The sequence below is a fragment of the Hydrotalea sandarakina genome (assembly GCF_003254115.1).
GTDB lineage: Bacteria > Bacteroidota > Bacteroidia > Chitinophagales > Chitinophagaceae > Hydrotalea > Hydrotalea sandarakina.
Genome location: NZ_QKZV01000007.1, coordinates 57672 through 115342, shown reverse-complemented (window position 1 = coordinate 115342; position 57671 = coordinate 57672). Strand labels below are relative to the sequence as shown.

The following is a 57671-nucleotide window of genomic DNA, read 5'->3' as shown; positions in this document are numbered from 1 at the left end:
TACTAACTGTGATAGGCAACTATTTATTTACTTCCATTGGTTTTGGCAGCAGTTTATTACGCGGTATTGCAGTATTGGTTATTTCATGCCCCTGTGCCATGGGTTTAGCTACACCTGCAGCTATTGCTGTTGGATTGGGAAGAGCGGCAAGAAAAGGAATTCTATTTAAAAATGCCCGCAGCCTTGAGGTTTTCAGAAATATTCAGCAAGTTGTATTCGATAAAACAGGAACCCTTACTACCGGACATTTTTCAATTACTGATTATGTAACTACCATTGATACCGTTACCTTTCAAAGCATCGTTGTATCGCTGGAAAAATATGCAGCGCATCCTATTGCCAAAGCCATTGTAAAAGAATGGAAAGCAGAGAAACCCATGCAATTTGCTTCTATTGAGGAAATTAAAGGTTTAGGAATGCGAGCCATTGATAAGGAAGGCAATGAATACATGGCTGCGTCTTATAAAGCAGTCAGCCAATTAACTGCCGATAATACGCACAATGTTTACATCACAAAAAACAATGAATTAATTGGTTGGTTGAATGTGGATGACACATTACGCCCTGAAGCCATTGAAGTAATAAAACAATTACATAAAAATAATATTCAAACTATTTTATTAAGTGGCGACTCTAAAATTAAATGTGAGCGAGTAGCTGCACAAGCAGGTATTGATAGCGTTTATGCTGAGCAAACTCCTGAACAAAAATTACAAACCATTGCCCAACTTTCGGCCAAAGCTCCTACTGCCATGGTGGGTGATGGTATTAATGATGCTCCTGCTTTAGCAAAGGCTACTGTAGGCATTTCACTTAGTGATGCATCACATATTGCCATGCAAAGTGCACAAGTGGTTTTAATGAATCATGGACTTACACATTTGCCATTAGCATTAGGGTTGGGAAAACATACTTATAAAACCATTCGTGAAAATTTATTTTGGGCATTCTTTTACAATATCATTGCCATTCCTATTGCAGCCTTTGGTTACCTAAATCCGGCTTTAGGTGCATTAGCAATGGGTTTAAGTGATGTAGTTTTGGCTATAAACAGCATTCGCTTAAACTATAAAAAAGTTATTTAAAATTTTCCTACAAGTAGATAGGTTTAGCTTGCTGTGCCAATTGAAACTGCAAGTGCATATTATTTTGCATCAATTCCTTTTGAATAGTTGTTGCCACATTTTTTTCCGGCTTAATGTGTGTAATTATGATTTTAACTTTTTTCAATGCATCATTGCCGGTAAACCCTTGTAATACCTGCATTTCTCGTAATAGTAGTTTAGGAGTAAGATGTCCAAACAACTGCGTTTCAGGTTGTTGATTGGTATATGATACCTCAATGAAAATAGCTTTTAATTGTTGATTTTTTACCAAAGGTGCAACATATTGCCATAATTCTTTTAAATGTGAACTATGCTCAATGGTATCGGCACCGGTATCACCTAAATACAACACATAATTATTGGAATAACGAACCAGAAAAGCGGTACTTTGATAGTTGTTCCCATGGCTTAAAACAAAGGGAGTTACAAACATATTAGTTCCTGCTAAAGCTACTTCTTGTTGCGCCTGTAAATTTACATAATGGTATTTATTTAATAAAGGTGGTGATCCGGCATCACCAAAATTGGCCCAGCTTTGCCAAGTAAAGTAATTATTCTCTAAAACTTGTAAGCAATAAGGCATTGCATAAATATTTTTTTTACTGTCGTTAGGTGAATTAATAATTAAACCGGCAACGTGGTCTAAGTGGGCATGACTAATACAGTAACCTTTAATAGAATCTTGCAAAACCGCTGATACACTGGTATTTTGCCACACTTTTGTTTGAATTGCCTTTTCAATGCCGGAATATATAGTACCTGCATCTAAAGCAATATAGCCGGGTTGCCCTTTTACGCCTAATAAATAAGCCGAAAGGTTGCTCTCATTTAAACCGCCTTCCACTCCCAAAGGTATTACTTTGAATACTGTACTTTGAGCCATTAAGTTGTAACAACTCATTATAACAAACAATACAACAAGGCGATACCGTAATTTTTGCATAAATGATTTTTTTATTTCCTATCAACCATGCTGACACAAATTATTTAGTTTACATTTTGTGAACGAATCAGCACATAGAAAAATCAGGCTGTAAATTATTGGTTCTTACTTATTTTTATACAAATTTTTACAACTTACTTTTATCTTTTTACTAAATACCGGAAATCATGCACCAATCGCCCAAACAAATATTAAAACAGTATTGGGGATATGATGATTTCAGAGGATTGCAACTGCCTATTATTGAATCGGTGTTGGCAGGTAACGACACCTTGGCTTTGCTGCCTACCGGGGGTGGAAAATCCATTTGTTTTCAAGTACCAACGCTGATTAAAGGCGGTATGGCATTGGTTATTTCACCGCTCATTGCTTTAATGGCAGACCAAGTAATGCACTTACAAAACTTAGGCATTTCAGCCATTGCCATAGAAAGCAGTTTAAGTACTTTTGAAATTAAAGTAATATTAGAAAAAGCAATTGATGGTAAATTTTCTTTTTTATATGTTTCGCCGGAAAGATTACAAAGTCCACAGTTTTTAGATTATTTACCCGATATGCCATTATCACTGGTTGTAGTAGATGAAGCGCATTGCATTTCACAATGGGGTTATGATTTTAGGCCTTCTTATTTAAATATAGTTGAAATTAAAAATTACATCAATGCAGTACCGTTTATTGCCCTCACTGCTTCTGCAACTAGTATTGTACGAGATGACATTATTGAACAACTAGAACTAAAAAATCCGTCTATTTTTAGTCAATCGTTTTATCGTAAAGGTTTAAGCTATTCAGTCATTCCCACAAACAGTAAAATTAACACTACCATTGATATACTCAAACAAAATGATGGCAGTAGTTTGGTTTATTGCAGTACGCGTAAACAATGTCGCGAAGTGGCTCATCTATTGCAATTACAAGGACTAAATACCGATTTTTATCATGCAGGTTTAACAAAAGAGGAACGACAAAACAAGCAACAAGCTTGGATTCAAAACAAAATACGCATAATGGTTTGCACCAATGCCTTTGGCATGGGTATTAATAAAACAGATGTTCGCAATGTAATTCATTATAATATTCCGGATTGTATAGAAAATTATTACCAGGAAGCAGGACGAGTTGGTCGCGATAACAATGGCGGTAATGCAGTATTATTATATCAGCCAGGCGACTTGGACCAATTACAACTACTGCCCGAAAAAAAATTTCCTTCCATTAATACTATTCGCACGGTATATCAAGCCATTGCAGATTATTTGCAGTTACCCGTAGGTGTTGGCCAAGGTAATTATTATGAATTTAATGTAGAAACGTTTTTACAACATTTTAAGTTAAATGCAGTAACTGTAATGAATGTGCTAAAAGTATTAGAGCAAGAAGGTCATTTGTCGTTCACAGAGGCTGTATTTGCACCTTCGCAAGTAATGTTTTTAGTAGATAAAGATGTGTTATTTGAATTTCAAAAGAACCTTCCCGCCTTTGAAGCCATTACTCAAACATTATTAAGAACCTATCAAGGAATCTTGAATAATTATGTTACTATTTATGAAAGACAAGTTGCCAAAAATGCAAGAATAAGTTTTGATACTGCCCGCGAACAACTAGAAAAATTAAATCAGTTAAAAATAATTTCTTATAAACCCCAAAAAGAAACCCCACAAATTTATTGGCTACTGAATCGGGCACCTGCAGCTAGTTTAACCATAAACTTTGAACAATATTTTGCACGAAAAAAAAATTATGAAGAACGTATTGCTGCCATGTTAAATTATACAATCAATACCACAGAGTGTCGCAGCCGGTTAATTGGCAGCTATTTTTCAGATAAACAAACACAACGTTGTGGCATTTGCGATAATTGCTTAAAAAATCAAAAAACAATTTTCAATGCAAATGATTACAAAAAAATTCAAACAGTAATTTTAAATTCAATTCCTGCAAATGGAATTGAATTAAGCAACATAATTCAACTTTTTACAAGTATAGAGCAAACAGTGGTACATGAGGTGATTCAACAATTAATTGAAGCAAAAAAAATTCACATGAATAACCTTCAAAAGATTTACAAGTTTTAATGGTGTGATGTTTTTTACAAATCTTCTTCCCTTTCTAACATTAAAATGGCATTTTGAGGAACAATAAAATATTTCTCACCTTCATACAACAATTCTGTTGCCCCACTCAGTAAAAACAAGGCAAGATCGCCTTCTTTAGCTTGCAAAGGAATATATTTCACTTGTTCTTCCTCCGTTTTCCAAGGTTCATTTTCAACCGGAAGAGGAATAGCATATCCGGGTCCTGTTTTAATGATATAGCCTTGTTGAACTTTTTCCTTTTCCTGAACCCCGGGAGGTAAATAAAGCCCACTTGAAGTTTGCTCATTGGGCTTGGAAGGTTTAATTAAAACCCTGTCGCCAATAATAATCAGTTTCTTCAATTTATTATCCTGTGTAATCATCATAGGCTCAGTTTTCTAATCTTAACAAGCTAAAATGGTAACAGTTGGGTTGATTTGAAAATTGTTATTTTAAAAACGCAAAATTAGTAATATCTTTAAAGGAAAATAAACGTTTTTTAACAAAAGATTGCGCCTCCGTTAGCATGAATTATTACTAATATGAAGTTTATTTGATAAACATAAAAACAAGCACGGCTATGGAAGAAAAAAAGAAATACAAAATTTTGCTTTGTGAAGATGATACCAACTTAGGAATGGTATTAAAAAATTATTTAGAGCTGAATGACTATGATGTAGTGTTGGAAAGAGATGGACGCCTGGGTTTAGCCGCCTTTCAGCGAGAGAAATTTGATATTTGTTTATTAGATGTTATGATGCCAAATGTAGATGGTTTTACTTTGGCAGAAGAAATTAGAGACGTTGATCCGGATATTCCTTTGTTCTTTTTAAGCGCAAAAACCATGAAAGAAGATGTTGTGCAGGGATACCGATTAGGGGCAGATGATTATATTACCAAGCCATTTGACAGTGAAGTACTTTTACTGAAAATTAAAGCCATTTTAAAGCGCAATGAAGAGGAAAATCGTATAAATGATAACGTGGAATTTGATTTAGGTACTTACCACTTCAATCCTAAATTAAGAGAGCTTTCCCACAATGGTCAAACTCACACACTTTCCCCTAAAGAAAATGAGTTATTAAAAATGTTGGCCGAACATAAAAATGATCTTCTACCCCGCGAAAGAGCATTGAAAAAAATTTGGGGCAGTGATACCTATTTCAATGGCAGAAGTATGGATGTTTATATTGCTAAATTGCGTAAATATTTGAAAGACGATACCAATATTGAAATAGTAAATATTCACGGCAACGGTTTCCGATTAGTTGCTCCATAAATTAAATAAATGCTTTAAAATAAAAAATGAGGCTGTTCAAATTGCAGCCTCATTTTTTTATTTAGTAAGTGCGCTAAAAGGGTGTTTTTATTAAAGATTGTTATTCATTAAATAAATCTGGTTGTTTCCCTTTAGGCCTATGTTTACCCAAATGTTGGTAAGCTTTGGCAGTAACTTCCCTACCCCTTGGGGTGCGCTGTAAGAAACCTTCTTGAATTAAAAAAGGTTCATATACTTCTTCAATAGTTCCTGCTTCTTCACCCACTGCGGTAGCAATGGTAGTAATACCTACAGGCCCTCCTTTAAATTTTTCAATAATGGTAAGCAAAATGCGATTATCCATTTCATCCAAACCAAACTCATCCACATTCAAAGCTTTTAAAGCATGTTGGGTAATCCCTATATCGATTTTACCATCATTCAATACTTGTGCAAAATCGCGAACCCGACGCAATAAACCATTGGCAATACGCGGCGTTCCCCTGCTTCTTCGGGCAATTTCAAAAGCTGCTTCTTCAGTAATGGGCACATTTAAAATAATGGCACTTCGTTTAATAATTTTTTGAAGCGTAGTTGCAGGATAATATTCCAAGCGAGACTTGATTCCAAACCTCGATAAAAGCGGGGCTGTAAGTAAGCCACTTCGTGTTGTTGCCCCCACTAATGTAAAAGGATTAATGTTAAGTTGAATACTTCTGGCATTGGGCCCGCTATCAATCATGATATCAATCCTAAAATCCTCCATAGCAGCATACAAATATTCTTCTACAACCGTACTTAAGCGATGGATTTCATCAATAAATAAAACGTCATTGGGCTCTAAATTGGTAAGCAAACCTGCCAAGTCGCCCGGTTTTTCAATTACAGGACCACTGGTTTCTTTAATATTTACCCCTAATTCGTTGGCAATAATTCTGCTTAAAGTTGTTTTCCCTAAACCGGGTGGGCCATGAAACAAAATATGATCAAGTGCTTCTCCTCGAATTTTTGCAGCTTTTATAAAAATAATCAGGTTTTCAACCAATTGTGGCTGACCGGAAAAATCGTCTAATTCTTTTGGCCGAATCGTATTTTCAAATTCTTTATCAGCCAAGTTCATTTGTTCTTTATTACTATTTAAATTAGGATTTGCCATTGTGTACTCAATGTAATAATTTTAGCAACATTAACTGCTTTCCCATTTAGTCAGCGCAGTGCTATATTTTGGTAAAACTACAAAAACAATAGCAACAAAATGATGCGGGTACATTTTATACAACATGTTCCATTTGAAAACCCCGGAACCCTTTTGCAATGGGTAAAGAAGAAGGAATATCAAATACACGTTACACGTGTATTTAATGATGAACCTTTTCCTGCTGCTAACTCATACGATTTATTGATCATTATGGGCGGACCTATGGGTGTACATCAGGAAAAGAAATTTAAATGGATGACAGCTGAAAAAAATTGTATTGAAGAAGCTATTCGCGAAAAAAAATGGGTTTTAGGCATTTGTTTAGGCGCTCAACTAATTGCCAGTGTTTTAGGTGCGGGGGTTTTTGCACATGTTGAACAAGAAATTGGTTGGTGGCCTATTTATGCTTCAACAAACCATCCACTTTCTAACCTATTGCCACCCAATTTCCATGCTTTCCATTGGCATGGCGATACTTTCGACCTACCGCATATGGCCCAACAACTATTCTATTCTAATGCTTGCTCACAACAGGGTTTTATATACAACAACCATGTATTGGCCCTACAATTTCATCCGGAAATTGAAATGCATTTGCTTTTACAAATGTTACAACATGGCAAACACGAATTAACCAATACTGGCTATGTTCAAAGTGAACATTTAATTATTAAGCAAACTGAAAAATTTCTTCCGACACAATTCCCTTTTTTACAAGAATTAATGGATAGATTTTTAATATCGGCAGAGCAATAGTTCAAAATTTCAATTTAGAAAATTTTATTACAACTCATAGCACATCATTTCGTAATACAGCGAGTGGCGATTGCTTTAAAATACCCCTAGTATTCAGCAAACCAATGGCAACTGTGACAAAACAAATAATAAGTATCAATAAAGCAAGCGGGAAAAATTGAATAGTAAAATTGGTTTCAAAAATATAAACAGCAAGTAACCACGTAGCAATTACGCCTAAAATAATTCCTGTTAAAGCAGCTAAAAATCCTAAGAAAAAATATTCTAAAGCATTGATGAAAAAAATTTGTTTGCTCGATGCACCTAAAGTTCTTAACAACACCACTTCACGAATACGCTGATATTTGCTTATATAAACAGAGGCTACAAATACAATTATACCCGTACAAATACTTAAACCTGCCATGAACTGAATAACAAAAGCAATTTTATGCAATAAACTATCTAATATCTGCAAAACCATGGCCAAATCGATTATTGAAACATTGGGAAATTGATTCAAAACTTTTTGCTGAAATAAAGCAGATTGATGTTTGTTTTGAATGTGTGTAAGCAACACCCAAAATTGCGGTGCACTTTCCAATACATGATTGGGAAACACCACTAAAAAATTGGTTTGTAAATTTCCCCAATCAACTTTTCTAAAACTACCAACAATAGTGGGCACCAATAAACCCTGTACATTAAAAGTTAGTGTATCACCAAGCTTCACACCATTTCTTTTGGCATAATTTCCTTCCATTGATATATGCGGCAACCCAGTACCGTTATATGTACCTTCCCATTTGCCACTTTCAATTTTTTCTGTATTGGTAAGTGTATCACGATAAGTTACTCGATATTCTCTTCTGAATAACCATTTGGAAACTTGTTGATTAGTATCACTTAACGCACGATTGGCACTTAAACCATTTAATGCCGAAATACGCACATTTACAATCGGTACCCAATTATTATAAGGTACATTTACTTGTTTAGCCAAACTATCAATGCCTGATTTTTGATCTTGTTGAACATCAAAAAGAACCATATTTGGCTGGTTGGTTGCAGCAGTTATTTGCATTCGATGCAACAATACTGTTTGCAATAACATTAAAATACTAATGAAAGCAGTTCCCAACCCAATACTTATCATTAATAAAGTAGTTTGATTGTTAGGTCTATACAAATTAGCAAGTGCTTGCCGAACAACATAACTACTATTGGTTGGGAAAAATCGGCGCACAAAAAAACGTAATAATCGGGCAACCCAACTCAATAACAACAAAGCAACACCAATCCCAATAGTAAACTGTACAGCTTGTACAGTATTTTTCATTTGTATATGCGCAAATGCCCATATAAACAAAGCAATTAAAACATAAATAATTGAATTTGCTGAACCACTTTGTTTAGTCTTTGCTTCAAAATCCATACGCACAGCCAATAAAGGACTAATTTTTCTAATAGCCATAAGCGGTAAAAAGGTGAAAAGAATGGCCATTATTAAACCTATTACAATACCCTGTCCTACTGCTTTCCAAGACACCGCAGTTGAAACATTTACAGGTAGAAAATTTTTTAAAACAGCAGGTAGCAATTGTTGTATGCCAATACCTAGTAATCCACCTAATATTGCACCTAACAAAGCTGCCATCATAATTTGAATAAAATAAATGGCAAATGCCTGATAAGATGTAACACCTAAGCATCTCAACACTGCAATACTGTTTACTTTTTCTTTAATATATACATTTACGGCGCTTGCAACGCCCATACAACCTAATATCAATGCAATAAAACCCACTAATGATAAAAAACGAGTTAAATCGGCAAAATATCGGCTGGTACTTTCTTTTTGTGTTGCTACTGAATCAATATTAGCGTCATTCTTTTCAAAAAAATCACGATGTTTTTTTACCCACTCATCAATAGTTTGCTTTTGAATAGGATTAAAATAATATTGGTAACTAACGCGACTGCCTTTCTGTAATAATCCGGTTTCTGATAAATAGGAAAGTGGAATGTAAACTACCGGTGCAATAGTTGTAACAAAACCTGTTTGCCCGGGAGCATTCAATAGTTTTCCGGCAATTACAAAGTTTAAATTACCAACTTGAATGGTATCGCCAACATTGGCATTGTATTGCAGCATTAAAGTTGCATCAACCAAAGCAGCCTGTTGGCTACGAAAACTTATTGCTGCATTTAAAGGATCAGTTTCCAACGAACCATAAAAAGGATAATTGCCTTGTAAAGCCTTTACCTGCACAAGCCGGCTTCCACCATTCTTTTTAAATACCACCATTGATGCAAAACTGCGCTGTTCGGCGTGTTGGCTTTCATTATTTAATGAATCAATGATATGCTGTACAGCTTTGTTTGGAGGTTGATTGGTAGTTATTCTAATATCTGCGCCCAACAGTTCAGCAGCTTGTGTATTTATGGCAGTGTTCAAATTATTGCTTAAAGAATAAATGGCAACCAATGCGGCAATTCCGGTAATAACAGATAGGACAAATAAAAAAAGCCTGCTTCGGCTACGTCTGCTATCTCGCCAAGCCATCTTAAACAACCATCCTACTGATACTTTATTTTTGAAACTCGTTTCCATTCAAAAAAGATATTGCGTAATTGTATTGAGAATAAAAAGCTTTACTAAGCATGATTATTCAATGATACTGCCATAGAATCTTGTTCAATTTTACCGCCTTTCAAACGAATAATACGTTGTGTTTTTGCGGCTAATTCAACATCATGTGTTACCAAAACCAATGTGGTGCCGGCTGCTCTGTTCAAATCAAAAATTAAATGCACTATTATTTCACTGGTTTCAGCATCTAAATTACCCGTTGGCTCATCCGCAAATAATAATGCGGGTTTATTGGCAAAAGCTCGAGCAATGGCAATGCGTTGCTGCTCGCCACCGCTTAATTGTGCAGGATAGTGATGATGCCTGTTTGCCAGTCCTACTTTTTCTAACAACTCCATTGCGTTAGTTTTGGCATGCTTCTCACCTCTCAACTCAAGTGGAACCATCACATTTTCTAAAGCGGTAAGTGTAGGCATTAATTGGAAGTTTTGAAAAATAAATCCAACGTATTTATTTCGAATAGCAGCCAATCCATCTTCACTTAATTGTTCTATTGATTGGCCATTTAGCCATATTTTTCCATTGGTAGGTTTATCTAATCCTGCACACAAACCCAATAACGTTGTTTTACCACTACCCGAAGGCCCCACAATAGCTAATGTTGTTCCGGCTTCTACCGAGAAATTAATATTTTCCAAAACAGAAAGTTCTTTTCCACCACTGGTATATATTTTATTTACCTGTTGAAGTTGCAATATATCTCCCATAATTTTTGTTTAAATTGCTTATGAATACTGCACAAACCGAATGTTATCTGAAATTGTAAATAAATAATAAGGCATCAACATAAAATTAAATCATTTCAAGTGTATCTTTTCATCAGTAACCTTACAAACAGCAACTTTATGAAAATAATGGGCTTTTATATAGCAATGTGTGTTATACTGTTTACCGTAGCTTGTAATAATTCAACAAAATCTCACCAAAATGAAATAAATACAAACAGTATTCAATCCATAAAAGATTCAAGTAAAACAATTGTATTTTTTGGAAATAGCTTAACTGCAGGATATGGTTTAGACCCTGAGCAAGCATTCCCGGCTATTATTCAACAAAAGATAGATAGTTTACATTTAAACTGGCAAATTGTTAATGCAGGAGTTAGTGGCGAAACTACTACAGCCGGATTGGCTAGAATAGATTGGATACTTCAAAAACCACTTAACATATTTGTGTTAGAGTTAGGTGGCAATGATGGTTTAAGAGGAATACCACTTGACGTTACGGAACAAAATTTGCAGGCTATAATTGATAAGGTAAAAGCAAAATATCCTTCTGCAAATATTGTTTTGGCCGGCATGCAATTGCCACCCAACTTAGGCATAAAGTACACGAAAGGTTTTGCAACAATTTATCCCAAACTTGCACAAAAAAATAATATTATGCTCATACCATTCTTATTAGAAGGAGTGGGTGGTAATCCTAATTTCAATCAACCGGATGGCATTCATCCTAATGCAGCAGGGGCAAAAATTGTGGCAGACAATGTTTGGAAAATCATTCATCCATTACTATAAAGAAATCAAATTATCAAAGATTCCACCAGTAATTAAACTTTAACACCAGTTCTCTATTCTTAACCATAAATGGAGCAGGAAAATAATTATCGGTGTAAACCAAAAACAAGTCTGATGCAGGTTTATAGCGCCATTGCAATCTGCTGTTGATATTCAAATTGTTTAATTGATTATTGTATTGAACGTAAGTAGTAAAGTAAAAATTCTTAGTAAAAGTTAAATCAATACGAGGACCAACCAAATAAAAAGGGGTATTGCCCCATGGTGCAGGCAGCTGCAAATAGTTGTAGCTGAAATTCATATTAATGTTTACAAAGGGCTGAAACCGATAACCAATGGTTGAATAAATAGCCAAATGTTTACCATTTGCATAATAGCCCCCATATCGAAATGAGCATGAATAAGTAAACAATTGTTGAGGTTGTGAATTTATATCAAATCCAACGGTATTCCATTGATGTAAAGAGCCTGTAATCAAAGAATCTTTACCAGTATTAGTGGGATCAAAGGGTTGTAACAGTTGCACATAATCATGCGCGGCATAAAAATCAACACTAAATTTATTTCGAAAGGTTATTAAATAAAGAAATGTATTTTCATAATCTGTTTTTTGCCACTGCGTATTAAAGTAATACGAAAAATTAAATTGTGGCCCATGGCTTAAAATGGGTCCGCCATTAGGAAAAAAATATCGAATAATCTGGGGATTAAAACGTATGTAATTCGATCTTGGCACATAGCCGGTTTCAGCTGAATAATTTTTTCCAACATATTCATAAGCCCCAATAATATTCCACTTACGACTGTTATAGTTAATGTTAGCTGCCTGAGCCCAGTCCTTTCCTGATACGTCAGGACTAAAGGATTTTAGTAATAACATTTTTCCGGTCCAAACATTATTAGGTGAAGCCAAATTGTATTGCAAGCCTAAATTTCGATTGAAAGAAGAATAAATTGGTTTAGTACTATCTTTTCCGGGGTGATAATTAAGCGCTGTTTTATCAACGTAAATGAATCCAATACTGGAACGCTGAAATACGCGTCGTTGTAAAGCTAAAACTGAAAAATTTTGGTTAGGCAAGTAACTGCTTGTCATTTGTTGTGTTTCCATATCCATGGCTCCGATACGCCAATCTTTATTCAGTTTTCCACTTAATCGAACACCGGCATTAATGGGTGCATCTAAGCCAATTCTTCTGGAGAAAAATGGCTGAATATTCGTAATACCGAAATCACCAAACAAATCATTATTCTCTAAAAAGAATTGTCTTTTTTCAGGATAGAACAATTCAAACCTACTTAAATTGGTTACTTGCTGATCTACTTCAACCTGCGAAAAATCGGGATGAAGGGTGAAATCCAAATTCAATGCTGGAGTTACAGATATTTTAGCATCCAAACCAACTCGCTGGTTAAGACTGCCGTTAGTGTTATTAGTATAGTCTTTTTGCCAATTGGTTAATACATAAGGAATCAAAGAAATGTTTTTCTTATACAATGGTGGGGCTGAGTCCAAAACTAATGTTCCTGTGTAAGCCAATGCTGCAGTTGGAAATTGTCGGGGAATGGGTATCCAACTGGACTTTTCGGCTGTTTTTAAATCATTTCTGCTAAAATTAATGCCCCACTCTTTAATTCCGTTTTTGTATCGAATACTTTTAAAAGGAATAGCAGCTTCAAAAATCCAATAGTTATCATAATGTTTTACAACGGACAGCCATTTGTTATCCCAATTTAAATCTACTTTTCCACCTTCATACATGGCACCATCCCATTCAGCACCTGCTGCATTGGCCCCAAAACTGAAACCATTAGTTTGATCATCAAATGGGTCTAAAAAGAAAATAAAATTATCATTTTTCAAAAAATTAAAATCGCGGTGTAATGACTCAACCATCATGTCGCTTTTTGTTGTATTATAGCAAATGGCCAGCATATAAATATTGTGGTTATCGTATAACATACGAACCTCAGTTTTAACTTTTGCCAAACTGGTATCCATAGGTAACACCATAAAAAAGTGATTGGCTACAGGTGCTTTTTGCCAAATGGCTTCATCCATTTTACCATCAATTTTAATAGGGGTATGTATTTTATGCATTACATATTGAAATGATGCATTCTTTTTTTGAGCAGAAGAATCATTTATAAAAATAATAAATAATATTACAAAGAAACAATATTTCATCATGGCAGTAGCAATGGCGCAGTACCGAAGTTATGTTCTACACTTAAAAAATGGTGGATATAAAGAGAAAATAGAACGTTATTTGATATCGGTCAATTACAATTATTAACCATTTAAACCATTTAGCTTGCTAATACAAATGATGTATTTACTATCACAGTTTAAACTTATTAAGTACATTACAGTCGAAACATGCCAATTCTGCAGTATATGAAAATAAAATTAACTTTTGTAAGTTTAGTTGCGTTAATGGTATTCTATTCCTGTAATAAAAAAACGGTAACGGCCAATCCTGCTGGCATTGCAGATACCTTATATTTCCCTCCACAAAATACCACTGCATGGGAAACTGTTCCTGTTGCCAATTTAGGATGGGATGCACAAGCTTTAAATGGATTAGTGCCCTATTTAAAAAGTAAAAACACAAAAGCATTCATTATTTTAAAAAATGGGAAAATTGCGTTTGAACAATACTTTGATAATTTTACTACAGACAGCATTTGGTATTGGGCTTCTGCGGGTAAAACCATGACGGCTTTTTTGGTAGGCATTGCACAACAAGAAGGGTTATTGAATATTAATGATGTTTCCTCGAAATACTTGGGCACAGGGTGGACATCAGCACCACCGGATAAAGAAAATAAAATAACCATCCGCCACCAACTTACCATGACCACGGGCTTAGATGATGGTGTACCCGATAATGATTGTACACTTCCATCGTGCTTAATTTATAAAGCAGATGCCGGTACTCGATGGGCTTATCATACGGGTGCATATACTCTTTTAGATCAGGTAATTGCAAATGCATCGGGTATGTCTTTCAACAATTATTTTCAACAAAAAATCCGGAACCCAATCGGCATGACCGGAACATGGATAAAAATTCCTAATTCAAACAATGTGTATTACAGCAATGCACGTAGTATGGCAAGATTTGGCTTATTATTGTTGAACAAGGGCAAATGGGGAACATTGCCGATTTTAAGTGATTCAATTTATTTCCAACAGCAAGTAAATACCTCACAAAATTTAAACTTAAGTTATGGTTATTTAACTTGGCTAAATGGAAAAAGCAGTTGCATGATACCTAAACTACAAACAGTATTTCAACAAGCACTTATACCCAATGCACCTGCTGATATGTATGCAGCATTAGGCAAAAATGATCAAAAAATATACGTAGTACCTTCCCAAAAATTAGTGGTAATAAGAATGGGCAATGCTGCAGATAGCTCTCAACTTTCTGTTACAAATTTTGATAATGAATTATGGGGAAAAGTGAAAGGGATTATGCATTTATAAAATGGACAAAGAGTTGAATTCATTATTTAAAAAAACGATAGTTTACTGAAATAGACCAATAAAAATAATTACTCAAATTTTCTTTTATTGTTACTCCATCTAATGTAATTGATGAAGGATTTAGTGGAAAAGCAATTTGAGGATTTAGGGAAATAGTGAAATGGGGTAAATCGTAGATAATGGGCATAGATACCCCTACATTCAGCAATTGAAAGGCAGAAGCACTCTGTACCATAATAGATGTGGGGATTGATGAACTATTTCCAGAACCTGAACCTTGGCCATTTCCACCTTGTCCATTACCTGAACTGTTTGTATCTCTTTTATTACTGTACCTGCGAGTTGTATAGTAGGCATTATAATAATTTTGTGTACCTGCATTTAATTGAAGGGTCGGACTAATGCTAAGCTCGTTTTGCAGCAAATAAAAATCATGACTCAACTCAGTGCTTATGAAAAAATCAGGTTGTGATGCAAAACTCAACATCCCATCTACATACCAATTCAGTGCATTGCCGAAATGATGTCCTAAATAAGCATTTCCGTAGCCTGAAAGCTCAGACTCTACATTATAACTTTGATCATTAAAAAAATATTTCGTTATTAAAGCTCCTGCAAACCAATTATTGAACTTTGTATGATAACCTAATGATAATGTATATAAATCAATCCGCTGTTGCTCAGAACTAGTTAAATATGAAAATGATGCAGATGCAAAAAGTCCTGATTTATTATAATAAGTGAAAGATGGTGAAAAATAAGGTACTGCAACTGAATCTCTTCTTCCCATAAAACAATATCGCTTATATAATTTATACCCGCTTCAACATATGAATATTTTTGTTCTTTTTTAATAGAAATCTGCGAGGAATCGTAAGGGTTGTTTTCTTGACCATTTACTGTATTAAAAACAACTATTAAAAAAATTGTATAATATATGTATAAGCGTATTCGCATATTATTAGAATTGAATTATTACAATTAGGTAATTGTATTTTATTGGAATGATGGCTAAAAAATGTATGATTAAAACAGCGCAAGCAAATGGATTAATTTAATTGTAATAATGCCCCCAGAAATATATTACAATTCACTATTCACCATTTTGCATTGCGCTGAATAAATTTCAGATCAGAGTGAATGCAAATAGTATATCAATTAATTCATCTATTTATTACCATTCATACCTTGCCTATTAGCAGTTGGCTTTGCAGGATTATTCTTACGCATATTCATATTGCGATAGCGTTCCATTTCTTTATTCGTCATCATCTTTCTTTGGTTAAATCTGTTTTGATTAAGATATCTATTTCCATCCATGTCCAAACATTCGCCATTGCGTAATTGATACTTTTCCTGATTAGCCAATTGATACATACCATTGGGCTCGATGGTTGCGCCATTTTTCAATCGTAATTGTTCCCTTAACTGAACCATTTCTCCATTTTTTACCTGATACATTTTACCATCCTTCATCATCAAATGATCTTCAGAATGAATGCGATCTCTTTTTTGAGTTTGATCTTTTAATTGATCTTGGGTTCTGTCTTGTGTTTGAGTCTGGGTTCTTGCGGTACCAACTATCATTAATACCGATAAGATGAATAAAAACATTCTTTTCATAAAATTTTATTTAAAGTGATTAAAAATTGATAAAATGAAGCTACAACGTACATTGTACCTTTCAAATGATTTAAATCATAGTTTACATCAATTAATCTACAAATCCATGAAGAATGTTTTATTCAATTATGAATAAAGCAATTACAAATATTTTTTTAATCAAACTATATTTAACTACAAGCTAATTGTTTAAATGATAGAAAATTGAGTAGTGTGTTAAAATCAAATATTTAAAAGAATCAGAACTTCTATTGATATTAATACATTCATTTATAAATGTTTCAAAATTGTTAAGTGGAATAGTTTTTCGATTCTTATCAAAGAATAAAACAAATAAATTATTTTTTTACTATATTAAAGAAAAGGGTGACAAGGAAATATCATTAACTTCGTTGAAATTATAATAGATGAAAATAATATTTTCAGTTATACTCATAATCGTAATTGAAATGAGTTTTGTATTAATACCAACTTCAGATAAAACGAAGTCACAGAAAAAACATGCTTCCAATAATATAATCGTTTATACAACCGCAAAAGCTACACCTTATCGAATAACGGCTACAGATAGTTTAACTTTTCATCACATGGGGCAACCTGTTGAAACAGAAGTTTGCGTATTTGTTGACCCCAATAAGAAATTTCAAACAGTTATTGGATTTGGCGGTGCCATAACTGATGCCGCTGCTGAAACATTTTACCAATTACCGGTACTTACTCAGAAAGAATTACTAAATGCTTATTATAATCCAGTAGCAGGTATTGGATATACATTGGCTCGAACCAATATTAACAGTTGCGATTTCAGCAGTAACAGTTATACTTATGTTGCGAATAATGACAGTAACTTAACCACGTTTTCCATTGCCCACGATCAACAATACAAAATGCCACTTATTAAGGCCGCAATGAAAACGAGCAGCCAACAATTCCATTTATTCGCTTCGCCCTGGTCACCACCTGCTTGGATGAAAGATAATAATAGTATGTTGGAAGGTGGGCACTTAAAAAATAACTTTAGAAGCGCATGGGCCAATTATTACGTAAAATTTATAAAAGAATATGAAGCCAATGGCATTCCTGTTTGGGGATTAACTGTACAAAATGAACCCATGGCAAAACAAACCTGGGAGTCGTGTATTTACACTGCAGAAGCTGAAAGAGATTTTGTTAAAAACTTTTTGGGACCTACTTTACAACGGAATGGCCTTGCTGAAAAGAAATTAATTATATGGGATCATAATCGAGACTTGCTTTATCAAAGAGCCAGTACAGTTTTAGAAGATGAAGCTGCCGCCAAATATGTTTGGGGTATAGGCTACCATTGGTATGAAACATGGACCGGCAGCGGTATGGAATTTTTAAATGAACAAAGAGTACATGAAGCATTTCCAAACAAAAATTTAATTTTTACGGAAGGATGTAATGAAAAATTTGATTTTGAGAAGTTGAATGATTGGAGTTTGGGTGAACGATATGGCCACTCCATGATTAATGATTTTAATAATGGCACCGTTGCATGAACAGACTGGAATATTTTACTAAATGAAAAAGGCGGGCCCAACCATGTTGGCAATTTCTGCTTTGCACCAGTACATGCTGATACACGCTCAGGTAAATTAATTTATACTAACAGTTTTTACTATATAGGTCAATTTTCAAAATTTGTTCATCCAGGAGCTAAAAGAATTATCAGTTCAGCAAATAGAGATCAACTAGAAACAACTGCATTTGAAAATACAGATGGCACTGTAGCGGTAATAGTTATGAATCAATCAGATAAACCACTTGGTTATCATTTATGGATACACGGCAATGCTGCATACATTAATAGCTTACCTCATTCTATTGCCACCATTGTAATTCCCAAAAACAAACTAATCAACTAACAATATGCACAACATCATTAACAACATTATTCTAACCAGAAAATTCATTCTTTCCATTTGTGAACCACTAACTGAGGAACAACTGAATACAACACCTAACGGATTCAACAACAATATAATTTGGAATTTAGGCCATTTAATTGCTGCACAACAAGGTATTTGTTATATCCGTTCCGGATTGAATCCGGTTGTAGATGAAAGCATTACAGAATATTTTAAAAGTGGAAGTAAACCCAATAAAATTTTTACTTACGATGAAATTGAAAGCATAAAAAATAGTTTTACTGCTTCATTAGAACAATTGAAAAACGATATTGAAAAAAAACTATTTGTAAATTATGAGCCCTTGCAAACACGTTATGGAGTTACCATTAGCAATATAACTGAGGCCATACAATTTCTTCCTTTTCATGAAGGTTTACATGCAGGTACCATTAATGCAATGAAAAGATTAGTAACACTACACTAATCAATAATAACCGATTTGCATTAGCAAACTTGTAATGATTATAATGCTTTACCCCAAATTGAAATGAAAGCAGCGATTTTTTATGCTTAATTATCTATGAAAAGATAATACTATGGCATGAAAACGCTTTATTTATGGGTAACAAGCATTCTATTGTTAATAACAATTTCGTGCAGAAAAAAAATATTGGTATGCACAGGAAATTGTGCTGAAGTAATTATTGCCGGATATGTGCTTGACAAGGGCAAAAATATCGTAATTGCCAATCAGCCAATTACTGTACAATTATACCGGAACCAATACTGTATTTTCTGTAGCAAATACAATTTAGGAAGTACCACAACCAATCAACAAGGTTATTTTAAATTACCAATAGTTTTAGATACATCATTACTTAAAAACCATCATCTTGTTATTTCAACCCCACAACCCAACAATACCATTCAATATTGCGAACCTAACGGACCCGGTATTGTTCCTAAAGCTAATCAATATGCTTCTTATTCATTTTATGCATTAGATACAAACCAACTTAATAACTTACAGTTTAATTTCTATTCTAAAACATTGCTTACTGTAGAGTTACATAGAAGGGGCAGTTATGCTAATAATACTCCCTACATTGGAATTGAAACGACAATGGATGGTAAAACGTCTGTATGGGGGCTTGATTTTAGAGCAACAAATACAGATACTGCATTAACCTACCATACCGCGATTAATCAGTTTACCAAATTAGTGGTATCTTTTAAAAAAGACACATCAAGCCCCTTTCAATCAATTACCGATTCCGTTTATTGTACAGCAAATGGAGTAAATCGTTTAGCAATTACTTATTAATGAGCATAAACAATTACTAAACCACTACATTAATCATTTTACCTTTCACAAAAATGAATTTCTTAATAGGCTTACCTTCTATCCACTTTTGAATTATTTCATTTTGCAATGTAATTTGTTCAACTTCAGCTTGTGAAGCTTCCAAAGAAATAGCAATGGTAGTGCGCAATTTACCATTTACACTTACCGGGTAAGCTTTTTCACTTTCCACCAAATATTGTGCATCCCATTGGGGGAAATGAGCTTCTACTACTGAAGTAGTATTTCCCAACACGTGCCACAATTCTTCAGCAACATGTGGTGCATAGGGTGCAAGCATAACTACCAAAGGTTCCAAAATAGCTTTATTATGTGTATTTAAATCGCTAAGTTCATTAACACAAACCATGAATGCAGCTACAGCAGTATTAAAAGAGAAGCGCTCGGTATCTTCTTCAATTTTTTTAATGGTTTTGTGTAAAATTTTTAATTGCTGAGGACTAGCCTCATTATCATTCACTAGCAAAGTACCTTTTGTTTCATCAAAAAACAGGCGCCATAATTTTTTAATGAAACGATGTACGCCTTCAATACCTTTTGTATCCCAAGGTTTACTTTGTTCAACAGGGCCTAAGAACATTTCATACATACGGAAAGTATCGGCACCATATTTAGCTACTAAATCATCGGGATTAACCGTATTGAATTTAGATTTAGACATTTTTTCTACTTCAACTCCACAGATATATTTACCATCTTCTAAAATAAATGCTGCATTGGCATATTCACCATTGCGCCATTGTTTAAAGGCATTCAAATCAAGTACTACACCATCAACCATATTTACATCTACGTGCAGGGCGTTAAAGTGTAATTGAGACTTAATTTGATTTATTCTTGGTTTAATTTTACTTAAAAAATTATTTAGTTGAGATAATTCATTTTCAATTATTGAATTAAGTTTATTGATAATAATATCTTCAATACCAATATTAGCTATATTGTCAATGATACCTTTTGAAACAAACAAATTAGAATTAATCTTTTGAAATAATTCACTAAATTGCAAACCGACCTCATAGTTCAGCTTTTCTTTTGTATAATTATCATTAATAAAATTTTTAGAAGCATATTCTAGAGCAGCGGCTTCATCATATATTAAATCATATACGATTTTCCCTATTCTATATACAAACCTACTACTACCTTGAATCATTCCTTGATTGACCAATTTTTTAAAAGGTTCATCAAACCCAATATAACCTAAGTCATACAAGGCTTTTGTCCACATACGGCTATACAGCAAATGCCCTACGGCATGTTCTGTACCTCCTACATAAACATCTACCTGTCCCCAATAATCGCTAATGGCTCTATCACAAAATGCAGCATCATTGTGAGGATCCATATAACGCAAAAAATACCAACTGCTGCCTGCATAACCGGGCATAGTATTGGTTTCTAAGTGTTGTTCAACCCATTCCGGTATATTCGCCAATGGTCCTTCACCTTCCGGTCCGGGGCTATAGGTTTTTACATTGGGTAATAAAACCGGCAAATCCTTATTAGATAACGGAACAGCATTTCCGTTAATCCACTTTATTGGAAATGGTTCACCCCAATAACGCTGTCGGCTAAATGCAGCATCGCGCATTTTGTAATTCACTTTTCTTTTACCAATACCCAACTTTTCTAATTCATTAATTACAACCTCCATGGCTTTACGCATAGGCATACCATTTAAAAAACCACTGTTTTCTAAAACAGCATCTTTAGTAGGATTTGCCTCTTTTCCGTTAAAAGCAGCGCCAATAATGTTGGTAATAGGTATATTAAAATGTTGTGCAAATTTAAAATCGCGCTCATCACCGCATGGAACGGCCATTATGGCACCGGTACCATAACCGGCTAATACATATTCAGCTACCCAAATGGGGATACGTTGATGATTAAATGGATTAATTGCATAAGCACCAGTAAAACATCCTGAAACTCGCTTCTCTGCTTGACGCTCTCTGTCGCTTCGGCTTTTTACATAAGCAAGGTATTCATCAATAGCTTGTTTTTGTTCAGGTGTAGTAATACTATGTACCAAAGCTAATTCCGGCGCAATTACCATAAAATCTACACCGAAAATAGTATCAGGGCGTGTGGTATATACTCTTAATTTTTCAGTTGAGCCTTCAATTGCAAAATCAATTTCAGCCCCACTGCTTTTACCAATCCAATTGGTTTGCATTTCCTTCATAGCCTCACTAAAATCAACCGTTTCCAATCCTTGCAACAATCTATCGGCATATTCAGTTATGCGTAAATACCATTGGCGTAATTTCTTTTTTTCAACCGGATGTCCTCCCCTTTCACTAACACCATTCACCACTTCATCGTTTGCCAATACGGTTCCCAATGCAGGACACCAGTTTACTTCACCATAACCACAATAAGCCAAGCGATATTGCATTAGCACATTTTGCTGTTCACTTTCTGAAAAATTATTCCATTCATCAGCGGTAAAATGCAAATGATGATCACCCGGACATTCGTGTTGCTGATTACCCTGCTTTGCAAACGCTGCAATCAATTCCGCAATTGGGCGGGCCTTTTGAAGATTTCTATCAAAAAAACTGTTAAATAATTCAAGAAAAATCCATTGAGTCCACTTATAATAAGCTGGATCGCAAGTTTTTACTTCTCTTTCCCAATCAAATGAAAAACCGATTTTATTTAATTGACTTCGAAAATTTCGAATATTATTTTCTGTTGAAATAGCGGGATGAATACCATGTTCAATAGCATATTGTTCAGCCGGTAAACCAAATGCATCGTAGCCCATGGGATGCAATACATTAAAACCTTTTAGCCGCTTATAGCGTGCAAATATATCGCTGGCAATATACCCCAAAGGATGCCCAACATGCAAACCGGCACCACTGGGATAAGGAAACATATCTAACACATAAAACTTTGGCTTGGATGATTGGTTGGGTACCGCATACACACGGTTTTCATTCCAATATTGTTGCCATTTTTGTTCTAATTCCTTAAAATTATATTCCATCATACTAACTTGATATAAAAATCGTTATCGTTGCAAACCGGTGTTAAAACTTAAAATTACTGAACAGTTTTTCACAAACCTTTTTCCAAAAAAAAATTGCGCTATTTTGCAACAAAACTTAATGTAATAGCGCAAATGTAAGGCATTGCCCTTCATTTACATTATATTAAACTTTAAACTTATAATATGCAACCAACAAAAAGTTCATCATTAAAAAAAAGCAAACCAAATTATATAAACAGTATTGTAGGCGTTGCATTAGTATTACTGTTAATGGGTATTATGGGCTGGGTATTTTTAAATTTTGAAAGAGCCGGCAATGCCTTGAAAGAGGATATTAAAGTACAAATATTTTTACGCACAGCTAATAAGGATTCCATTAGCCAAATGCAGCAGTATATTGCAAGTCAGCCTTTTGCTAAAAACGTAGAATATATTGATAAAGAAAAAGCCAAACAAATTTGGAATAAAGATAACAATGAAGACTGGGCGAAAATTTTAGATGCCAACCCCTTACCGGAAAGTATTGATTTTTATGCCCGTGCTGCCTATGTAAATAAAGATAGCCTGAATAATATTTCTAACCATATTATGACGCTATTCGGTAATCAAATTACCGAAATTAAATATCCCGGCGAATTAGTAAATAACATTAACGAAAAAGCAACCCGCTTTGGCCTTGCCTTCCTGGTAATTTCATGCATATTGTGCATTATAGTAATATTTAGCATTGACAATACCATTAAATTAGCAATGTTTAGCAATCGTTTTTTAATAAAAACCATGCAAATGGTGGGCGCTACACGTGGTTTCATTGCACGGCCAATGGATATAAAAGCCATTATTAATGGCCTTATTAGTGCCATTATAGCCATAGTTCTTTTATACGGAATTATTAGCTGGATTGAAAATCAGGTGCCCCAGCTAAAGGTTATTCACGACAATACTTTAAACTTTATTTTATTCGGGGGTATGATTTTGGTTGGTGTTGCCATTTCACTATTCAGTACACACAGAAGTGTAATAAAGTACCTTAAAATGAAGTTAGACGATTTGTACTAGCACAGAATCTTAAAAAATTAATATTTTAACACGTATAAATGCTTGGGTTTCTTATATTGCGTGCCTAACTGAATGAATAACACGACCATGACAGATAAAAAAAATGCCCCGGTAAAAGAAATGCCACCACTTTTTGGCAAAAAAAACTATCAACTAATGATTATTGGTGCCATTGTTATTATTATTGGCATGTTTTTAATGAGTGGCGGAAAAAATGAAGACCCCAATAAATTTGATTATAACTTGGTATATAGCACTACGCGTGTAACCATTGCGCCAATTACCATTATTTTGGGTTTGGTTATTGAAATTTTTGCCATCTTAAAAAAACCCTCGGCATAAAAAAATTTATTATAAAGTAAAAGCGATGTTTCGGCATCGCTTTTTTATTATTCATTTTTTTAATTAGTTAACCCGCATTTCAAAAAAATATGAACTTAATACAAGCCATTATTGAAGGAATAATAGAAGGAGTAACGGAATTTTTACCCGTTTCATCAACCGGACACATGATTATTGCCAGTTCAGCCATGCATATTGAAAAAGATGCTTTTACCAAAATGTTTGAAATTGCCATTCAACTGGGTGCCATTTTATCGGTTGTAGTTTTATATTGGCGTAAATTTTTCGATTTTAGTCGTTGGCAGTTTTATGTTAAGCTAATTATTGCAGTTATTCCCGCTTTAGTATTAGGTAAATTATTTTCAGACAAGATTGATATGTTACTGGAAAGCCCGCTTACTGTAGGCATTACCCTTTTAGCAGGTGGAATTATTTTATTATTTATTGATAAAGTTTTTAGCCACAACAACATTGGTAGTGATGACAAAATAAGTTATCCCAAAGCATTTATTATTGGTATTTGGCAATGTTTAGCCATGATTCCGGGTGTAAGCCGAAGTGCTGCCAGTATTATTGGTGGAATGCAACAAAAATTAACCCGAAAACTGGCAGCCGAATTCTCTTTTTACTTAGCTGTGCCCACAATGGCTGCTGCAACAGGTTATAAAATGTTGAAAACCTGGAAAGAAAATCCGGAAGTAGTAACCAATACACAAAATTTAAAACTTTTAGCAGTAGGCAACGTAGTGGCATTTGTGGTAGCCATGTTGGCGATTAAATTTTTTATTTCTTATTTACAAAAGCATGGTTTTAAGTTATTTGGATGGTACAGAATAATTGTGGGTATTATTGTTTTAGTGTTAATTTACTCAGGCAATTTATAATTTTAACTAAGCATAATTTTTATACCTTGTAGCCCAATCATTTAATTAAAATAAAGCAAAAGGTACATGCAAACAGCACCCAAAAAGGTAATCAATGGTTGGGCTATGTACGATTGGGCAAATAGTGCTTACAATCTGGTAATTACCTCTACTATTTTCCCCGCATATTATGATGCCATTACCACACTTACCGACAAGGCCGGTAATATTATTAGCCATAAAGTTCGTTTTGCAGGTATAAAAATTGAAAGCGCATCATTATATAATTATGCTTTAGCTTTAGCTTATTTTATTATTGCTATCATATCTCCCATTTTATCATCAATTGCCGACTATAAGGGAAACAAAAAAGCTTTTATGCAATTTTTTTGTTACTTAGGTTCCCTTGCTTGCTGTGCTTTATTTTGGTTTACAAAAAACACATTAAGCCTGGGTATTATTGCATGTATATTGGCTGCTATCGGTTACTGTGGAAGCTTGGTTTTTTATAATGCCTACCTGCCTGAAATTGCCGCTGAAAATGACAGAGACGATGTAAGTGCCAAAGGTTTTGCTTACGGTTATGTAGGCAGTGTTATTTTGCAAATTATTTGTTTTGTATTTGTATTAAAACCCGAATGGTTTGGTATAACAGATGCCGGATTTGCTCCTCGATTATCTTTTTTATTGGTAGGACTTTGGTGGATGGGCTTTGCCCAAATTACCTTCGCACGTTTACCTAAAAGCAACGGTAATAATAAAACAAAACAAACACAAATTATTTATCATGGTTTTCGCGAATTAAAAAAAGTTTGGCATCAGGCAAAACAAATGCCTGTACTCAAAACATTTTTATTGGCATTTTTCTTTTACAGCATGGGCGTTCAAACGGTAATGTTGGCAGCCACCTTATTTGGCAGTCAAGTATTGCAAATGGCAACCAGTAATTTAATTGCGTGCATACTTATCATTCAAATTGTAGCCATTGGTGGGGCTCATGTAATGGCAAAACTTTCCGACAAATTCGGCAACTTTAAAATATTATTATTTGTAGTCATTATTTGGATAGCCGTTTGCGTTGCCGCATATTTTATTACAACTGAATTGCAGTTTTATGTGGTGGCCGGTGTAGTTGGATTGGTAATGGGCGGCATACAATCTTTGAGTCGTTCTACATATTCCAAAATAATGCCCGAAACAAAAGATACTGCTTCATTTTTTAGTTTTTATGATGTAACGGAAAAAATTGCCATTGTTATTGGCATGTTTAGTTTCGGCTTCATTCAACAAATAACAGGTAATATGCGCAATTCAATTATTGCATTAATGGTATTTTTTATTATTGGCATGTTACTGTTAATTAGCATTATTACTAAAAAGGCTAACCCAAACGAAATTGAAGAAGTACAAATGGTAATATAATTTCACCTGTAACTTTGTTAAAGCATAAAACCTTTTTTATGAAATTACATACCATAGAAACCGGAAACTTTAAGTTAGATGGCGGTGCTATGTTTGGCGTAGTACCCAAAACAATTTGGCAAAAATTAAATCCCTCCGATGAAAATAATCTTTGCAACTGGGCTATGCGTTGTTTATTAATTGAAGATGGGAATAAACTGATTTTAGTTGACAATGGTATTGGCAATAAACAAGATGCAAAATTCTTCTCTCATTACTATTTGAATGGGGACGCAAGTTTGGATAAATCGTTACACCAACTGGGATTTCACAAAAATGATATAACAGATGTTTTTTTAACACATTTGCATTTTGACCACTGCGGTGGAAGTATATCGTTAGAAAACGGCCAATTGGTTCCAACATTTAAAAATGCAACTTATTGGAGTAATGAGGCCCATTGGGAATGGGCAACAAAACCAAATGCCAGAGAAAAAGCTTCTTTTTTAAAAGATAATATTCTGCCCATTCAACAAAGCGGCCAGCTTCAGTTTATTCCAACAGGTAAAATAGATGAACCCGTAACAGCACCATTTCACAACGATATTTCCATTTTATTTGCCGATGGGCATACCAATAAAATGATGCTGCCACAAATACAGTACAAAGGCCATACCGTTGTATTTATGGCCGACTTATTACCATCTATTGCCCACATTCCCCTGCCTTATGTAATGGCTTATGATATGTTTCCATTAACTACATTAAATGAAAAAGAATATTTTTTAAATAAAGCAGTTAAGGAGAAATATGTTTTATTTTTTGAACATGATATTCAAAATGAATGTTGCAACTTAACCAATACCGAAAAAGGCATTCGGCAAAATGAAATATTCAGACTTCAGGATCTGTAATTGTATTATTAATTAATTCCGATCATTGATGACAATGGGTGGCGTAAATTGCGGTATTGCATCATATCAACTTTTACGCTACCCACTACAATTGGGCTTTCAATGCGCAATGGTATATGGTTGGCATCGTCTGAAACCCAAACAGTCATTTTTTCACCACCTGTAAAAATAGTACCTTTTACTAATAATGGCCTAAATTTTATGGCTCTGAATTTACCATATTTTGTTTTGATAACCTCTTTGCCCAAGTAACGGATATAAAGGGGGTAAACCTGGTTATCGAGAAACATATCAAAAGGAATTTTATCATCCACTTTATAATTATTAAAATCTAAATTTCTCGCATAATAAATAGAACTTAAAACATCTTGAATACAACTTGGCACTTTATATACTCCCTTTGCAGTAATGGCAGTATTTGTTTGATGATTAAAAGTTACATTTTCATATGTTTTATAGCCACCTTCATCCACATTTCGTATAAACTTATAGGGCTGTAAAGTAGCAGTATCAATATAAGATTCATAACGATCGCGCACTTTGAAAATCCAGTCATAGCTTGGATTTGAACTTCCAATTCCCACAACGTGGTAAACATCTTTATTATTTAATTTTTCAAGGTAGGTAGTAAAATTGGCTGTTCCGGCATTTACATAAATACCAATTACGGAATAAAAAATAGTATATGAAATACTTTCCCCGTGTTCAAATGCATAATTTCTAACGCCACACATATCCTCACCGGCCCTTAGTGGGAATGAAGCTGCCAGGGTAAATAACATAATAACAAGTTTCTTCATGCAGATTTCTCCTCGAAATGGTTCAATCAATATTTATTAATACTTATACAATTTTCCCAATAAAAAAGTTGATACATTATTGTCTGACTTTTTCATTGGGCCTGCTTTTGAATAGTTTAATATTTAAAACAAATAAAGCACCTACTATTGCCGGTATAACCCTATTCATTAACCAAATTGCAGTTGCCGCCAACAATATACCAATCATATTATTACTAATCATACCAAATAACTGCAAACTAATTACTCCACGTATGCCAACCTCGGCAATGGCAATGGTTGGAATAATAGCCAATACCAAAAAAAACAAAGCCGTTATTGCTGCCAATTGAAATATGGGTGCATGTACACCACACAATTGCAACATTAACACATACTGCATTAGGAAAATTACAAAACGAAAGCCAGAATATGTTAAAACTGTTGTTAATTTATGCCAATGCAAATGTGTTATGTTTTCAAAGTAATAGCTATATTTTTTAAAAATGGGTAACTGAATAAAATATTGAGTAAACTGCGATAAACGATAATAAATTATTAACATAATTAACGTAGATGCCAATATAAGTATATTGAAAAAACTTAAAGAAATAGGCAAAATTTCTGCAAGAACATGAAAGGCATGAGGCAATTGTTGCCACAAATATGCCACAGCAATAACGCCTGCAAAAAAAGTAATGCATAGTTGACTTAAACTGGCAATAATATTTAAAATTAGCGAACGCCCCCTATTTCCTTCTTGTGTATACATCATTCTACCTGCAAACTCACCAATGTTATTTGGTGAAGCTATTGCCAATGCCTGGCCAGTTAGTATAGCCTTGTAGGCATGCCAAAAATTAGTTTTTTCAATTGTTTGCAATAAAATTTGCCATTTTTTTGCTTCTATTGCCCAATTAATAAAAGTTAATAAAATAATTAAAGGTAAATTCCAACTATTTGCTCCGTTTAATGAATTAATCCATAATTGAAAAACCTCATTCAAATTATTTTGTGACCGTATTTGATGATAAATAACAATGGCTAACCAAATGAATAATATTGGCCCGAGGAAATAATTAATAACTATTTTAAGTTGCCTGCTCAGAACTATTTAATTTAGCACAAAGTAATAAAGTAATAAGAAAAAAATCATAACCGGTTGCTTATAGGCAAAGAAATAAATTATTTTACACTTTAGTATTTTAGGTAATGGCCTAATTCATACATTAAAATAATCATGCAAGCAAAAACTACTATTTTAGGTGTTGACCCCGGTTCACAACTAATGGGATATGCCTTATTAGAAATACAAAATAATAAGCCGATGCTTATTACTATGGATGTACTTAGCCTTACCAAGTATGATGATATTTATGAACGATTAGAAAAAATTCATACTAAAATCTGTAGCCTTATTAGCACATATCAACCTAAAATGTTTGCAATTGAAGCCCCATTTTTTGGAAAGAACGTTCAAAGTATGCTAAAACTTGGACGTGCACAGGGAGTTGCCATTGCCGCTGCTATGCAGTACAAAATTCCGGTTACTGAATATTCGCCCAAAAAAGTAAAACAATCAATAACCGGAAACGGAAATGCAAGTAAGGAACAAGTATGGAAAATGTTGCAACAAATTTTACATATTCAAGAAGCACCAAAATATTTAGATGCATCCGATGCTTTAAGTGTAGCATTATGCCATTACTATCAAACACATCATGGTTTAGGGCAAACACAACAAAAATTTAAGAGCTGGGAGCATTACATACAATTACAAGAAAAAAAAGTACAAAAAAAATAGTGCATTTACTTACAACATATTTACAAAAACTTTAAAATATTTTGCTGTACAGTTCTTAATTCATCTTCACTTAGCTTTAGTTTGTGGTCTAATAAATGAACATCATGCATGCCATTCATGGGAATTAAATGTATGTGTGCATGTGGTACCTCAAAACCCAAGGTTAGTATATTTACTCTATTGCAAGGATAAGCCTTTTGAATAGCCTGGGCAATAGGTTGGGCAAATGGCAGAATTCCTGCCAAGTAATCGGCCGGAAGTTCAAATAATTTATCAGTTTCAATTTTAGGAATAACTAATGTATGGCCCTTTGTGTATGGAAAAATATCCAAAAAAGCATAAAACCGGTCGTTTTCTGCAATTTTATAAGAAGGAATTTCACCGTTGATGATTTTAGAAAACAATGTCATAAAAGCTGCTTTAAAATATTTCAATGAAGTTACAATACATTAACAAAATTAAAAAAGCCTCATTTACCAAATGGTTAATGAGGCTTTTAAACGTATTAAAACAATTAAATGGTAATATGCTCAACTTTAAATTTAATTACACCGGCAGGCGCCTGAATTTCGGCGATTTCGCCTACTGATTTTCCTAGCAAACCCTTACCAATAGGTGAGCTTGCGGAAATTTTTCCTTCTTTTAAATTAGCCTCTTTCTCTCCTACAATTTGGTAGGTAAAAGTTTTTTTAGTAGCCATATTTAGAACAGTTACTTTAGTAAGCACTGCCACCCTACTGGTATCAATAGATTCAGGATCAACAATTTTTGAATTGGCAATTATCCCTTCCAGTTGTTTAATACGGGCCTCTAGTAATCCTTGCGCTTCTTTAGCTGAATCGTATTCCGCGTTTTCTTTTAAATCGCCTTTCTCGCGGGCTTCAGCAATGGCACGGGCAGCCGCAGGTCTGTCAACTGTTTTCATGCGTTGTAATTCCTCACGCATTTTTTCAAAAGTTTCTTTTGTTACATATTCACTCATAGCCAACTTTTTTTAATAGACATAAAAAAAATACAACGCCACATAATAATATGCAGCGTTGCGCAACTACAAAAATAAGCAATTTCATGAAAAAAAACTTTATTGAATGAAATTTTGCTGTTGTTGTGATACAAAATTTAATCATTGGTCAAATGCTTTAACATTTGATTTTTTAAGCTAAAGCCCAACTAAGTAATAGATTTGTTGTTATTGATTATTATGGAATCAATTATTGAGGTTCAAAGACTTACAAAACAATTTGGACATATTACGGCGGTTGACAATCTTTCATTTGAGGTACCCAAGGGGTCAATATTTGGTTTTTTAGGGCAAAATGGTGCAGGTAAAAGCACCACTATTCGCATGCTAATGTCATTAATCACCCCAACTTCAGGTGAAATTCAATTTTTTGGAATGCCTTTACAGGAAAATCGAAAACCAATCTTAAAAAAAATTGGTGCCATTATTGAAAAACCTGACATGTATGGATATTTAAGTGCATATGATAACCTAAAAATGTTTGCCCGATTAAATGGGTTAAACCTAACTCAATCGCAATTAATTCATCAGCTTGAGCAGGTTGGTTTGGCGCACAGAGCCGATAATAAAGTAAAAACTTTTTCGCAAGGAATGAAACAAAGGCTTGGGTTAGCCATTGCATTAATGCACAATCCTTCATTAATTGTGTTAGATGAACCAACAAATGGTTTAGACCCGCAAGGCATAGCCGATATTCGTCAATTAATAATACAACTAAACACAGAGCGGCAAATCACCATTTTTCTTTCTTCTCATTTACTTTCAGAAATAGAGCAAATTGCTACACACATATTAATTATTGACAAAGGGAAAAAAGTAATTGCCGATAGTGCAAAAGCTTTATTTAATCCTGCAGATACAATTGTTGAAATTAACACCAATAATAACAACAATGCATTAACCCATTTACAAAATTCGCAATGGCAGCACTACTTACAACTGAACCGTGGACCCAATATTTTTTTAAAAATGCACTATAACCAAATTCCCGAACTGAATAAATTCTTATTCGAACATAATATTCAATTACTATTACTGCAACCACGCCATAGCCTTGAAGATTATTTTTTACAAGTAACATCGAACATTCAATAAACAATATTTGCAACCATAATTTGTTTTTATGCTTACTTTACTGCAAGTTGAACTATATAAAATTTTCAAACGCCCACGCACTTATATTGCATTTATTGCTATTGCTGCACTCATAGGCATTATTCAATTAGGTTTAAAATTAGACGGTGATGCCTATGTAAGTTTTGTAATGAATAATGTGGAACAATCATTCGTATTTCAAGGTAATTTATTAAATGGCTATTTGGTTTGTTATATTATTTTGCAACTACTATTAGTACATGTTCCATTACTTATTGCATTAGTTGCAGCCGATATGGTAAGTGGCGAAGCCAATATTGGTACACTTCGCTTGTTATTAACCCAACCAGTTAGTCGTAATGAAATAATACTGGCTAAATTTCTTGCTGCGGCCATATACACTTTGCTATTATTGGTATGGATGGCCATTTTAGCACTGTTCGTAAGTATGTGGTTATTTGGCACCGATGATTTAATTATTCAAAAAACCCGCTACTTGGTACAACTAAGCCGGAATGATGTTTTTTGGCGCTATATTGGTGCTTTTGGATTTGCTTTATTGGCCATGCTAACTGTAGCTGCTTTGGGTTTTCTATTATCAATTTTTGCCGACAATTCAATTGGACCCATTGTTGCCACCATTAGCATAATCATATTTCTTACCATCTTAAGCACCATGAGTATTCCTATTTTTCAAAAAATTCAACCTTATTTATTTACTACCCACATGGTTGCATGGAAAGAATTTTTTGATTTAAAGGTAAATGCAGATAATGCTGCCATTAATGGAACCATACAAAACAAACAGCAAATTATACAATCGGCAGGCATACTAATACTGCATATAGTGGTTTTCATTGGCATAGCTATGTATGCATTTAAAAGAAAAGATATTTTAACCTAATTTATATAAAATATTTATTATGAAATATTTCAAAATTGTATTGTTGATATTAGTACTAGCACCCGCAGCTAAAGCGCAAGATGAAACTCCATTAATTGAAAAATTAAAACAAAAACTCAATCAGGTTCATGAATATGTTGCAACCGGAAAAATGAAAACCGATGTGGCATTTATTAAAGCACCTGTAGGCAATGTAAAAATGTATTATCAACAACCCAATCATTTTAAGTTGGTACGCGATGGAGGTATTTCCATTTTACCAAAAGGTGGTATATCTATCAATATGAATTCCATTATTGCCATTAACAACTATGTGGCTTTATCGGCCGGAAATGCAATGGTAGATGGATATTCAACAAAAATTGTTAAGCTTTTACCCATGAATGAAAATAATGATATTGTTTTAACAACATTGTACATTGATGAAAAAAACTTACTAATTCGAAAAGCCATTACCACCACTAAAGAAAACGGTACTTATCAAATTGCCATGCAATATGGGCAATACAGTAACTGGGGTCTTCCCAATAAAGTTATTTTTACTTTTAATACACAAGATTATAAAATTCCCAAAGGTGTTACACTTGAAATGGATGAACCTTTAACAGATGCGGATAGAAAAAGAATGCAACAAAAAAATGGGAGAGTGGAAATTGATTATACCTCATATACTATCAATAAAGGATTACCATCCGGCATATTTAATTAATCTAGTAAACGGATACTTGCCAACTTCTTTCAAAAACACCAGCGGCAGCAAGTCGTTCTATGCCTTCTTTTTCTGATAGTTGCTGTGTTGTATTTTCACTGTCAGCAATTCCACACCAAGGTTCAATGCAAACAAAATCTGCATCTTTAGCCGCCCAAACACCTAAATAAGGAAAGTGGTGATATGTGAAAGTTAAGCCATGTTCATTTTGATTATTTCTTAATTGAATAATACTTGATTGCAGGTGTTTAAACACAAGTGCATCTCCGTAAAACAGCGATTTTTTCAAGTCTATTCTATTACTGTTGTTTAAAAAAGGAACAGGTTGTGTTTGTATTAATCCATCGGCAGTTAAAGGCCATATACCCGCATTTTCATAATGGTTGAATATAAGCGAATACTGCTCATAGTTTGTATTCTCTGTTAAGGGCACAGCAAAAGCAGGATGCGCACCTAATGAAAAATACATTTCATTTTCGCCAGTATTCTTCACCGTATAGGTAACAGTTAAAGCATTATTCTTTAATGTGTAATGTACAATTAATACAAACGAAAAAGGATAAACCTGCAGTGTTTCTGCGTTACTTCTTAAAATAAAGCGAATTGAAGTTTCATCCAATTCTTCAACTGTAAACAACATATCACGAGCAAATCCGTGTCTATTTAATTGATATGCCTTCTGCTGATAATAATAGGTATTGTTTTTTAAAGTGCCGACAATGGGAAACAAAATGGGGCTTTTCTTCGCCCAAAAAGCAGCATCGCCCTTCCACAAATATTCCAGTTCGGTTGATGTATTGAATATACTTTGCAGTTCAGCACCTTTATCGGAAATCTGAACTTTCAATACATCGTTGTGAATAGTATATACAGCCATACTTTTCTAAAATTTATTCTTCAACTTTTTCATCAACAGCATTGGCTAAAATGCGAGCACTCATTTTCTTCATAGGGTTAGCACGGGCATCTTTATATCCCTGACGCGTACGAATAATATCTACTGCCTCAAAAATTGCAGCTAAAAATGAAGTAGGATCAGCCTTTCCTTTGCCGGCAATATCGAAGGCAGTGCCATGATCGGGGCTGGTTCGAATAGCAGGTAATCCGGCAGTGTAATTAATACCTTCGCCAATGGCTAACGACTTAAAAGGAATTAAGCCCTGATCGTGGTACATAGCCAAAACTGCATCAAAACTTTTATACTGTCCTCTGGCAAAAAAAGCGTCTGCACTATATGGGCCAAAAACCAGCAGGTTAGCTGCTTTCAATTCTTTTATGGCAGGCTTAATTACTAATTCTTCTTCATTACCTATTAACCCTTCATCGCCTGCATGTGGATTAAGCCCTAAAACTGCAATTCTGGGTTTTTCAATTCCAAAATCGGTTTGAAGGCTTTGATGCATGATTTTTATTTTTCTGGTAATATTTTCAATAGTAATATGTTCAGCAATATTTTTTACCGGAATATGTTCGGTTAAAACAGCCACACGCATGTTTTCAGCCACCATCATCATTACTACATCATTCACCTGAAACTGATCTTTTAAATAGGGCGTATGACCACTATAATTAAATTTTTCAGATTGAATGTTTTTTTTATGAATAGGTGCTGTTACCAAACCTTGAATCTGTCCATCTTTTAATGCTTTTACAGCCATTTCTAATGAACGATAAGCATATTCCCCACCAATATTATTCAACACACCGGGTTGAATAGCTACTTCATCATCCCAACAACTAAACAGGTTTACCTGCTTGTGGCTTAGTTTGGTTAAATCTTTAGTAGTATTATAATTGAAATTGTAATCAGGCAAACTCTTTCTGTAAAAATTAATGCTTTTGTTACCTGAAAAAACTACAGGAATGCAAATATCCAGTATTCTATGGTCGGATAATGATTTGATAATTAATTCAATACCTATGCCATTTAAATCGCCGGAAGTAATACCTATAACAGGTTTTTGCAATTCATTACTCATATTCAAATACATTAAAGGGTAAAGTTAAGGAGATTAGTGCGTGAAAATGCTATTATAATTCCCTGCATTATATTCAGTTGTGCCTGCACAATTGGTTATTTTTGCAACAATGGAATACCAATTAAAAAAATCGCTGGGGCAACATTTTTTGGTGAATGAGGCCATTTGTAAAAAAATTGTTGCAGCCTTACAAAAAAACCGCTTTAGTCAATTGCTGGAAGTGGGGCCCGGTGGTGGTGCATTAACCAAGTATTTACTCGATATTCCCAATATTGACTTTAAGGCAGTTGAATTAGATACTGAGAAAATAGCTTATTTAGAAAAGACGTATCCAAACATTCAACAAAAAATTATTCATGCCAGCATTTTGGAAATGGATATTCCTTTTGAAAATGAATTTACCGTAATCGGGAATTTTCCATATAACATCTCATCGCAAATTCTATTCAAAATTCTGGAATGGAAACAACAAGTACCCTTTGTAATTGGCATGTTTCAAAAAGAAGTGGCACAACGAGTAGCAGCAAAACCAAACAGTAAAACATATGGAATTTTAAGTGTATTAATACAAGCATTTTATGATGTTGAATACTTATTTAGTATTGAACCCACAGCTTTTAAACCGCCGCCGAAAGTAATGAGCGGTGTAATTGAACTGCAAAGAAAAGCAGTTGTAGAAAATATGTTAAGCGAAAAACATTTTTTTCTGCTAGTAAAAACCGCATTTAATCAACGAAGAAAAATGTTGCGCAATGCGGTAAAAAGCTTATTTGAAGCTGATACTTTACAAGATGAAATTTTTAATAAACGTGCCGAACAATTATCAGTTGCCGATTTTGCTCAACTTACTTTTAAAATGAAGCATCCATTATAAATATTTACAGATAGCAAAGCTGAAACCATGCAACCACAAGTAATTATTACCGCTAAATGTCATCCCGTTTTAAATGAAACACTTGAAAAAAATGGGTGGGAAGTAATTTATAAACCCGGCATTCAATACAACGAACTGTTAGCTATAATTGGGAAAGCCAATGGTTTAATTGTTACCACCAAGTTGGCTATTGATAAACCTATGCTTGATGCTGCAAAAGAGCTGAAATGGATTGGCAGATTGGGCAGTGGTATGGAAATGATTGATGTACCCTATGCGGAAAGCAAGCATATTGTTTGTGTAAGCAGCCCTGAAGGTAATAGAAATGCTGTGGCTGAACAAGGATTAGGCATGCTATTGAATTTAATGAACAACATTACCAAAAGCTATTTGGAAGTTAAAAATGGAATTTGGCAAAGAGATGCCAACAGAGGCGAAGAATTGTATGGAAGAACAGTTGGTATTATAGGATATGGCAATAACGGTAGTGCATTTGCGGAATTATTAGCACCGTTTAAAGTTACCGTTTTAGCCTATGATAAATATAAATCCGATTTTGCAAAAGGTTATGTTCATGAAGCAAATCTGGAACAAATTCAACGGTATGCCGATGTAATTAGCTTACATGTGCCTTTAACGGATGAAACTTACCATTTAGCAGACACCCATTTTTTTAACGAACTTCAACGCACTCCTTACTTCCTAAATCTTTGCAGGGGTAAAGTAACCAACACAGCAGCACTCATTGAGGCATTAAAAAATAAAAAAATTAAAGGCGCTGCTTTAGATGTTTTAGAGAATGAACAATTAAATAATTATAATGCTCAGGAAAAAGAACAATTAAATTGGCTTTTACAACAGCCTAATGTGTTAATAACGCCACACATAGCGGGTTACAGCCACGAAGCATTATACAAAATGGCAACCGTAGTTTTAACTAAATTAGGATTCAAATATTAAGCATTTACGATTTTCCGGCATTTAAATATTCTTGTAATGCTTTTACATAGGTTTCAAAAGCCTCAATTCCCTTAGGGGTAATTTTACAAGTAGTTAAAGGATAATTATTGCTAAATTTTTTTTCTACTTCAACATAACCGGCTTCTTTTAGCTTTTGTATTTGAACAGACAGGTTGCCCGCAGTAGCATTTGTTTTTTCTTTAATAAAAGAAAAATCGGCTTCTTTTACACTAATTAGTAAACTGATTACCGCAAGCCTTAATTGTGAGTGTAATATTGGATCTAGATCTTTAAACATTGCCCATTTGTTGCTTTACATACCTGTTACGCAAAATTAATCCCGGAATTAGCCAACTTACAATAACTGCAATTGCTTGCAATAAAAAATCGAATGTAGTATTTAAAAACAAAGATGCCACAAAACATAACATACACAATATTCCACCTAATATCATGGGTTTAAACTTTCTAATAAAACCGGTAGCTAATGTTGGAAAAGCATAAATGAGTAAAAACAACGAATTACTGCTTAATACAAATGGTACAATTTCTTTTAGTTCACCGGTTTGTGTATTCTTCATCAGTAACAACTGCTGCTCATTCAACATAAGCTGTTTAGAAATGTTACCAATAAGATTCAAATAAAGAATTAATCCAAATAAAACAATGGCAAATGTGCTCCATACTGCATTCATAGCCGCCTCACTATAAGTTTCAATTGTCCTTTTACGGCGATTATTCCATACAATAAATAACTGAGGTATAATGGCAACTAATGATAATATCCAAATATCAAAACCAATACTGAAATGAAAATACAATTGCAAAAAACTCATTAAGCTGCAAAACCCAATTACACTACCCCATAAAATAGCCCCACTTCCACTTTCATGAAAATGCGATTTTACCTTACCAATCATTTCGGTAATAATTTGTAAGCTTTCCGCTTCAGTTAATTGGTGTTCGTTTTGCATAGCTAAGGCTAATTTAGTGCTAATATAATAGCTTATTACCGGTACAACAAATTGATGATAAGCTATTATACATAAACGACATCATACAAGATAAAATCCCAAATAAGCTAACTGCATTTCATAACGTCTATTACTGTTTTCCTAAAAATGTAGAACAAGCTTATCGGCATTTGTTAATAATTTGTTCTACCATTTCTTTTCCCCAAACAGGATTAAATGCATTTGCCGGTTTAAATTCAACATATAAAGCCAAGGCTTTTTGAGCCAAAGGCAATGCTGTTTTACAACCGCCACCTAATTGCTCTGGGGTATTAATCATGTTATTAGCTTGAATGGTATATGGCCTTGGATTGGTACTATCTTGTTGCTTGGCCATTTCTAAATAATGATTGGATTCGGCATTGTATTGCATCCATCTGTTTTGCGGATCAACCAACATTTTTGCTGTTGCAATCATACTTTTTACACAACTTAGTTCACTGTTGTTTTGTATTGCTACAGCTTTGTTGGCTAACTCAGCAGCTTCATCGGCTAAAGCATCAGGATTTCCGGCTTGCATAAAACTCAACTGCGCTTTTATTAATGCGGCATAATAATAGGGTTGCCATTTATCTTTTTCCACATTCGCTATTCGTTCAAATTTCAATTCAACTACAGCAAGGCTATTGGCATCTTTTGCCTGCCCAAATTCTTGCAAAGTTGAAGCCATTGCTGTTTCATATTTTCCATTTTGGGCGTTTGCTTTCAATACCATCATCGAAACAAATAAAATAAAGATTTTTTTCATAAAAATAAAATTTAATGATTTAAAAATAATTGAAGAGAATTTATAGATTGTTGTTAATAGCATCTTGTGATCTATCGACACCCCAACTTAAAAAGCATCCGATAAAAAAGAATTGTTTGATAGGTGGATGAATGGCTACCTTATTCATACCATTGGCTGAATAATTATAACCAAAGGTTTGCGTATTATTCAGCAGATTGGTTACACTTACTACCCAAACCACATAAGTTTTTGCATGAGGTTTACCTAAATTGGGTAAATAATTTAAACTAAATCCAAGATTATGGTAAGCCGGCGTTTTACCTTCATCAGCTAACACATATTTGGGTGGTGTGTTTACAGATTGTATGTTGTAATAAGGCCTTCCGGTAGCAAAAGTGTAAGTAAAATTGAAGCCTGTTTTTAAAGATGTTATAAATTTTTTTGTTACTAAATTAAATGTATGCGGCGTAGTATATCCCGGTTGTAATGTTTGCGGGTAATTCAAGTAATTACGCTCAGTGTTAAGATAGCTGTAGCTTATCCAATAATCAAAATTTTTAAATGTTTTCTTATCGCGCCAAAACAATTCAATACCTTTCGCAAATCCATAGCCGTTAGTACTTGTATCAGGAATGGTTTTTACCAATTGTTGGTATTGCTTGTAATAAGCCTCAATACGGAAGGTTTGTAAAAGGGTGGTTTTAATATAATTCACTAAATAATGGGTTGCCTTCATATAATTGAGTTGCGGCAATTTTGCGGAATACTGAATAAAATAGTTGTTTTCGGGTGTTTGATAAAAAATACCATATGCTGCACTCATTTGCGCATGTTTACCCGTTTTGAGTGCTAAAGCCAAACGAGGAGCTATATTCCACCTTTGGATAAGCGAAGCATATTCAGCCCTTCCTCCAATTTTTGCAGCAAGGCCATTGGTTACATGCACATCAGCTTCTGCGAAATAGGCATTGTAATGATTGTTGATAATAGAAGTGTAATTATTGTAACGTAAATTTTGATGATTATACCAATAATCAGTGCCCATACGAATAACGTTCAATCCGGTTAGTTTTTTTTCAAACACTGCCCTAAACTGTGTATAGCTTTGTTGATTGTTTAGTTGAAAAGATTTCGCATCCAATATCGGCATTCCGATAACAACCGAATGATTATTGGCATCTTGCAATTGCTGATGAATTTTATCATTATTGATGGCGAAACTAAAGCCTGCATTCAGCTTCCAGCCCTTTCCTAAATTTTCACGCCAGGTAATATTATTATACCAATTAATATTTTTTAATTGAAAAGCATCTTTCAAATTCAAACTATCAATATCCGCATTGCGAATACCTAATTGATTAGTGCCAAAAGTGGAATAATATTTTATCATACCTCCGCTCTTAGTTTTCACCCTAAAATTAGCATCGGCTGTTTGAAATTGCGGTACCATAAAATAATCAGGCTTTTGAGATAAAAGAGCGAAATAGGGCGTTAAATTGGTATAGCCATAATTAAAACCGTAGGATGCTTTTTTATTTTTAGTAAGTTGTTGCGTACCTGCACCCAAAAACACAGAGGTAATAGAAGCACTTACTTCTGACTTCTCGGGCAAGTCAACACTTTCTAATAATAATACAGACGACAATGCTTGTCCGTAAATAGCCGAATAGCCACCTGTACTAAATACATTTCCTCTAAACAAAGACGGCGCAAACCGACCGCGGGCAGCTATTCCGGGCGAACTGGCATAGTAAGGGTTATTGACCACCATTCCATCAATATATTGTTTGGTTTCATAGCCCTCACCGCCGCGTACAAACAAACCTTCTTGTTCACCCACCTGCTGTGCACCGGGCAAGGTTTTAATTGAAGCGGTAACATCTGCATTGGCACCTCCTGTAGTATACATATCGAGTGCCGATAATACTGTTGCAGCTCTTTTTTTGTCGCCTGCAGCAAAACTTCCAGCCGTAACTGATACCGCTTTTAATTCGGATACCTCCTCTCTTAATTCAAAATGCAAGTTTATTAAAGCATTTGATGCCGTACCCAGTACTACTTTCTCTTGTTTAATTGTATAGCCCATTATTTTGGCCTCTACAATTTTATCGCCTTTTTCTAGGGTTACAAAAGCAAATTGGCCGGTGCTATCGGTAATGGTTCCATCATAAGTGCCCAGTAAAGTTATTCCAACACCATGCAAAGGATGACCTTTTAAATCAGTAACTAAGCCGGTAACCTTTGTTTGTGCCTTTGTTAAAGAGGCAGTGAATAACCCCAAAACGATAAGGGGTATAAAAAAAGTTCTCATATACTCAAACAGTTTAACAACACAAACATAAAGTAGTTTATTTTATAAACCAAATTATTTTATAAAATAGTACTTAAAGATGACGGATGAAACAGAGCGGTATTTAGGAAGAATTAACTAAAAAATAAAACCCCGTGCGGTATTTGCACAGGGTTTTAAAAATATGAGTGAAAAAAATCACTATTTGAATTGTGGGAACAAACCGGTAGCTAAATCCGTCATTTTCTTTAAACTTTCATCATTTAACTGACCTTTTTTGAATTCAGCTAATACATCCGGCAATTTGGTTTCCATTTCTAATAAGAACTGACTTTCAAATGCCTTTACTTTATTTACCGGAATTTCTCTTAACAAACCTTGCGTACCCAAGTAAATGATAGCTACCTGCTTTTCAACGCTCATGGGTGAGTATTGCGGTTGTTTTAGAATTTCCACGTTACGGGCACCTTTATCAATAACCGATTTAGTAGCAGCATCCAAATCACCACCGAATTTAGAGAAAGCCTCCAATTCACGATACAGTGCTTGGTCTAACTTCAAGGTACCGGCAACTTTTTTCATTGATTTAATTTGGGCATTACCTCCAACCCTACTTACCGAAATACCTACGTTAATGGCAGGACGAATACCGGCGTTGAACAAGTTACCTTCTAAGAATATTTGTCCGTCGGTAATTGAAATTACGTTGGTAGGAATGTATGCAGAAACGTCACCTGCCTGAGTTTCAATAATAGGTAAAGCTGTTAAACTACCACCACCTTTCACCATGTGTTTAATGGATTCAGGTAAGTCGTTCATGTTTGTAGCAACTTCATCATTCGCAATAATTTTAGCTGCACGCTCCAATAAACGGCTATGTAAATAGAATACATCACCTGGGTATGCTTCACGGCCGGGTGGACGACGTAATAACAAGGATACTTCACGATAAGCTACTGCTTGCTTTGATAAATCATCGTAAATAATTAAGGCAGGACGTCCGGTATCGCGGAAGAATTCGCCAATAGCGGCGCCGGCAAATGGTGCATAGAACTGTAAAGGAGCAGGATCAGAAGCAGAGGCAGATACAATAATGGTATAAGCCATAGCCCCATTATCTTCCAATGTTTTCATTACTCCGGCTACAGTTGATGCTTTTTGACCAACGGCCACATAAATACAATAAACAGGATTTCCTGCTTCGTAAAATTCTTTTTGATTGATAATAGTATCAATAGCAATGGCGGTTTTACCGGTTTGGCGGTCGCCAATAATCAATTCACGTTGACCACGACCAATCGGTATCATGGCATCAATAGCTTTAATACCGGTTTGAAGCGGTTCTTTAACAGGCTCGCGGAAAATAACGCCGGGGGCTTTACGTTCTAAAGGCATTTCAAATAAATCGCCTTTCACAGGGCCCTTACCATCAATGGGTTCACCTAAAGTATTTAATACACGGCCCACCATACCATCGCCCACTTTAATTGAGGCAATTTGACCGGTACGTTTCACCTTAGCACCTTCTCTAATACCTTCACTTTCACCCATTAATACAACACCTACGTTATCTTCTTCCAAGTTTAGTGCAATGGCTTTAACACCATTATCAAATTCTACCAGTTCACCGGAACGTACATTGTTAAGACCATAAACACGGGCAATACCATCGCCCACTTGCAAAACAGTACCCACTTCTTCCAACTCGGCCGATACATTGAAGTTGCTCAGTTGTTGCCTGAGTATCGCCGAAATTTCGTCTGGTTTAATGTCTACCATATTATTGATTTTATGCTATTGATTATGATGATTGTAAATAACTATTTTATATTTTGAATATATAGGTTTTGTTGAAATTGCTTTTTAATATCCTTTAAATCGCGTAAAACACTGGCATCAATTAAATTGTTTTGGAAACTTAAAACAAAGCCACCAATCAAACTTTCATCAACTTTGGCTTCCAATTGTATTTTTTCAAAACCACGTGCTGCTTTTACTTTGGTTTCAATTTCTTGTTTCAAGCTATCGGATACCGGTGTGGCAGTTGTTAGTGTAACTATATTAATTCCTTTTAATGCATTGTATTGCTCAATAAATGCATTAATTACATCGGGCAATACATTTTCGCGGCCTTTTTTGGTCATTAATTCTAAATACATGGAAGTTAAAGCGGTAACATTTTTACCGGTTACTGCTTTAATGATGGCATTTTTTTTATCGGTAGCAACTACCGGGCTTTCAAGTAATAAAACGAATGGCCTGCTGGCTTTACACAGCGCTTTTAAATATTGCATGTCGGCCAAAACTTTTTCTAGCTCATTTTTTTCAATGCTAATATCAATTAAGCTTTTAGCATATCTGTTGGCTAAACGAATATTGTTCATTACTGGCTATTATAATTATAATTCAATTAATTTAATGGTACGTTGTTTACCAAAGTTTGAATGTATTTTTCTTGTTCAGTTTTATTACTTAGTTCGCGCTGTAATATTTTTTCACTTACCTCTATTACCAATGAACCAACTTTATTCTTTACATCGGTTAATGCAGCATTTTTTTGTTGCAAAATGGCATTTTGTGCATCGGCCACTATACGCTCATATTCCTGCTTAGCCTTTTCTTTAGCTTCGGCAATCATTTTATCAGATTGCTCTTTAGCTTCTTTTAAAATAACGGCTCTTTCTTCACGAGCTTTTGCCATTAAAGCTTCATTTTCATTTTTAAGAGCGGCCATTTCCGCTTTCATTTTTTCAGCAGAAGCAATAGCATCGGCAATACCCGTTTCTCTTTCTTTTAAAGTTGAAAGAATGGGCTTCCAGGCATATTTGCGCAAAATAATTAATACAATAATGAAGGCAATAAATGTCCAAAAAATTAAGCCTATTGCGGGTGTTAACAATTGCATATATTCAGTTTCAATTTTATTTAAAAGATACTTATTTTAAGTAAGCATCGAAAAAAAAACTTTAAAATAACTGCATTCGCCGCCCTGTGCTTTGAATGCAGTTAAGGTAATTTTCTTTTTTAAAGAATAATTACTTGATGAAGATGGCCAAAATAGCGGCAATTACGGCAAACAAAGCCACACCTTCTACGAAGGCTGCAGTTAAAATCATGTTTGCACGAATGTCGTTGGCGGCTTCGGGTTGGCGGGCAATACTTTCTACTGCACCTTTACCAATTTGACCAATACCAATACCAGCACCAATTGCAGCTAAACCTGCACCAATTGCAGCACCCATGTTTGAAATGCTACCATCTAACAAAACACTCATTAAAGACATACTGTGTCGGTTTTTGTGATTAAAAAAAATTTATATAATAACTGCATCATCTTCATGTCCATGTTCACCGTGCGCATCTTCTATAGCTTGACCAATGAATACGGCCGTTAAATTGGTGAAAATGAACGCCTGAATAAATGCAACCAATATTTCAATAAAATAAATGAAAATGGTAAAACCCAATGAAATGGGCGCAAACCCCAATCCTGCACCTACACTTAATTTAGTGAAGATAAAAATCATTAAAATTAAACAGGTAATAATCATGTGTCCGGCAACCATATTGGCAAACAAACGCACAATTAAAGCAAAGGGTTTAGTGAATATGCCCAAAATTTCAACCGGCACTAAAATCAGTTTTACGCCAAAAGGTACACCGGGCGGATTAAAGATGTGCTGCCAGTAATGCTTATTGGCACTAAACAGAATTACAACAAAACTGATGATACCTAAAGTAAACGTAAAAGCAATATTACCGGTAACATTAGCCGAGCCGGGTATTAAACCTAACAATGTTGAAATTAAAATGAAGAAGAATATGGTTAAAAGTAAGGGCATGTATTTTTCATACTTATCACCCAAGTAGCTTTTGCCTACTTCATCACGAATAAAAGTAATAACCGGCTCTAAGGCATTTTGAAAGCCTGACGGCGCTTTACCGGCACCTTCGCGAGTATATTTTTTGGCAACTTTTATTAATACCACTACCAAAATAATTAAACCCAAAATCATTTGCACCACATTGCGGGTTAACGATAAATCGTACACTTTCACGGTGGGGTCGGGTTCGCCACTTTCATTTACTGCAACAATGGTACCCTCTTCCAATTTATACCCATCATAAACGGCATGACCATGTTCAAACTTAGATGACATGAATACAGATAAACCGCGCTGAGGAGAATAAACAATAACAGGCAATGGAATTGCAATAGCATGTCCATTCCAATCGGCAAAGTGAAAATCATGGTTATCCATAATGTGCTCCATGATTACTTCACCGGGGTTAAAATCTTCTTCTTTGGCTTCATGTACAGTATCAGCAACCAAATGTTCTTCAACCTGTGCTTTACCTTCAATTGAAATTGAGCATAAAAACAAGCTAAAAACCACAACCAGCAAAGATTTCAGGAAATTCAGGGCCATAAATTTGTTGAAATTTGCGGCAAAGATAGGGGGATGGCACTAAAAAACAGTTGCAACCTGAATTTTTGGTTAAAAAAAGTTACATACCATTGCTGGTTACTATAGAATGAGTATGTTTTTCAAACTGCATTTCATACAAACGAGCATAAAATCCGCCATTATTCAGCAATTCTTCATGGGTGCCTATTTCTTTTATTACCCCTTTATCTAACACAATAATTTTGTGGGCTTTTCTAATGGTTGAAAGGCGGTGGGCTATAATAATGGAAGTTCGACCGGCAATAAGGGTATCAATTGCTTTTTGAATTAACTGCTCACTTTCACTATCTATTGAAGAAGTGGCCTCATCTAAAATTAAAACAGCAGGGTTATACAATAAAGCTCGAATAAAAGAAAATATTTGCCTTTGGCCTAAGCTTAGTGTATTACCTCGCTCTCTCACGTCAAAATCATACCCGCCGGGTAAGCGCATAATAAAATCATGCACATCCATCATTTTTGCTGCATTTATTACTTGTTCGCGAGTAATGGCCGGGTTATGTAAGGTAATATTGTCAATAATTGAGCCCGAAAACAAAAAAACATCTTGTAAAACCACCCCTATATGTTTACGCAAAGCTTCGGTACTGTAATCTTCTATTTTTACATCATCAATTAAAATACTACCCTTTTGAATATGATAAAGGCGATTCATAAGGCTGGCAATGGAAGTTTTACCGCTTCCGGTATGACCAACAATGGCCACGGTTTCTCCGGCATTAATAGAAAAGTCAATGTCTTTCAACACATATTGCTCATCAATATAGGCAAACCAAACATGTTTAAAATCAATTTTACCTTGTATAGTATCAGGAGCATGTTTACCGGTATTTTGAGTAACATCGGTATTATCTAATACTTTAAATACGCGTTCGGCAGCTACCATTCCCATTTGTAAAACGTTGAACTTATCAGCTATAACTCTTAAGGGCCTGAAAATTTGGTTCATGAATAAAACGAATGACACTATTTTACCTGAGAAATTAACAGGTGTACCCCCTGTAAAAGCGATTGCCCTATTGGCTACCCACCAAATTATTAGTGCGGAGCTTAATGCCAATACTATTTCTACAATTGGAAAAAATACACTGTACGCAAAAATGGCTTTAATGTTTGCATTACGATGCTCCCGATTAATGTGTTTAAATTTTTCAAACTCTTTATCTTCAACGGCAAACGATTGAACTACTTGCATGCCGGTAATATGTTCTTGTACAAAAGCATTTAAAGCCGCCACTGCATTTCTTACCCTGATAAAACTTTTGTTAACAGCTTCTTTAAAATAATAAGTGGCTATAATTAAAATTGGAAACGGAATTAAAGCTACCAGGGTTAAGCGCCAGTCAATCCAAAACATGGTAGCCAGGGTTATTAAAATGGTTAATAAATCGGCTAAAATGGGTATCAGTCCATCACTGAATATATCATTAATGCTTTCAATATCATTTATGGTGCGGGTTGTTAGCGTTCCAATGGGTGTTTTATCAAACTGTGTAAGATTAAGATGCAAAATTTTATTATAAACCGTTACCCGTAAATCTTTCACCACATGTTGGCCTAACCAAGCCGTTAAAAAGGTAAATAAAAACCGCACTATGGTTTCTATCAATAAGAATATAATTTGAAAAATGGTAACGGCAATAATAAACCCCGTAATAGATTGCAATGCACTATTGCCGGTAAACCAATGCACCCATTGCGGAATATGAGGATGTTTTCCGGTAACCTCATCAACTGTTAATTGTATTAAATAGGGCCTAACAGGTGCAAAAAAAGCCATTAAAATGGCTAACAAAATACTTCCATAAAAAACAGCCCTGTAAGGTTTTACAAAAAGTAATACCCTGCCTAATAAAGAAAAATTAAAAGATGATTTTTTAGAATTCGATTGCATGTTGTCGGCAAAATTAACAATAATCGCTCGCCTATGTTTACCACAGTTGAAAATTAACGCCCTTAAAATGTAATACAGCTTAACGAATGCCCAAAACCACTGTTATTATTTGTAAATTTGTAGGGTTATGGATAATGAGCAAGCAATAGAAAAATCATTAGTGGATAATACACCCCCTGCTTACAACTTAAATGAAGAGCAGGAAAAAAAAGAAATTTTACGCCGTTACAGGGCATTATTAAAATGTTTACGCCCCAAATTAAAGAGAGGTGATAAAGAATTGGTTCGTCATGCTTTTGAAATGGCTGCCGAAGCGCACAAAACCATGCGACGTAAAAGTGGAGAACCCTATATTTTACATCCTATTGCAGTGGCTATGATATGTGTAGAAGAAATTGGTTTAGGGGTTAGAAGCACTATTTGTGCACTTTTACACGATACCGTAGAAGATACTGATATTACCCTTGAAGACATTGAAAGGGAATTTGGCAATGAAATTGCACGCATTGTAGATGGCTTAACAAAAATTGCCACGGTAATGGATGCCAATACCTCGCAGCAAGCCGAAAATTTCAAAAAAATATTATTAACACTTACCGATGACCCACGGGTAATTTTAATAAAGCTGGCCGATCGCTTACACAACATGCGCACATTAGATAGCATGAAGCGCGAAAAACAACTTAAAATTTCATCGGAAACCATTTGGGTATATGCGCCATTAGCGCACCGAATGGGTTTATACAACATTAAAACCGAAATGGAAGACCTGGCCATGAAATACATGGAACCGGATGCTTACAAAGAAATTGCCCGTAAACTGGCTGAAACAAAACGCGAACGTACCCGATACATTAACGAGTTTATTAAACCCATAAAAGAAAAACTGCAACAATTAGGTTTTGACTTTGAAATTCAAGGGCGTCCGAAAAGCATTCACTCAATTTGGAATAAAATAAAGAAAAAAGGGGTAAGCTTTGAAGAAGTATATGACTTATTTGCCATACGAATTATTTTAAACTCTCCCCCCGATAAAGAAAAAGAAGATTGTTGGAAAGTGTATTCAGTAATTACCGATGCTTATACGCCATCGCCTGAACGATTAAGAGACTGGCTCAGTAATCCCAAAAGCAATGGATATGAAGCTTTACACACCACCGTTATGGGTCCGCATGGTAAATGGGTAGAAGTACAAATACGTACCAAACGAATGAATGAAATTGCCGAAAAAGGCTTAGCCGCTCATTACAAATACAAAGAAGAAAAAAATGATGAAGACCGATTTGATAAATGGTTTAGCCAGATAAGAGAAGTACTTGCGCAACAAGATACCGATGGGGTTGATTTTTTACAGGATTTTAAAACTTCTTTTCTTGCCGAAGAAATTTATGTTTACACACCCAAAGGAGATGTTAAAATGATGCCCACCGGCAGCACTGCTTTAGACTTTGCTTTTGCCATTCACTCAGCCGTAGGTTCAAAATGTATAGGTGCCAAAGTAAATCACAAACTAGTACCCATTAGCCATAAATTACGCAGTGGCGATCAGGTTGAAATTATTACCAGCAATAAGCAAAAACCATCGGAAGACTGGCTGAATATGGTGGTAACAGCCAAAGCTAAAGCCAAAATAAAAGATGCATTAAGAGAAGAAAAAAGAAAAATTGCCGATGAAGGCAAATACACTTTACAGCGTAAGCTGGAAAATATGGGTGCAGCTTACAACAATGCCAATATTGATGAATTGGTGCATTTTTACAAGTTACCTTCATCCCTGGATTTGTTGTATAAAATTGCCATAAAACAAATTGATTTACGTGAGCTGAAAGAATTTCATGTATTAGGCGATAAATTGGAAGCACCCAAACCAAAAATTATTTTACCTGCTGAAATACCTGCTGAAGCACCCCCTCAAAAAACCTTCAGTAAAAAAGATAGTGAATTAATTATATTCGGTGAAAGCAGCGATAAAATTATGTACTCATTAGCCAAATGCTGTAACCCCATACCCGGCGATGATGTATTTGGTTTTGTTAGTACCGGAAAAGGTTTAATTATACACCGCACCAATTGTCCCAATGCAGCACAATTACTGGCTAATTATGGACACAGAATTGTGAAAACAAAATGGGCGAAAAATAAAGAAATTTCTTTCTTAACCGGTTTAAAAATTGTTGGATTAGATGATGTTGGAGTTATTAACAAAATAACCAATATTATAAGTGGCGATTTACGAATTAATATTGCTGCCTTGACCATTGAATCGGCCGAGGGTTTGTTTCAAGGCACTGTAAAAGTATTTGTGCACGATAAAGAAGAATTGGAAGAATTGGTGAGACGTTTAAAACAATTGCAAGGCATTCAAAGCATTGATCGTTTTGATACAGAAGATAATCAATAATATGTGTTAGATAATTTCTTCAAAAATTCCCATCACAGTTATTCCATCTTACCAATTGGGTTTATCAAATACAGGGCATAACAATTACAAACAAACAATTGTTAATTGAAATATTTTCATCATTTAACAAGTACATAAATCATAAAAGCAGATTGCAAAAAAATATTTAATTCATGTTATTGTAATAATCATTGCATCCATCGCTTACATTTGCGGCATCCTAAAACTGAAACTATGGTTGATGTAATTCTCGGCTTACAATGGGGCGACGAGGGCAAAGGAAAAATTGTAGATTTCTTTGCACCTAACTATGAAGTGGTAGCCCGTTTCCAGGGCGGTCCCAATGCAGGTCATACCTTATATGTTAACGGTAAAAAAGTGGTTCTGCATCAAATACCATCGGGTATCTTTCACCAAAATTCCATAAACATAATAGGAAATGGTGTAGTGCTTGATCCGGTTATTCTAAAAAAAGAATGCGAAATAGTTGCATCATTTGGCATTGATTATAGAAAGAATTTATTTATATCACAGCGTACAAATGTTATTCTACCTACGCATCGCGCTTTGGATAAAGCCAGTGAAATGCAAAAGGGCGATAGCAAAATTGGTTCAACATTGAAAGGAATTGGTCCGGCATATATGGATAAAACCGGACGCAATGCCATTCGCGTAGGCGATTTATTCCATAAAAATTTCACCAGTCAATACATTAAACTAAGGTTGAAACATCAAAAACTGTTAGATAACTTTAATTTCAATGAAGATATTTCTGCCTGGGAAGAAGAATTTTTTGAAGCCGTTGAATTTTTAAAAACTTTAAACATTGTTAACGGCGAATATTTCATTAATGAGCAAATTTCAAAAGGGAAAAAAATATTAGCAGAAGGGGCTCAGGGTAGTATGTTGGATATTGATTTTGGCACCTTCCCATTTGTTACCTCATCTAACACCATTTCGGCAGGTGTATGCACCGGACTTGGTGTTGCGCCCCGCCACATAAATGATGTATATGGTGTTACAAAAGCTTACTGTACACGTGTAGGCGGCGGTCCGTTTCCAACTGAATTAAATGATGAAAACGGAGAACTGCTGCGCAAAATTGGAAATGAATTTGGCGCAACAACAGGCCGTCCCAGACGTTGCGGGTGGATTGATTTGGTAGCATTACGTTATGCCTGTATGATTAATGGCGTTACAAAAGTTGTAATGACAAAGGCCGATGTTTTAGATAATTTTACTGATTTACAGGCATGTACTTCATATAAAATAAATGGTAAACAAATTGCTGAAGTTCCTTACCAAATGATGCATGCACCCATTGAACCGGTATATGAACATTTTAAAGGTTGGAACACCAATATTACACAATTAAAAGAAGCAGCAAGTTTACCAACTAACATGTCTTCATACATTGCATTCATAAACCAATTTATAAATGCACCTGTTAAATACGTTTCTAACGGACCGGAGCGTGAACAAATCATTACTCTGTAAAAAAATAAAAAAAAATTTGGTTGATATAAAATTGATTTGAAATTTTACAGCAATTAATCTTATTAGAATATGGCAGCAAGATCTGATAAGGATAAAAAATCCGAACCCAACAAAAAAGTACCTGAAACGGGTAGTAAAAAAGTATCTTCAAAAAAGAAAATTGAAGAAGATGATGATTTTGATGAAGATGATGAAGATGTAAAACCAAAAAAATCTGCAGCAGCTTCTTCAAAAAAGAAAAAAATTGAAGATGATGATGACGATGATTATGAGGATGAAATAGAAGATGATTGGGAAAAACCAGAAGAAGATGATGACTGGGATCCCGACTTCGATGAATTTGACATTCCCAAATCATCAAGTAAAAAAGCAGGTGGCTCTAAAAAGAAATCATCAAAAGATGATGACGACGACGACTTTAAAATTGATGAAGATTTTAAAGAGTTCGATTTATTTGATGACAAGGATGATTTTGATGACGATGACGATTTTTAATCGTACCTCGCCTTTAAACCTGCTGTGAACCGAATAACGAAACATTATCAGGTACAAAATCCTGAACTACTGAAACAACAAATAGTACACTGGCTAAATCAGTTTACTGTTTGTTGTTTTTTTGATAGTAATCACTATCAGCAAAGCCAATCGAATTTTCAACTCTTAGCTGCAGCAGGTGTTTTAACCGATACAAGAGCAATTAAACAACTAACGCTGTTAGATAACTGGTTAGTTGAACATAATGATTGGATTTTTGGACATTTAAGTTTTTCTTTGAAAGACCAAATCTTTTCTTCGCCCAACATCCAATCAAACCAAATAGCCACCGTTCCCTTCCCTGATTTTTATTTTTTTCAGCCGGAAGTTGTTTGCACGCTTCAACAAAAAACTTTCACCATACATAGTGCACTAAGCCATCCGGATAGTATTTATGAGCAGATTACTGAAGTAAACTTACATGCCAGTAAACCATCTTTAACAAACATTAGCTTTCGACCCAATATATCAAAAACAAAATATTATAATACGGTTGAATTGCTGTTAAATGAAATACAAAAGGGCAATTGTTATGAAATAAATTTTTGTGCGGAGTGGATTGCTAAGGAAGCACATATATCACCTGCTGAAACCTATTTGGCACTAAATGCTTTGTCGCCCATGCCTTTCAGTGCTTATTACAAATTAAACAACTTGTATTTAATGTGTGCCAGTCCGGAAAGGTATTTATGTAAACAAAACAATCATTTATACTCATCCCCCATTAAAGGAACCATAGCAAGAAACCTATCTAACCCTGAAGCAGATAAAAAATTGCAACAAACATTGTTACAATCAAATAAAGAAAGAAGTGAAAACATAATGATTGTTGATTTGGTGAGAAACGATTTAAGCCAAATATGTAAATCCGGTACCGTTAGGGTAACGGAACTATGTGAAATATATAGTTATCCGCAAGTGCATCAATTGATTAGTACGATTACCGGTGAATTAAGGCAGCAAACTGCTTTTAGCGCAATATTAAAAGCTACTTTTCCAATGGGTTCAATGACCGGTGCACCAAAAGAAAAAGTATTATCACTAACAAAACAATATGAAAACTTTAATAGAGGCTTATATTCAGGAAGTGTGGGCTATTTTACACCGGAAAAAGATTTTGATTTTAATGTAGTTATTCGAAGTTTACAATATAATGCCGCTAACACAACGCTGAGTTATGCGGTTGGAAGTGGTATAACTGCACAAAGTAAACCGGAACAAGAATATGAAGAATGTTTGCTAAAAGCTACAGCTATGGCCAATCTTTTTATTAAAAATTAGGTTTGGCATTCAACAGCATTTGAATGGATTGCTCTAAAATTTGTTGTTTGGCTTTTTCAAAAAGTTCTTTTTTAGAAACCGGCAAATACATAATATATTTTTTACCTGTTGCTAATTGATTATTGATATTGGGATTAAGCCTATAAAAATAGTCAGATGCTATTTTTAAATAACTACAAATTACCTCTGTATTATAATGACCTTTAATTTCAATGGCACATAAAGAACTGTCATTGGCAATATCAACACGCTGTTGAGTTTGATTAAGATATTGCTGTACTTCTGCAGCTGTTAAAGTTGTAATACCTCCATTCTGCTCAAACAAATAATGCGTAGCAATATATTTTTTAACATGATTACGGGTTTCTTCCGGTAAAAAATATTGCAGCTTCCAAAAATTATTCGAACCTGCTTTTTGTATGGCTTCTTTTACCCTTCCTGCACCGCCATTATAAGCAGCAATTACTAATAACCAATCCCCAAACTCTGCATATAGCTCTTTCAATAATTTTGCTGCAACAATTGTACTTTTTGTAAAATCTGTTCTTTCATCAACAGCTGCATTATTCTTCAAACCAAACCTACTGGCTTCATAGGGCATTAATTGCCAGGGGCCAACCGCACCGGCCCATGAAACCAAATTAGGCTGTAAGTGACTTTCAATAACACTTAAATATTTCAACGCAATGGGCAGTCCGTTAGTACTTAAAATTCTATCATACAAATCAAAATAAGGTTTAGCCCAAAATTTCATTTGCAACAATTCATTACCTTGTTTAGCCACATATTGTTGATAGAATGAAGCCATTTGTGTGGGCAAAGGAATAGGAATATTGTTATTCAGTTGGCCATTAGAAGCAAGTAATGTTTGAAAGGCAGGTGCCGGAGCAATGGCAGTATCAACTGCAAGCTGTTCTGCAGCACAAATTGAGGATAAAGAAATGAAAGCAATAATTATTAGTGATCGGGTAACAGTAGAAATATGTAATACTGGTTTAAACATATTTGACTTGTTTAATACCGATTGCGAAAATATTTATAACTACTTAGCGTTTAACAACTGTTGACTAAGTGCCAATAAATCAGCTTCTTTAAATTGTGGTGCCATTAATTGCATACCAAACGGTAACCCATTGCTGTGTTTAAATAAAGGCAAGGAAATACCGGGGATCCCCACCAAATTAGCATATACGGTATAAATATCGGCCAAATACATTTCAACAGGATTCGTTCTTTTTTCGCCCAAGTTAAATGCTGTGGTAGGAACAGTGGGTGATAAGATGAACTGGTATTGCTCAAAAATGGCATCATTTTGTTCTACCAATAATCTTCTTACTTGCTGTGCTTTTGAGAAATACGCATCATAGTAACCGGCACTTAAAACAAAACTTCCCAATAAAATGCGTCTTTTAACCTCTTTCCCAAAGCCTTGTGTACGCGATTTTTTATATAAAGCAGTTAAATCGTCATTTTCATTTAAAGCAGCACGAAAACCATATTTAACACCGTCATAGCGAGATAAGTTACTGGAAGCTTCTGCAGTAGTTAATACGTAATAAGTAGGAACAATGTATTGCAGTAGAGGAAATTGAACTGCTTCAACAATATAACCTTTTTGACGAAGTTGCCCCACATATTCGTGAAATGCTTTTTTTATTTCTACATCTAACCCATCGTGTTCAAAAACTTCTTTAAAATAGGCAATTTTAATGGGTTTATAGGGTGTGTGATGTAATAATTGGCTGTAAGCGGGAACAGGTGTACTTGAAACAGTGCTATCAAAATTATCGGCCCCGGCAATTATTTCTAACACAAGGGCAGTATCGGAAACATTGTGGGAAAAAATGCCAATTTGATCGAAAGAGGATGCATAAGCAATTAATCCATGTCTTGAAATACGCCCGTAAGTGGGTTTAAATCCAACTATACCACACCAATCTGCAGGTTGTCGTACAGAACCACCTGTATCACTCCCCAAGCTTACCATGCACATATTGGCTTGTACAGCCACTGCAGAACCACCGGAAGATCCACCGGGTACCTTACTAACATCTGCTGCGTTACGAACGGGCCCATAAGCTGAATTTTCATTGGTGCTACCCATTGCAAATTCATCGCAATTATTGCGACCAATAATAATTGCACCCGCATCCAGCAATCGTTGAACTGCTGTTGCTGAGAACAATGAGGTAAATGAATTTAAAATACGGGAACCGGCTGTAATTGCATGATTTTCATAACAAATCACATCTTTAATAGCAACAACTACACCGTGCAGCGGCGATAAGGTTTTTCCGGACTTACGTTCAGCATCTAAAGAAGAAGCACGTTGCAGTGCCTCTTCTTCAAAAACTTCAATAAATGCATTCAGCGAAGCGTGTTTACCAATATTTTGCAAATAATAACGAACAGCATCCACACAAGTAGTAGTGCCATTCAATAAATCATTGTGGTATTGAGCAATAGTGGAAAATGTAAACAAAACCCTTGCAAAAATGAAAATGGTGAATAATTACTTGGTAGCGGTTTCTGAGTCTTTTTCTTTCATTCCTTCTTGTAACTCTCTTTTAACGTTGTCTTTTGCATCGTTAAACTCACGAATACCTCTACCCAAACCACGCATAAACTCAGGTATTTTCTTACCACCAAATAATACCAGGATTGCAATTAAAATGATAATCAGTTCGGGCATTCCTAAATTTGCCATAAAAATTTAATTTAAGAGGGTAAAGTTAGTACAAAATTTTGTACTAAAAATTTAGTTATGAATTAAGTTTGATTAAGACGGCATAAAAAAGCGGAAGTTTAACAACTTCCGCCTCAAATTTATTGCTAAAATATTAGAAACGTTTTTCTTTAATACGGGCACTTTTACCGCTACGCTCTCTTAAATAGTACAATTTAGCTCTGCGTACTTTACCTTTCTTGTTCAAAACAATTGAATCAATATTAGGTGAATAGAAGGGGAATAATCTTTCAACACCCACACCATCTGAAATTTTACGAACGGTGAAAGTTGCAGTAGCACCTGTACCCTGCAATTTTAACACATCGCCCCTAAAACTTTGGATACGTTCTTTACCTCCTTCAATAATTTTATAGTTTACGGTAATGTTATCACCGCTTTTAAACTTCGGATATTCTTTTTTGGCAATTAACTGCTCATGTACAAATTGAACTGCTTCGCTCATAACTTTTATTTTTGCGGACGGCAAAGGTAACAGAAAATTTTAAATTCCAACCAGAATTTTTAAATTATTTATCTGGCAACATTAATTGCGCGTTTTTCGCGGATTACCGTTACCTTAATTTGGCCCGGATAAGTCATTTCGGTTTGAATTTTTTGGGCAATTTCAAAACTTAACTTATCGCTTTCACTATCGGTAACTTTATCGGCTTCCACAATTACACGTAATTCTCTTCCGGCCTGAATGGCATAGGCCTTTTCAACCCCGGGATAGGCCTGGGCCAGATTTTCAAGGTCTTTAATACGCTGAATATACTGTTGCATCATTTCGCGGCGAGCTCCGGGACGAGCACCGCTAATGGCATCACAGGCTTGTACAATAGGTGAAATTACATACAGCATTTCCATTTCATCGTGGTGGGCACCAATGGCATTCACCACAGCCGGATTTTCACCATATTTTTCAGCTAGTTTAGCTCCCAATAAAGCGTGGCTTAATTCAGTTTCTTCATCCGGCACTTTTCCTATATCGTGCAATAAACCGGCACGTTTTGCCAATTTAGGGTTTAAGCCCAGTTCACTGGCCATAATGGCACACAAATTGGCTGTTTCGCGGCTATGCATTAACAGGTTTTGGCCATAAGAAGAACGGAAACGCATTTTTCCTACTATTCTTACTAATTCCTTATGCAAGCCATGTATACCCAATTCTATTACCGTTCTTTCGCCAATTTCAATAATTTGTTCTTCCAATTGTCTACGGGTTTTTTCTACTACCTCTTCTATGCGCGCCGGATGAATACGCCCATCTGCAATTAAACGCTGTAAACTT

General features: G+C 34.9%; 54 protein-coding genes and 1 pseudogene (2 of these 55 cut by a window edge). 25 read left to right on the top strand and 30 right to left on the bottom strand.

Going from position 1 to position 57671, the window contains the following annotated elements:
- On the top strand, positions 1-1085 hold the 3' portion of the coding sequence (locus LX80_RS11095) for a heavy metal translocating P-type ATPase (protein WP_111296431.1). Its footprint begins 1039 nt before the window's first position; 1085 of the gene's 2124 nt are visible here — the last part of the coding sequence; the start codon falls outside the window, past its left edge; the stop codon is at positions 1083-1085.
- 7 nt (positions 1086-1092) lie between these two features.
- Here the strand turns inward: LX80_RS11095 and LX80_RS11090 are convergent, their stop codons facing one another.
- Positions 1093-2049, bottom strand: a complete 957-nt coding sequence (locus LX80_RS11090) for an MBL fold metallo-hydrolase (RefSeq protein ID WP_111296429.1) — start codon at positions 2047-2049, stop codon at positions 1093-1095.
- Positions 2050-2216: 167 nt separating this feature from the next.
- Here LX80_RS11090 and LX80_RS11085 point away from each other — a divergent pair, with 167 nt between their 5' ends.
- Positions 2217-4124 carry a RecQ family ATP-dependent DNA helicase gene (locus LX80_RS11085; RefSeq protein WP_111296427.1) on the top strand — a complete coding sequence of 636 codons (1908 nt, stop codon included), beginning with the start codon at positions 2217-2219 and terminating at the stop codon, positions 4122-4124.
- Positions 4125-4138: 14 nt separating this feature from the next.
- On the opposite strand, the gene LX80_RS11080 is transcribed toward LX80_RS11085, so the two are convergent.
- Positions 4139-4510, bottom strand: a complete 372-nt coding sequence (locus tag LX80_RS11080) for a co-chaperone GroES (RefSeq protein ID WP_111296425.1) — start codon at positions 4508-4510, stop codon at positions 4139-4141.
- A 194-nt stretch (positions 4511-4704) separates the two neighbouring features.
- Between LX80_RS11080 and LX80_RS11075 the strand changes: the two genes are divergently transcribed.
- A complete protein-coding gene (locus LX80_RS11075; protein WP_111296423.1) occupies positions 4705-5403 on the top strand; it encodes a response regulator transcription factor in 699 nt (232 codons plus the stop codon).
- A gap of 100 nt (positions 5404-5503) precedes the next feature.
- Here LX80_RS11075 and ruvB read toward each other — a convergent pair whose 3' ends face one another.
- Positions 5504-6538 carry a Holliday junction branch migration DNA helicase RuvB gene (gene ruvB / locus LX80_RS11070; protein WP_111296421.1) on the bottom strand — a complete coding sequence of 345 codons (1035 nt, stop codon included), beginning with the start codon at positions 6536-6538 and terminating at the stop codon, positions 5504-5506.
- A gap of 99 nt (positions 6539-6637) precedes the next feature.
- Here ruvB and LX80_RS11065 point away from each other — a divergent pair, with 99 nt between their 5' ends.
- On the top strand, positions 6638-7336 hold the full coding sequence (locus tag LX80_RS11065) for a type 1 glutamine amidotransferase (RefSeq protein ID WP_111296419.1): 699 nt from the start codon (positions 6638-6640) through the stop codon (positions 7334-7336).
- Between the two features lie 34 nt (positions 7337-7370).
- On the opposite strand, the gene LX80_RS11060 is transcribed toward LX80_RS11065, so the two are convergent.
- Both LX80_RS11060 and LX80_RS11055 read right to left on the bottom strand, forming a co-directional pair.
- Positions 7371-9929 (bottom strand): ABC transporter permease, encoded by a 2559-nt coding sequence (locus tag LX80_RS11060; protein WP_111296417.1) that lies wholly within the window; start codon positions 9927-9929, stop codon positions 7371-7373.
- Positions 9930-9973: 44 nt separating this feature from the next.
- On the bottom strand, positions 9974-10675 hold the full coding sequence (locus LX80_RS11055) for an ABC transporter ATP-binding protein (RefSeq protein ID WP_111296414.1): 702 nt from the start codon (positions 10673-10675) through the stop codon (positions 9974-9976).
- Positions 10676-10813: 138 nt separating this feature from the next.
- Between LX80_RS11055 and LX80_RS11050 the strand changes: the two genes are divergently transcribed.
- Positions 10814-11485, top strand: coding sequence for an arylesterase (locus tag LX80_RS11050; protein ID WP_211307751.1), 672 nt, complete (start codon positions 10814-10816; stop codon positions 11483-11485).
- A gap of 13 nt (positions 11486-11498) precedes the next feature.
- Here LX80_RS11050 and LX80_RS11045 read toward each other — a convergent pair whose 3' ends face one another.
- Positions 11499-13676 (bottom strand): DUF5916 domain-containing protein, encoded by a 2178-nt coding sequence (locus LX80_RS11045; protein WP_111296412.1) that lies wholly within the window; start codon positions 13674-13676, stop codon positions 11499-11501.
- 207 nt (positions 13677-13883) lie between these two features.
- Between LX80_RS11045 and LX80_RS11040 the strand changes: the two genes are divergently transcribed.
- The gene (locus LX80_RS11040) at positions 13884-14978 is read left to right on the top strand and encodes a serine hydrolase domain-containing protein (protein ID WP_111296410.1); all 1095 of its coding nucleotides are present in this window, start codon (positions 13884-13886) and stop codon (positions 14976-14978) included.
- A gap of 22 nt (positions 14979-15000) precedes the next feature.
- On the opposite strand, the gene LX80_RS11035 is transcribed toward LX80_RS11040, so the two are convergent.
- Both LX80_RS11035 and LX80_RS11030 read right to left on the bottom strand, forming a co-directional pair.
- The gene (locus LX80_RS11035) at positions 15001-15768 is read right to left on the bottom strand and encodes a hypothetical protein (RefSeq protein ID WP_111296408.1); all 768 of its coding nucleotides are present in this window, start codon (positions 15766-15768) and stop codon (positions 15001-15003) included.
- 377 nt (positions 15769-16145) lie between these two features.
- Complete coding sequence (locus LX80_RS11030) at positions 16146-16601, bottom strand: DUF6799 domain-containing protein (protein ID WP_146250483.1); 456 nt, start codon at positions 16599-16601, stop codon at positions 16146-16148.
- A 407-nt stretch (positions 16602-17008) separates the two neighbouring features.
- Here LX80_RS11030 and LX80_RS11025 point away from each other — a divergent pair.
- From LX80_RS11025 to LX80_RS11015, 4 genes and pseudogenes are all read left to right on the top strand, one after another.
- Positions 17009-18259 (top strand): annotated as a pseudogene (locus LX80_RS11025) (glycoside hydrolase family 30 protein); the annotation flags it as partial.
- Positions 18248-18490 carry a glycoside hydrolase family 30 beta sandwich domain-containing protein gene (locus LX80_RS14635; RefSeq protein ID WP_317046482.1) on the top strand — a complete coding sequence of 81 codons (243 nt, stop codon included), beginning with the start codon at positions 18248-18250 and terminating at the stop codon, positions 18488-18490. The pseudogene LX80_RS11025 and the gene LX80_RS14635, both read left to right, overlap by 12 nt.
- A 4-nt stretch (positions 18491-18494) precedes the next feature.
- A complete protein-coding gene (locus LX80_RS11020) occupies positions 18495-18959 on the top strand; it encodes a DinB family protein (protein WP_111296404.1) in 465 nt (154 codons plus the stop codon).
- A 117-nt stretch (positions 18960-19076) separates the two neighbouring features.
- Positions 19077-19799 carry a hypothetical protein gene (locus LX80_RS11015; RefSeq protein WP_111296402.1) on the top strand — a complete coding sequence of 241 codons (723 nt, stop codon included), beginning with the start codon at positions 19077-19079 and terminating at the stop codon, positions 19797-19799.
- A gap of 16 nt (positions 19800-19815) precedes the next feature.
- On the opposite strand, the gene LX80_RS11010 is transcribed toward LX80_RS11015, so the two are convergent.
- Positions 19816-22836, bottom strand: a complete 3021-nt coding sequence (locus tag LX80_RS11010) for a leucine--tRNA ligase (protein ID WP_111296400.1) — start codon at positions 22834-22836, stop codon at positions 19816-19818.
- A gap of 186 nt (positions 22837-23022) precedes the next feature.
- On the opposite strand from LX80_RS11010, the gene LX80_RS11005 reads away from it, so the two are divergent.
- From LX80_RS11005 to LX80_RS10985, 5 genes are all read left to right on the top strand, one after another.
- Positions 23023-23898, top strand: a complete 876-nt coding sequence (locus LX80_RS11005) for a cell division protein FtsX (protein ID WP_111296398.1) — start codon at positions 23023-23025, stop codon at positions 23896-23898.
- A gap of 87 nt (positions 23899-23985) precedes the next feature.
- Positions 23986-24240, top strand: coding sequence for a DUF3098 domain-containing protein (locus LX80_RS11000; protein ID WP_111296396.1), 255 nt, complete (start codon positions 23986-23988; stop codon positions 24238-24240).
- 89 nt (positions 24241-24329) lie between these two features.
- Positions 24330-25124, top strand: coding sequence for an undecaprenyl-diphosphate phosphatase (locus LX80_RS10995; protein ID WP_111296395.1), 795 nt, complete (start codon positions 24330-24332; stop codon positions 25122-25124).
- A gap of 66 nt (positions 25125-25190) precedes the next feature.
- Complete coding sequence (locus LX80_RS10990) at positions 25191-26525, top strand: MFS transporter (RefSeq protein ID WP_111296393.1); 1335 nt, start codon at positions 25191-25193, stop codon at positions 26523-26525.
- A 38-nt stretch (positions 26526-26563) separates the two neighbouring features.
- Positions 26564-27418, top strand: a complete 855-nt coding sequence (locus LX80_RS10985; RefSeq protein WP_111296391.1) for an MBL fold metallo-hydrolase — start codon at positions 26564-26566, stop codon at positions 27416-27418.
- Positions 27419-27426: 8 nt separating this feature from the next.
- On the opposite strand, the gene LX80_RS10980 is transcribed toward LX80_RS10985, so the two are convergent.
- Both LX80_RS10980 and LX80_RS10975 read right to left on the bottom strand, forming a co-directional pair.
- Positions 27427-28218: a DUF3108 domain-containing protein gene (locus tag LX80_RS10980; protein WP_111296389.1), complete on the bottom strand. Its 792-nt coding sequence runs from the start codon at positions 28216-28218 to the stop codon at positions 27427-27429.
- A gap of 76 nt (positions 28219-28294) precedes the next feature.
- Positions 28295-29203, bottom strand: coding sequence for a lysylphosphatidylglycerol synthase domain-containing protein (locus tag LX80_RS10975; RefSeq protein WP_170120445.1), 909 nt, complete (start codon positions 29201-29203; stop codon positions 28295-28297).
- Between the two features lie 234 nt (positions 29204-29437).
- Between LX80_RS10975 and ruvC the strand changes: the two genes are divergently transcribed.
- On the top strand, positions 29438-30001 hold the full coding sequence (gene ruvC / locus LX80_RS10970; protein ID WP_111296385.1) for a crossover junction endodeoxyribonuclease RuvC: 564 nt from the start codon (positions 29438-29440) through the stop codon (positions 29999-30001).
- A 20-nt stretch (positions 30002-30021) separates the two neighbouring features.
- Here ruvC and LX80_RS10965 read toward each other — a convergent pair whose 3' ends face one another.
- Both LX80_RS10965 and greA read right to left on the bottom strand, forming a co-directional pair.
- Positions 30022-30411, bottom strand: coding sequence for an HIT family protein (locus tag LX80_RS10965; RefSeq protein ID WP_111296383.1), 390 nt, complete (start codon positions 30409-30411; stop codon positions 30022-30024).
- Positions 30412-30515: 104 nt separating this feature from the next.
- Entirely contained in the window at positions 30516-30983 is a 468-nt protein-coding gene (greA, locus tag LX80_RS10960) for a transcription elongation factor GreA (protein ID WP_111296381.1), read from the bottom strand.
- 219 nt (positions 30984-31202) lie between these two features.
- Here greA and LX80_RS10955 point away from each other — a divergent pair, with 219 nt between their 5' ends.
- From LX80_RS10955 to LX80_RS10945, 3 genes are read left to right on the top strand one after another with little or no spacing between them, the layout of a single operon-like run.
- The gene (locus LX80_RS10955; protein WP_111296379.1) at positions 31203-32117 is read left to right on the top strand and encodes an ABC transporter ATP-binding protein; all 915 of its coding nucleotides are present in this window, start codon (positions 31203-31205) and stop codon (positions 32115-32117) included.
- Between the two features lie 28 nt (positions 32118-32145).
- A complete protein-coding gene (locus tag LX80_RS10950) occupies positions 32146-33021 on the top strand; it encodes an ABC transporter permease (RefSeq protein ID WP_111296377.1) in 876 nt (291 codons plus the stop codon).
- A gap of 19 nt (positions 33022-33040) precedes the next feature.
- Positions 33041-33730, top strand: a complete 690-nt coding sequence (locus LX80_RS10945) for a LolA family protein (protein WP_111296375.1) — start codon at positions 33041-33043, stop codon at positions 33728-33730.
- Between the two features lies 1 nt (position 33731).
- Here LX80_RS10945 and LX80_RS10940 read toward each other — a convergent pair whose 3' ends face one another.
- Entirely contained in the window at positions 33732-34607 is an 876-nt protein-coding gene (locus LX80_RS10940; RefSeq protein ID WP_111296373.1) for an aldose 1-epimerase family protein, read from the bottom strand.
- Positions 34608-34620: 13 nt separating this feature from the next.
- Positions 34621-35709: a 4-hydroxythreonine-4-phosphate dehydrogenase PdxA gene (pdxA, locus tag LX80_RS10935; RefSeq protein WP_111296571.1), complete on the bottom strand. Its 1089-nt coding sequence runs from the start codon at positions 35707-35709 to the stop codon at positions 34621-34623.
- A gap of 109 nt (positions 35710-35818) precedes the next feature.
- Between pdxA and rsmA the strand changes: the two genes are divergently transcribed.
- The gene (gene rsmA / locus LX80_RS10930; RefSeq protein WP_111296372.1) at positions 35819-36583 is read left to right on the top strand and encodes a 16S rRNA (adenine(1518)-N(6)/adenine(1519)-N(6))-dimethyltransferase RsmA; all 765 of its coding nucleotides are present in this window, start codon (positions 35819-35821) and stop codon (positions 36581-36583) included.
- 27 nt (positions 36584-36610) lie between these two features.
- Positions 36611-37543: an NAD(P)-dependent oxidoreductase gene (locus tag LX80_RS10925; protein WP_111296370.1), complete on the top strand. Its 933-nt coding sequence runs from the start codon at positions 36611-36613 to the stop codon at positions 37541-37543.
- Between the two features lie 4 nt (positions 37544-37547).
- Here the strand turns inward: LX80_RS10925 and LX80_RS10920 are convergent, their stop codons facing one another.
- From LX80_RS10920 to LX80_RS10875, 10 genes are all read right to left on the bottom strand, one after another.
- Positions 37548-37841 (bottom strand): winged helix-turn-helix domain-containing protein, encoded by a 294-nt coding sequence (locus LX80_RS10920; RefSeq protein ID WP_111296368.1) that lies wholly within the window; start codon positions 37839-37841, stop codon positions 37548-37550.
- Positions 37834-38517 carry a hypothetical protein gene (locus LX80_RS10915; RefSeq protein WP_111296366.1) on the bottom strand — a complete coding sequence of 228 codons (684 nt, stop codon included), beginning with the start codon at positions 38515-38517 and terminating at the stop codon, positions 37834-37836. The genes LX80_RS10920 and LX80_RS10915 overlap by 8 nt, the downstream gene beginning before the upstream one ends.
- Positions 38518-38677: 160 nt before the next feature.
- A complete protein-coding gene (locus LX80_RS10910; protein WP_146250481.1) occupies positions 38678-39304 on the bottom strand; it encodes a hypothetical protein in 627 nt (208 codons plus the stop codon).
- Between the two features lie 40 nt (positions 39305-39344).
- On the bottom strand, positions 39345-41597 hold the full coding sequence (locus tag LX80_RS10905) for a TonB-dependent receptor (RefSeq protein WP_111296362.1): 2253 nt from the start codon (positions 41595-41597) through the stop codon (positions 39345-39347).
- Between the two features lie 180 nt (positions 41598-41777).
- Positions 41778-43355, bottom strand: coding sequence for a F0F1 ATP synthase subunit alpha (atpA, locus tag LX80_RS10900; protein WP_111296360.1), 1578 nt, complete (start codon positions 43353-43355; stop codon positions 41778-41780).
- 41 nt (positions 43356-43396) lie between these two features.
- Positions 43397-43960 (bottom strand): ATP synthase F1 subunit delta, encoded by a 564-nt coding sequence (gene atpH, locus LX80_RS10895; RefSeq protein WP_111296358.1) that lies wholly within the window; start codon positions 43958-43960, stop codon positions 43397-43399.
- Between the two features lie 26 nt (positions 43961-43986).
- Positions 43987-44481 carry a F0F1 ATP synthase subunit B gene (gene atpF / locus LX80_RS10890; protein WP_111296356.1) on the bottom strand — a complete coding sequence of 165 codons (495 nt, stop codon included), beginning with the start codon at positions 44479-44481 and terminating at the stop codon, positions 43987-43989.
- Between the two features lie 130 nt (positions 44482-44611).
- A complete protein-coding gene (gene atpE, locus LX80_RS10885; RefSeq protein ID WP_111296355.1) occupies positions 44612-44860 on the bottom strand; it encodes an ATP synthase F0 subunit C in 249 nt (82 codons plus the stop codon).
- A gap of 30 nt (positions 44861-44890) precedes the next feature.
- Positions 44891-46006 carry a F0F1 ATP synthase subunit A gene (gene atpB / locus LX80_RS10880; protein ID WP_111296353.1) on the bottom strand — a complete coding sequence of 372 codons (1116 nt, stop codon included), beginning with the start codon at positions 46004-46006 and terminating at the stop codon, positions 44891-44893.
- A gap of 79 nt (positions 46007-46085) precedes the next feature.
- Positions 46086-47939, bottom strand: a complete 1854-nt coding sequence (locus LX80_RS10875) for an ABC transporter ATP-binding protein (protein ID WP_111296351.1) — start codon at positions 47937-47939, stop codon at positions 46086-46088.
- A gap of 127 nt (positions 47940-48066) precedes the next feature.
- Between LX80_RS10875 and LX80_RS10870 the strand changes: the two genes are divergently transcribed.
- The 4 genes from LX80_RS10870 (at position 48067) to LX80_RS10855 (ending at position 53652) form a co-directional block, all read left to right on the top strand.
- On the top strand, positions 48067-50340 hold the full coding sequence (locus tag LX80_RS10870) for a RelA/SpoT family protein (protein WP_111296349.1): 2274 nt from the start codon (positions 48067-48069) through the stop codon (positions 50338-50340).
- Positions 50341-50574: 234 nt separating this feature from the next.
- Positions 50575-51837: an adenylosuccinate synthase gene (locus LX80_RS10865; protein WP_111296347.1), complete on the top strand. Its 1263-nt coding sequence runs from the start codon at positions 50575-50577 to the stop codon at positions 51835-51837.
- Positions 51838-51906: 69 nt separating this feature from the next.
- Positions 51907-52332, top strand: coding sequence for a hypothetical protein (locus LX80_RS10860; protein WP_111296345.1), 426 nt, complete (start codon positions 51907-51909; stop codon positions 52330-52332).
- Between the two features lie 24 nt (positions 52333-52356).
- Positions 52357-53652, top strand: a complete 1296-nt coding sequence (locus LX80_RS10855) for a chorismate-binding protein (protein ID WP_111296343.1) — start codon at positions 52357-52359, stop codon at positions 53650-53652.
- Here the strand turns inward: LX80_RS10855 and LX80_RS10850 are convergent.
- The 5 genes from LX80_RS10850 to rny form a co-directional block, all read right to left on the bottom strand.
- The gene (locus tag LX80_RS10850; RefSeq protein WP_111296341.1) at positions 53642-54655 is read right to left on the bottom strand and encodes a lytic transglycosylase domain-containing protein; all 1014 of its coding nucleotides are present in this window, start codon (positions 54653-54655) and stop codon (positions 53642-53644) included. The two genes, LX80_RS10855 and LX80_RS10850, sit on opposite strands and share 11 nt — an antisense overlap.
- Before the next feature lie 39 nt (positions 54656-54694).
- Positions 54695-56134: an Asp-tRNA(Asn)/Glu-tRNA(Gln) amidotransferase subunit GatA gene (gene gatA, locus LX80_RS10845; RefSeq protein ID WP_111296339.1), complete on the bottom strand. Its 1440-nt coding sequence runs from the start codon at positions 56132-56134 to the stop codon at positions 54695-54697.
- 30 nt (positions 56135-56164) lie between these two features.
- The gene (locus tag LX80_RS10840; RefSeq protein ID WP_245898043.1) at positions 56165-56359 is read right to left on the bottom strand and encodes a Sec-independent protein translocase subunit TatA/TatB; all 195 of its coding nucleotides are present in this window, start codon (positions 56357-56359) and stop codon (positions 56165-56167) included.
- Between the two features lie 133 nt (positions 56360-56492).
- Complete coding sequence (gene rplS, locus LX80_RS10835; protein WP_111296337.1) at positions 56493-56843, bottom strand: 50S ribosomal protein L19; 351 nt, start codon at positions 56841-56843, stop codon at positions 56493-56495.
- Positions 56844-56911: 68 nt separating this feature from the next.
- A protein-coding gene (gene rny, locus LX80_RS10830; protein WP_111296335.1) for a ribonuclease Y crosses the window boundary here: on the bottom strand, positions 56912-57671 show its 3' portion. Its footprint extends 806 nt past the window's final position; 760 of the gene's 1566 nt are visible here — the last part of the coding sequence; its start codon lies off the right edge, out of view — the gene reads right to left on this strand; the stop codon is at positions 56912-56914.

Coding starts and splice junctions, on each gene's coding strand:
- LX80_RS10980 (WP_111296389.1), bottom strand. CDS start 28,218: ATGAAGAAACTTGTTATTATGTTATTTACCCTGGCAGCTTCATTCCCA.
- LX80_RS11065 (WP_111296419.1), top strand. CDS start 6,638: ATGATGCGGGTACATTTTATACAACATGTTCCATTTGAAAACCCCGGA.
- atpF (WP_111296356.1), bottom strand. CDS start 44,481: ATGCAATTGTTAACACCCGCAATAGGCTTAATTTTTTGGACATTTATT.
- LX80_RS10910 (WP_146250481.1), bottom strand. CDS start 39,304: ATGAAAAAAATCTTTATTTTATTTGTTTCGATGATGGTATTGAAAGCA.
- LX80_RS11005 (WP_111296398.1), top strand. CDS start 23,023: ATGCAACCAACAAAAAGTTCATCATTAAAAAAAAGCAAACCAAATTAT.
- LX80_RS11040 (WP_111296410.1), top strand. CDS start 13,884: ATGAAAATAAAATTAACTTTTGTAAGTTTAGTTGCGTTAATGGTATTC.
- rplS (WP_111296337.1), bottom strand. CDS start 56,843: ATGAGCGAAGCAGTTCAATTTGTACATGAGCAGTTAATTGCCAAAAAA.
- LX80_RS11015 (WP_111296402.1), top strand. CDS start 19,077: ATGAAAACGCTTTATTTATGGGTAACAAGCATTCTATTGTTAATAACA.
- LX80_RS11060 (WP_111296417.1), bottom strand. CDS start 9,929: ATGGAAACGAGTTTCAAAAATAAAGTATCAGTAGGATGGTTGTTTAAG.
- LX80_RS10995 (WP_111296395.1), top strand. CDS start 24,330: ATGAACTTAATACAAGCCATTATTGAAGGAATAATAGAAGGAGTAACG.
- LX80_RS10955 (WP_111296379.1), top strand. CDS start 31,203: ATGGAATCAATTATTGAGGTTCAAAGACTTACAAAACAATTTGGACAT.
- LX80_RS11010 (WP_111296400.1), bottom strand. CDS start 22,836: ATGGAATATAATTTTAAGGAATTAGAACAAAAATGGCAACAATATTGG.
- atpB (WP_111296353.1), bottom strand. CDS start 46,006: ATGGCCCTGAATTTCCTGAAATCTTTGCTGGTTGTGGTTTTTAGCTTG.
- LX80_RS10905 (WP_111296362.1), bottom strand. CDS start 41,597: ATGAGAACTTTTTTTATACCCCTTATCGTTTTGGGGTTATTCACTGCC.
- LX80_RS11080 (WP_111296425.1), bottom strand. CDS start 4,510: ATGATGATTACACAGGATAATAAATTGAAGAAACTGATTATTATTGGC.
- LX80_RS11055 (WP_111296414.1), bottom strand. CDS start 10,675: ATGGGAGATATATTGCAACTTCAACAGGTAAATAAAATATATACCAGT.
- rsmA (WP_111296372.1), top strand. CDS start 35,819: ATGGAATACCAATTAAAAAAATCGCTGGGGCAACATTTTTTGGTGAAT.
- LX80_RS10965 (WP_111296383.1), bottom strand. CDS start 30,411: ATGACATTGTTTTCTAAAATCATCAACGGTGAAATTCCTTCTTATAAA.
- atpH (WP_111296358.1), bottom strand. CDS start 43,960: ATGAACAATATTCGTTTAGCCAACAGATATGCTAAAAGCTTAATTGAT.
- LX80_RS11085 (WP_111296427.1), top strand. CDS start 2,217: ATGCACCAATCGCCCAAACAAATATTAAAACAGTATTGGGGATATGAT.
- LX80_RS10915 (WP_111296366.1), bottom strand. CDS start 38,517: ATGCAAAACGAACACCAATTAACTGAAGCGGAAAGCTTACAAATTATT.
- LX80_RS10870 (WP_111296349.1), top strand. CDS start 48,067: ATGGATAATGAGCAAGCAATAGAAAAATCATTAGTGGATAATACACCC.
- LX80_RS10990 (WP_111296393.1), top strand. CDS start 25,191: ATGCAAACAGCACCCAAAAAGGTAATCAATGGTTGGGCTATGTACGAT.
- ruvB (WP_111296421.1), bottom strand. CDS start 6,538: ATGGCAAATCCTAATTTAAATAGTAATAAAGAACAAATGAACTTGGCT.
- LX80_RS11020 (WP_111296404.1), top strand. CDS start 18,495: ATGCACAACATCATTAACAACATTATTCTAACCAGAAAATTCATTCTT.
- atpA (WP_111296360.1), bottom strand. CDS start 43,355: ATGGTAGACATTAAACCAGACGAAATTTCGGCGATACTCAGGCAACAA.
- greA (WP_111296381.1), bottom strand. CDS start 30,983: ATGAGTGAATATGTAACAAAAGAAACTTTTGAAAAAATGCGTGAGGAA.
- LX80_RS10920 (WP_111296368.1), bottom strand. CDS start 37,841: ATGTTTAAAGATCTAGATCCAATATTACACTCACAATTAAGGCTTGCG.
- LX80_RS10945 (WP_111296375.1), top strand. CDS start 33,041: ATGAAATATTTCAAAATTGTATTGTTGATATTAGTACTAGCACCCGCA.
- LX80_RS11050 (WP_211307751.1), top strand. CDS start 10,814: ATGAAAATAATGGGCTTTTATATAGCAATGTGTGTTATACTGTTTACC.
- ruvC (WP_111296385.1), top strand. CDS start 29,438: ATGCAAGCAAAAACTACTATTTTAGGTGTTGACCCCGGTTCACAACTA.
- LX80_RS10860 (WP_111296345.1), top strand. CDS start 51,907: ATGGCAGCAAGATCTGATAAGGATAAAAAATCCGAACCCAACAAAAAA.
- atpE (WP_111296355.1), bottom strand. CDS start 44,860: ATGTCTTTAATGAGTGTTTTGTTAGATGGTAGCATTTCAAACATGGGT.
- LX80_RS11000 (WP_111296396.1), top strand. CDS start 23,986: ATGACAGATAAAAAAAATGCCCCGGTAAAAGAAATGCCACCACTTTTT.
- LX80_RS11030 (WP_146250483.1), bottom strand. CDS start 16,601: ATGAAAAGAATGTTTTTATTCATCTTATCGGTATTAATGATAGTTGGT.
- LX80_RS10850 (WP_111296341.1), bottom strand. CDS start 54,655: ATGTTTAAACCAGTATTACATATTTCTACTGTTACCCGATCACTAATA.
- LX80_RS10865 (WP_111296347.1), top strand. CDS start 50,575: ATGGTTGATGTAATTCTCGGCTTACAATGGGGCGACGAGGGCAAAGGA.
- pdxA (WP_111296571.1), bottom strand. CDS start 35,709: ATGAGTAATGAATTGCAAAAACCTGTTATAGGTATTACTTCCGGCGAT.
- LX80_RS11045 (WP_111296412.1), bottom strand. CDS start 13,676: ATGATGAAATATTGTTTCTTTGTAATATTATTTATTATTTTTATAAAT.
- LX80_RS10985 (WP_111296391.1), top strand. CDS start 26,564: ATGAAATTACATACCATAGAAACCGGAAACTTTAAGTTAGATGGCGGT.
- LX80_RS11075 (WP_111296423.1), top strand. CDS start 4,705: ATGGAAGAAAAAAAGAAATACAAAATTTTGCTTTGTGAAGATGATACC.
- LX80_RS10950 (WP_111296377.1), top strand. CDS start 32,146: ATGCTTACTTTACTGCAAGTTGAACTATATAAAATTTTCAAACGCCCA.
- LX80_RS10940 (WP_111296373.1), bottom strand. CDS start 34,607: ATGGCTGTATATACTATTCACAACGATGTATTGAAAGTTCAGATTTCC.
- LX80_RS11035 (WP_111296408.1), bottom strand. CDS start 15,768: ATGGGAAGAAGAGATTCAGTTGCAGTACCTTATTTTTCACCATCTTTC.
- LX80_RS10840 (WP_245898043.1), bottom strand. CDS start 56,359: ATGGCAAATTTAGGAATGCCCGAACTGATTATCATTTTAATTGCAATC.
- LX80_RS10925 (WP_111296370.1), top strand. CDS start 36,611: ATGCAACCACAAGTAATTATTACCGCTAAATGTCATCCCGTTTTAAAT.
- LX80_RS10875 (WP_111296351.1), bottom strand. CDS start 47,939: ATGCAATCGAATTCTAAAAAATCATCTTTTAATTTTTCTTTATTAGGC.
- LX80_RS11090 (WP_111296429.1), bottom strand. CDS start 2,049: ATGCAAAAATTACGGTATCGCCTTGTTGTATTGTTTGTTATAATGAGT.